We start from the raw sequence: 56,654 nt of genomic DNA, 5'->3' as shown, positions 1-56,654 counted from the left end.
GCGGCTGCCTGTACGCCGGGTGGGCTTGCGCCTCCTCCAGGGAGACGAAGCGGTAGCCCGTACTTCTGAAAAGCCCGAGTATTCGATCGATGGTGGCTGCATTGATGCGATTGGCATGAAGCAGGAGAATGCCGGGCGGTTCGCACCCGAGGACCTTGCGGTTCAGATCCGCATAATACGCAATCTCGACGCGGCTATAGTCTATGTAAGCGTCTTCGATCCTTCGGACCATCGCCGTATCGGATCGCGCCAATGCCCGTTCATATGCAGCATCAAACACATAATCCGACGTATCGATGGTGGATCCCGCGAGATGATAACCGCGTTCGCCAAGTACCCGTTCGAACGCCTCGCGACGTTGATCCGTGTCTCCCAGGTGATTGTAGGGAAACCGGAAGAACCGAAGGGTTCGGCCGGCCTTTTCCACCATCGGCCGAATGGTCGCCTCTCCGTCAATCACTTCGCGACGAAACGCATCGACGTCCAAGGTATTGCTATCGGGGTGGTTCGCACTGTGATTGCCAAGCTCGAATTGGCCAGTGTTCCACGGTTCCAACAGTGCCTGACCGATCTCACCCAGCGCCTGCACACGCCGTTCGACGACAAAACCGATAGCGGGAACGTTACGAACGGCGAGACCGGCCAGAATGGCTTCGTTCGTGGCCCTCGCGACCGCAGCGAGTTCCTGCCCTCCCGCATCGCCTGCTCGGGTATAAGGGAGATCGTCGAACGTGATGGCAACCGTTCTGTCGTGCGGAGAAGGGCAAACGGGTTCGATCGCCTGCGACCGGGCCGGATCTGCCGGTGTCAACAGCAGCACGAGACCCGCCATCACCAGTCTCGTGCGCATTCCATTTCCTCGCTTGGTTTCTCTTTCTGCGCGCGGAGTGCCGTTTTGCGTCGTGTCGTTGTCACAAATGCTCAAGGCCGTTTCGCTCCCTGTTTGAAGTGCGCGGCTTCATGCAGAGCACCGGCCTTCGCCAATCTTCCATTGATTGGCGAGATCACAGCGCCCGGATTGCCTCAACATTGCGTACGATCCGACAAGCCCAACGACGGTCGCGATCAAACGTGGTAGCTCGCCGTCGTCCACGGCCATTCCACCGCGTGAAAATGCTACCCCTTCAGGCACGGTAGCGAGCGCCGGCCAGGTCTGCCCATCGTTCGACCAGGTCTGACGACGTCGTCCAGACGGTTGCTGTCGGGTCGCATAGAGCTTGATTGCGATCGCCTCGGAGTGGATAAACGCCGGCAAGCCATAGGGAGATTCCTTGCCATGAGAGCACTTGTCCAGCGCGTTTCATCTGCGCGTGTCACGGTAGACGGCGCGGTCACGGGAGAAATCGCCAGCGGCCTGTTGGTGCTCGTGTGTGCGATGAAGGGCGATACCGAGAAGGAAAGCGAATGGCTGGCGCGCAAAATCGTCAACCTGCGCATCTTCCGGGACGATCAGGATCGCATGAACCGTTCCCTGATCGATGTGGGCGGCTCAGCGCTCGTCGTGAGCCAGTTTACCCTGGCCGCAGAGACGAAAGGGAACCGGCCGGGCTTTTCTACGGCCGCGCCGCCGCAGGAGGGTAAACGCCTCTATGAGCATTTCTCTGCACAAGTTTCGGCCCTTGGCGTTGCTGTTGCGAATGGCGTCTTCGGCGCGGACATGCGGGTGGAGCTGGCCAATGACGGTCCTGTAACGATCTGGTTAGATACAGTGGCCGGTTGATCGGTTTGGAGTGCGAGGATGCGCATCAAAGAAAAGCGTCCGACCGAGGTCTCCATGACCAGGGGGTAGCCCATCGCGCGAGCGTCAGGATGGCTGCGCGATGGCCCCGTTCATTTGGGCCTGCTGACCGTAGAACACGCGAATGGCAAGAATGACACCAGCGATGAGTACAGCGACGCCGGCTGCTTCCATCATCGTCGGCCAACGTGCATGGACAACAAGTCCGCCAATTACGCCGAAGGCCGTTTCCGACACGATCAGCTGTGCCGCGAGCGCAACAGGAAGCGTCCTCGACGCGACATTCCAAGCCCATACCCCGCACACGGTCGCCATCAGTGCCAGCGACGTTCCCCATAGATAGAGGGAGCCGGCGGCTTCCCAACCGAAACCGAGCTTCGGAAGCTGGAAAAGATCCATCGCCGCACCGACCGGGTAGAAAACCAGCATCTGGAGACCACCGCCGATCAGGATCAATGCGGACCATATGCCCGACGGCATCGCCGGGCGGATTGCGAGCGCTGCCTGATTGGCGATCGCGAACCATACCCATAGACCGACCGCGGCCAGAGCAAGCGGAATACCAATCCAAAGCGAGCGAACGGAACCGAGACTATCTGCGGTGAACGCCGTGCCGTTGACCAGCACGAGACCGATCGCCACCAGTGCAAGCGGTGTCATCAAGAAGCGCCATGGCAGTGACGCCTGACCCCGGTTTCCAATGACGGCAAGCACAATCGGAACCAGGCCAAGGAAGGCAGGCGCAATGACCGGGCCGGCGTAGATTGCCGCTCCCGTTACCGTCAGGAAGTAGCCGACATAGCCGATGAAGGCCAATCCCGTGGCAGCCATGGCGTTTTGGAACGTCAGGTGGCGCAATGCCGTCTTACGTTCTGAAAACAGAATGAAGACCCCAACCGTCGCCGAGACCACATGCCGGATAAGAGCAAAGTCGAACGTGGAGAAGTCGCCGATTATGAACGGCACGACGAAATTGAGGGAGAAGGCAAAGGCTGCAAAGAGCGCCGCAAATACGCCGACCGAAAACTGCCTGTTCATCATGAGCATAGCCTCAGAGTTTTGATCGAGCTTTGCCGATTTCTCGTTGCCAAGCTCCGTTTCCACGATCCTTAAAGGGATAATCCTTCCCTTCGCGCGCTTCGACGCATAAGTTCGCAAGAGGGTTTTCGAAAAATAGAAACATGAACTGGAACGATGTCCGCTACTTCCTTGCAGTGACACGCCAGGGCGGCCTCACCGGCGCTGCGCGTGAAGTGAAAGCGAGCGCTTCGACGGTGGCGCGACGGATAGAGACCCTGGAATACGCTCTGAAGACGCGCCTGTTCGAGCGCCGGCCGGACGGCTACGAGCTCACTGACGCAGGCCGGGCGATGGTCGAGAAAGCAACGGCGATTGAAACTGCCATGCGCGAACTGGAAGGCAGCTTCTGCGGCCAGGACGGGCGCGTCTCGGGGGCGGTTAGGATTATCACCGTCGACACGCTCGCACATCATCTTGTGATGCCAAACCTGCCTGCTTTGCAGGAAGCCTATCCCGATCTTTCGTTGGGCGTTTCGGTCAACGCCACGTCCTTCGCCCAGATTCCACAGCGAGAGACGGATATCGGCCTTCGGCTCTGCCGCCCTGAACAGGGCAACTATGTGGTACGCCGGATCGGCACGATCGCGTTCGGTCTCTACGCGTCGAAAGCCTATCTTGAAAGCCACCCGATCCGGGAAGATCACTTGCCGATTACCGGCCATCGGCTGATTTCGTGGGGCGATCCCCTGTCGTTCCTTGTCCTGCCCAAGACCCTGCGCTCGTGGGTCGAAAGCGGCGCCGCCAACTTTACGGTCGATACAATGCAGGCGCAGGTGCTCGCGATGAAGGCCGGCAACGGCCTTGGCGTATTGCCATGCATCCTCGCGGACACAGACGAGGGACTTGTCCGCGTCAAACCCGACCTTTGCAGGCAGGAGGAAGCCATTTGGCTTGTCGTTCATGAAGGGGTCCGCGACACCAAACGCATTCGTGTTGTTGGCGATTTCCTCGAGACGATCGTGAAGCAAGGCCAGCGCGCACTTTCCGGTCGGGATTCGGAACAACTGCAGGTGAAGTGACGCATCGGGCCAATTTCACCTCTCTGGCGGCTGGCCCACGCCGATAACGAACTGGGGACGTGCTTTGATCACGCCCCCAGACCAGAGTGCCTAGTTGTCTAGGGCTGCCTGTGGTGTATTGCGGAAACTGATGGCCATGCGATTGTAGGCATTCATCAGGCCGATCGCGATCGTGAGATCCGTGAGTTCGCGCTCGGAGAACACGGCGCTTGCAGCCTCAAAGGCTTCGTCGGGCACGCCCGTCTCAGCGACGCGTGTTACGGTTTCGGCCCAGGCAAGGGCAGCTTTTTCACGACCATCGAACAGATTGCCAGCCTCCTTCCAGGCTTGCACCAAGGCGACCTTCTCGATCTGCTGCCCCTTCTTCAGCAGTTCGCGGGTGTGCATGTCGAGGCAGTAGGCGCAATTGTTGATCTGCGAGATGCGCAGATAGACCAGTTCGACCAGCGCGGCGGGAAGGCCGCTTTGCAGGATGTAGCCATAGACGCCGCCGAGCGCTTTGACGCCGGCAGGTGCGATCTGATTGTAGTCGAGACGTTTGCTCATTCGTTTGCTCCTTGGGCTGGTCTTATCGGATGGGAGTGGTCAGTTCTTTTTCGTCGCTGTCGGCGACAAAGACCGCGAGCAGCTTTGCCGACTTGGTCTTGCTGGCATTGCGGCTAACGAGATGCCTGGACGCCGGAGGCTCGTACCAGCTCTCGCCAGCGCGGTAGGTCTGCGTCGGACCATCGTTCACCTTGGATTCTATTTCTCCTGAGAGAACGTAGGCAAAGATGAAGGACGATTTTGCGTGGCTGTGAGGGGCTGACGTACCGCCGGGAGGATAATCAACGATCAACGTCGTCAGGGTCTTGCCCGGTATGTTGGGTATTTCTTTCGCAAAGTGGGGCGTAACGACGTCGCCCGGATCATGCGCAGCCGCGGGCATTGCCGAAGCGATTGCAAGCGATATGGCGGCTAAGAATTTTCGAGCTTTCATGGTGGTAACTCCGTGATGAGAACTGGAATAAGCGAGCCCGCACGCGATTGGGGGCGGAGCGACGGGCTCGCCTTAGCGAAAGATCATCAGGCGACAACGATACGCAGCGGGTCCGCGGCCGCGAGCGCCGTCGTGCGATCGGCAATCGGGGGATAGATCCACGTGGTGTTGATCGTCGTCTTCAACTTTTTGGCTTCGGCGCCCGACAGCTTGATCTGGCGGTCCCAGCCCTCGGTGTAAACGGCGCCCCATGGACCGAGGTCGAGGCAGGTAACATACTTCTCCTGGCTGTAGGGGATCGGAGCGACGCCCAGGAGATCAGCGGCGACGTTGTGACCGGACGAGCGCCCGAGGTTCTGGGCGTGCTGACAGCTCATCATCGTTCGGTTTCCGAGATCGTCCGTCGCGGCACAGGCAACGTCGCCCGTTGCAAAGACGTTTTCTTGTCCAATGACCTTGAGATTCCGGTCGACGTGAAGCCGTCCGAACGAGTCCTTGTTCGCGTCGATCTGACTGGTGATCGGGTTGGCGCGGGCGCCAGCCGTCCAGATAACCGTGGCCGCCTCGATGCGTTCTCCGGTCGACAGGCTCACGCCGCTCTCATCGATGGCGACGATCGGCGCGCGCAGATAGGTTTCGACACCCAATTCCAAGAGGGCCTGCTCGATAACTGGGCGGGGGCCGGGGCCTAGATCTGGTCCGATCGCAGGGCCTCGCTCAACGATGACGACGCGGATCTTGGCGGTGTCTCCAAGTGCGGCGCGCAAACGATGCGGCATTTCGGCTGCCGTTTCGATGCCGGTAAACCCGCCGCCAGCGATGACGACAGTGTTGCGGGCATGGGTTTCGGGAAGCCGACCCAGGTCGGAAATGTGATCCTCGAGCTTGGCTGCATCGGCAAGCTGGTCGACATTAAAGGCGTGGTCGAGCCCGGGAATGTCCGGGCGGAAGAGGACGCTGCCCGTTGCAAGGACCAGTTTGCTGTAGTTGATCGTGCTATGCCGACCATCTCCATCCTGATAGGTGACGGCGTTGTCTGTCGTCGAAATGCCGGTTGCATAGCCCTTGATAAAGCGTACGCCTGCATTGGCGAATATCTCTGACAGGGGCGCCTTCATTTGGGCCGCGTTCTTTTCGTAAAGGCGAGGGCGAACGTGGAGCTCGGGCTGCGGTGCAATCACGGCAACTTCGACGGATCCGTCCGCCTTTCCTTGCTGGTCCAGTAGCCGCATGGCGCCGAGTGCCGACCACATTCCGGCAAAGCCAGCGCCGATAATCAGAATTCGTTCACGCATTTCATTTCCTCAGACAAGGCTTCGCCGTCGACTGGAAAGGCCCAGTCCCAAGACGATTGCCATTTTGATGGTGTCTCCGATCAAGACGGTTTCCGCGACAATCCCAAATGTCATCGAATAACTACGACTAACTTAGTCGGAGTAAATGGGCAACGATAATTGCAGCCTCTTTCGTTGACGCAGTGTCAACAGGGCGAACACGCATCAATCCTTGCTGAAACGCGTGTTCGATGTTATCTCCGACTATATTTGTCGCTGTTTTGGTGTTCCATGGCTCACGTAAGCGCAGGCGTCGAATACGCTCTACACAGTCTCCTCCTGCTTATTGACGCGGAGGAGTTGGGCCAGCCGGCGAGTGCGCGCGATCTTGCCGAACTCCAGAAAATACCCGCCGAATACGTTGCGAAGCTTTTCACGAAACTCCAGAAGGCGGGCATAGTCATTGCACGCGAGGGAATTGGTGGCGGCTTTGCCCTTGCACGCCCCGCGTCCGACATCACTGCACTCGACGTCATTGAGGCAGTCGACGGGCGCAAAGCGCTGTTTGAATGCAAGGAAATCCGAGGACAATGTGCGCTTTTCGCAGACAGCACCCCAGCCTGGGCAAAGGACGGCGTCTGTTCCATTCATGCTGTGATGATCGAAGCGGAGAAGCGGGCACGAGAGGTCATGGCAAGCCACACACTAGCAGCGATTGCCGGACGTGCTGCCTCTAAAGCGCCCAAGGAGCATGCGGGCCAGGTAAAGGATTGGCTTGCGGCGCGCACGCCACAACGCCGGCGCCGCGGCGCCTCGGCAGGAGCCAAGTGACAGAGCGCCGTAAAAAGATACTCTCTCTTGTTGTCCGCGCGTTCTGAGCGCTTTGTCTCGCGGCGGAGGCCAAGAGACGCCGTAGCGCGCAATCAGCGTCAAGAGAGTTGGCGGGGGTATCATGGATCGCTTCGAAGCAATGAAAATGCTGCTCGCAGTCGTTGATGCCGGCAGCATCTCCGCAGGAAGCAGGAAATTGAATGCTCCGCTGCCAAGCGTCAGTCGCAAGGTTGCCGAACTCGAACGGTACCTGGGGGCGAGCCTCATCGTGCGCACCAGCCGCAACCTTCAACTCACCGATGCGGGCCGGGAATATGTCGAGGCGGCCCGAAAGATCATGGGCGATCTGGAGGAGGCGGAGCGGCGAGCCTCGGGCGAATACCAGACACCGCGCGGTACGCTGACGATTACCGTACCGGTCGAGTTCGGCGCCCGCTACATCATGCCGATCGCCCTTGGTTATTTGGAGAGGCACCCGGAGGTATCTCTGAACCTCATTTCGCTCGACAGAACGGTCCATCTTGTCGAAGAGCAGGTCGATATCGCCATTCGTCTCGGCGACCTCGCGGACAGTTCGCTCTATGCGGTCAAGGCCGGAGAGTTTCGCCTGCTGACCTGCGCCAGCCCGGCATATCTTGAGCGCCGGGGTCTGCCGACGCATCCGGGCGATCTTGAAGGCCATGACGGAATACTCTTTAACAAGCGGACGTTCTTCTGGACGTTCGATGTCGACGGCCGCCCGATGGAGGCCGTTCCCCGCAATCGTCTTGAGGTGAATACCGCGGCCAATTGCGTGGCCGCGGCGGTCGGCGGAGCCGGCATCGCCCGCTTGTTCGATTACCAGATCCCGGACGAGTTGTCGTCAGGCGCCCTCGTGCCGGTTCTGGAGGGTTTCGACGGCGCGTCGAGACCGATCCACATCGTCTATTCCGGTCAGGGCATGCTCACGTTGAAGGTGCGCTCCTTCATTGACTGGGCCCTGCCTCGCCTTCGCACTGTCTTCGGGCGGAGTGAGGCCTTGAAGGCCTAGTCGGCGAAGGCGCGGCGAACTTCGTCGACTGTTCGTGACGGATCCTGAAGGTGGGGGAAGTGGCCAACACCCTTTAGAACGGCGAATTTCGAACCGGTTCGATCGGCGAACTCCTTGCCCATCTCCGGTTTGATGTAGATGTCCTTTTCGCCCCAGATCACCTTGATCGGGGTCTTGAGCCTAGACAGATTGGCCTCAAGATAATCTTCATCCCGCGTGAAGTGGGCGTAATAGAATGCGAAGGCGTCGGCTGTCGTCACACCGTCGCGCATCCAGGATTCCTTCATGTCCGATTGCACCTCGGACGGCAAGTCGAACTGGTTTTCCGGTGCAAGGCCACGCCGATGTACGTTCTCCAAGATCTCGTCGCTTGTCTTGTTCATATAGGCGCGTGTCGGTGTTGCCGTCGGTTCGGCCTTCAGATTTTGAAGGCTCTCGTACATCCAATGCGGCCTGTTGAACGGCGCAAAGTCGCCGACGATGATCTTCTTCGCGACCGTCGGTTCTTCCAGCGCAAGAAGCAGAGCGGGAAGGCTGCCGATGTCCGAGGCGTAGATCACCAAATTCGATCGGTCGATGCCCGATCTGTCGATATAGGCTTTGAGAACCTTGGCGTAGTCTCTTGGTGAATAGGAGAACCGCTCCGGGGAAGGGCGCGACGACTGGCCATAGCCAGGCCAATCGAACGCATGAACTTCGTACTGTGCGCCCACAGTTTGCGTGATCTTCGCCCAGACGCCCAGTGTCTCGGGAAAGCCGTGCAGGAAGAGAACCGTGCCGTTCGGATTGCCCTGACGGGAAACCATTCGTCGCAGCGTTATGTTCTCGTCGATCGTGATGAAGTCGATTTTCAGGGCCGTTGCGGAGCCGATTGGGCCCGCGTGTCCTGGTGCGGTCGATGCCATGATCGCAGAAGCTGTTGCGACGACGGTCTTGAGCGATGCCATGTCTTTAAGTCCTTCCGGTCTCTGAATGGTGAGTGTGACCAGAGCATCGGGCATCGAGTAGTCCGTCGGCAGATGCAGTTTTTGAGAGGCACCCTCTTGAACTCGGGCAAATTCGCTCTCGAGTGGACGCCAGTGCATTCAAGCGAGAGGATGGCTCTCAGATTTGCTCAGTACCGGGCAGCAGGTGCGATCCGTAGATTCCCGTCATTCATGGATCGCCGGGTTTAGCGACGATCCCGAACGATGCAGCGAGACGAGACCGTCACTCGCGACGAAAGGACTGAGGAAAATGAACGACATCACGGCCTCCCCGCACAAGGAGATCGCGGAAAAGACAAGAGCGCTCGCCGGCCACTCTACCGTCGGCACGAACGACCTCGATGCCGCAGCGGCTTATTATGACAAGCTCCTTGCCGTCTTCGGCATCGGCCGCGTGCTCGTCCAGCCCGGACGCGCTGTCTATTACGGCCACCGTACCCTCGAATTCGGTGTGACGAAGCCCTTCAACGGAGAGACAGCGGTTGCCGGCAATGGCACCATGGTCGCCTTTGAAGCGCGCTCTCGAGCCCAGGTCGATCAGGCTCATGCCACGGCACTGGAAGCAGGAGGTTCCGACGAGGGTGCTCCCGGCCCGAGAGGCCCGGACGGCGGTGACCCCTATTGTGCCTATTTCCGAGATCCCGAAGGCAACAAGTTTCTCGTTTACCGCAAAGGCCCCGACGAGGTTTGATGATCAATGGAGTGCGGGGGCCGTCGCGCGGAGCGAGCCCCCCGCTCGACCTGTTTCCGCGCATCTTTTGAACAAGAGCTCTGCGCGGATCTCTCCAATGCGCCTTCTGGATTAGCGGACAGGAGTTTTTTGAAATGAACCTGGAAAACAAGGCTGGTGACGGGCCGCTCACGCGACGCTCGTTTCTGTTTCGGGGCGCTGCGATCGGTGTAGCCGCCGCGGTGCTGCCCAGAACCGGCATCGCAGCCGTGAACACGACGGCGACGGGCGATGCCATCCAACCATTCAACGTCGACATTCCTGAAAATGCCCTCATTGACCTCAGAAGGCGCCTGGTCGCAACCCGTTGGCCGGACAGCGCGACCGTCTCGGATCGGTCCCAGGGCGTCCAGCAGCGCAAGCTTCGTGAACTCGCGCAGTATTGGCAGTCCTCCTATGATTGGCGCCGGGCAGAGCGCAAGCTGAACGCGTTTCCCCAATTCCTGACGAAGATCGACGGGCTCGACATCCATTTCATCCACGTACGCTCCCGCCATGAGAACGCTCTTCCGCTGATTATGACCCACGGGTGGCCGGGTTCGATCTTTGAACTGCTTGACGTCATTGATCCGTTGACGGATCCGACTGCACACGGCGGTAAGGCCGAAGACGCCCTCCATCTCGTCATCCCTTCAATCCCAGGCTTCGGCTTTTCGCAAAAACCAGACACGACCGGTTGGGAGGCGCAACGGATCGCACGTGCCTGGGACGCCCTCATGAAGCGGCTCGGCTATAACAGCTATGTCTCGCAAGGCGGTGATTGGGGCGCGATCATCAGCGATGCCCTGGCGCGTCAGGCGCCAGCCGGACTGCTTGGCATCCACGTCAACAGGGTGGAGCGTTCGACGACGCTTCCAGCGGACGCTGCCAAGGCGTTGAAGAACGGCGGGCCGGCTCCCGAGACCATGTCTGCCGATGAAAAGAAGGTTTTCGACGAGGCTCGCGACTTCCTGAACAACGGTTTTGGCTACGCCTCGATCCTCAGTACGCGCCCGGAAACGATCGGCTACGGCCTTGCCGATTCACCGGTGGGGCTTGCAGCCTGGCTCTTGGACAAGATCGCCGACTGGGTGTTCACGCGTGGCGATGCGGAACAGGCGCTCGGCAAGGACGCCATCCTCGACAATATCACCTTGTATTGGCTGACCAACACGGGCCCCTCGAGCGGACGTATCTATTGGGAGAACGTCAAGGCAGGCGCGAAGCTCACGCCAGCCAGGGTTCCTGTGGCCGTCACCGTCTTTCCGGGCGAGGTCTATCGGCCACCGAAGCCATGGCTGTCAAAGGCTTATCCAAAGCTCGTCTACTACAACCGCGCCTTAAAGGGTGGGCACTTCGCCGCCTGGGAGGAACCCGAAATCTTCGTCGAGGAGATCAGAGCAGGCTTCAAGTCTATGCGCTCTTAGACGATGGATCGCCATCCCAAGAGGCCAAGCAAGCTCCGCGCGGATTGCCGCGCGGTCAGCAAGGGAGCCGGTCTCAGCCGGCATCGGTATCGGCTTTGCGGCAGAATACTTAAGTCGAGTAGTCAGTAGCCGACGTGCTTGATCCGATGCGATACCGGATGTCGACGATGGCGAGGAATTTGACGACCGCGTCGAAAGCTTGCGTTAGCGCAACAAGGCCTGACGCCAAACATCTAGCAAGGAGCAGCCGGGTTTCGCGGATCGAGCACATTGGAGGGTTCAAATCATGGTCGAGATGGAACAGAGGGATCCAACGTTATGCGATTGCACGATTGAGGTTGCTGAACTGTTTGCCAGCATCCCGCCTGCTGGCATTGACGACTGCTTTTTGCTCGATCTTCTTAGCGTTCGCCTTGAGGCATCACGGGACCGTCTGACGCGGCCTCATCCGCGCGCGAGGGACGACACGTCATCCGAAAGAAAAGCTCTATGCTGACACTGACAAACCGACGAGTTTTGCGCGTCGAGCGCGACGCCAGTGGCGATTTCTCCGTGCCGGCGGCGACCATGTCGTCGGCGCTGCGTCTGCCCCCGACTGAGCTCAGAAATCGCCTCGGCCGGGGAGAAGTCAAGAGCCAGGTTGAGATCGGTCAAGGGGAGCACCTGGGCACATTCCGGTTGACGCTTCGGTGCGGCGGGCGTCTCTGGACTGCAACCGTAACTTCCGATGGTACGGTGATCGATGAAGTCTTCACGTTCGACCGCGAGCGCCTGGCGAACTGGCGCCGTCGCCACGGCACCAGCGGCAAGGGCCCTTAACGGTTATTCAGATCTTCAACGATTGCGATCCTTCCGGAATAAAGTTGCGTTTCGACAAAGAACGATCGGAAAAACTGCCCCAGCTTCTCCCTTGAACAACGATCATGGATCGCCCCGCTTTGAAATCGATTGCGGATCATGACCTTTTAGGCGCCAAGGAGAGCACATTGACCGAATACACATTGGACACAGCCGTCGGAGTGATTGCGTGCGAGCTTCCCGGTGCCGCGGAACTCTTCAGACAGCACGGTATCGGATTTTGCTGTGGTGGCGATGTACCGCTTGCGCAAGCGGCCGCGGATGCCGGCATAGAGGCCGCTGATCTGCTCGATCGGCTTCAGGCGTTGGAGCTTGCCGCAAGACGCGAGGCTCCGGATGCTACAGGCGAGCTTATCGCTCATATTCTGGAGCGTTATCACCAGGCCCACCGCACCGATCTGGAATGGTTGATCCCGCTTGCCCAAAAGGTGGAGCACGTCCACGGTGCTCATCGCTCCGCGCCACTTGGTCTTGCCGACGCGCTGGCCAAGCTCAAGGACCACCTTCTTCCCCACATGGCGCGGGAAGAGCTTGCGCTCTTTCCGATGATGCGCCATGAGCCCGATCCGGACATCCGACATCTGATTGCCGGCATGCGGGACGATCATGCATGCGAGAGCCGGAGCCTCGGCGTGATCGAGCATTTGACGCATGGTTTTACGCTTCCGGACGGGGCCTGCAGGTCCTGGACGGCGCTCTATGTCGGGGTTCAAAAATTCTGCGACGATCTCGTTACACATATGCATCTGGAAAACAGCGTTCTGTTTCCGCGGTTCGCTGGCATTGATGCATTTGAGGGTTCCGCTCTCTCGCCAGCAGCGCGTTCCGCGGGGTGAGGCCCTGACAGGTCTTTCCGGCATCGCTTGGCCCAACGGGAGGAGGCGGAGCTTCACACATCTCTTTGCACGCAACCCGACCCGGCGCTTAGCGCCGGGCACACTTTCACTGTTTTGAGCTGGCGCCGACGTGCCCCCACGAGGCACGGCGGCGATCAATTTGCTCTTCGCGAGCCGAGCTCACAGGGCGGAACTTGTTCGCACGACGCGCAGTAGTTGTGGGTGGCGGGCTGCCTGCCGTCCCCTGGCAGATATCGCGCGGAGGGCAGGCCACGGGCAGGGCGATCCGACTTCAAAGGTATTGTTCTTGCGCCGGTCGGCCGCCGGCTTGACGCGAAGTCTTTTCCCCAGCTCCACCTGAGCATCAATCCGTGCACGACATGCGACAATCAAGGATTGCAATCAACGAAGCTGTCTTTGTTTGAGCTAGATCAAAGAATGTCCCGCGCCAAAGTTTCAATGCTCCGGCAACGATTTGCGGGAAAACACCCTGGAATGAAACTCTTCCGTCTTGCCCTTTTCCTCTGCCTCAGCCTCTGCGGTGCCGTATCCGCCAGCGCGGCATCGGTGCTGCAGGCGTTTTTGCCGACCACCACAGCCTCCGATCTTGTGCCAGGAGCGGACGGTTTTGGCGCTGTGCGTGATGATGTGGCGGCGGCCCCGGTGCTGAAGGGCGGCCAGACGGTGGCGTGGGTTTTCGTGACCTCGGATTTCGTCGGAACGACCGGCTATTCCGGCAAACCCATCCATACGCTCGTCGCGGTGGACAAGGATGCGAAGATCGTCGGCGTCCGGCTGGTGAAACATTCGGAACCCATCGTCCTCATCGGCATTCCCGACGCCAAGGTGAAGGCGCTTGTTGCCGGCTACGCAGGCCTTGATCTCGTCGCCGAGGCGAAATCCGGCGGTACGACCCACGAGGTAGATATCATCTCGGGCGCGACGGTGACCGTCATGGTCATCGACGATTCGATCGTCCGGTCCGGGCTAAAGGTTGCGCGCGCGCTCGGGCTTGGCGGATTGACACCGGAAGCGGACAATGCCGGCCCGCGCTTCGAAATCGATCCCGCGGCCGCCGCGCCGGCCGACTGGGTCGAGGCAGAAGGTGACGGCACGCTGCGCCGACTGTCGCTCGACGTTGCGCAGGTCAATGCTGCTTTCGCCGGCCATCCCGATGAGCGCGCCCGCGAGCGCGCGATTGCGCAAGCGCCGGAAACGACATTCATCGAGATGCAGGCGGCACTGGTCTCGGTCCCTTCCATCGGCAAGGCCTTTCTCGGGGCAGCCGAAGAGAAAAACCTTCAGGCTTGGCTTGGCGAAGGCGAACACGCGATCGCCGTGGTCGGACGCGGGCTCTATTCGTTCAAGGGATCGGGCTATGTGCGCGGCGGCATCTTTGATCGCATCGTGCTGATCCAGGACGATGTTTCCGTTCGCTTTCGTGATCGCGACCACCGTCGCCTGGGGGCAATCTCGCTTGCCGGTGCGCCGGAATACAACGAGATGGACCTGTTCCGCATTAAAGCAGGCCTCGGCTTCGACCCGACAAAACCTTTCCGCATACAGCTCCTGGCCCAACGTGAGGTTGGACCGGTCGAAAAAGTCTTTCATACCTTCGATCTGGGTTACCAGCTTCCGCAGAAGTATCTGCGTGCTGTCGCGCCACCACCGGTGAAGGACGTTGCAGCCGTTGCTGATCGTGACGAGGGGACTGCACAGTCCGACCTGTGGAAGCGCATCTGGGACGACTCGAAGCTGAAGATTGTCGTGCTCGGCGCCATGTTGGTCGTGCTGACGGGCGTGTTCTTCTTCCAGACCTATGCGGTCAGGAACGCGCGAGCGTTCTACATCTTTCGCATCATCTTCCTGACAGTAACGCTGGTCTTTCTTGGCTGGTATGCCAACGCGCAGCTTTCTGTCGTCAATCTGATGGCGCTCTTCGGCAGTCTCGTCAACGGGTTCAGCTGGCAGGCTTTCCTGCTCGATCCGCTCACCTTCATCCTGTGGTTTGCCGTTGCCGCGGCACTCCTGTTCTGGGGACGAGGAGCCTATTGCGGCTGGCTCTGCCCCTTCGGCGCACTGCAGGAGCTGACCAACCAGATCGCACGCAAGCTGCGTATCCCGCAATGGACATTGCCATGGGGCCTGCACGAGCGACTCTGGCCGATCAAATACATGATCTTCCTCGGCCTTTTCGGGGTCTCTCTGATGAGCGTCGAACAGGCAGAGCATCTGGCCGAGATCGAGCCATTCAAGACAGCGATCATCCTGAAGTTCATCCGCGCCTGGCCATTCGTGGCCTATGCCACAGCACTTCTCGTCGCCGGGCTCTTCGTCGAGAGGTTCTATTGCCGCTACCTCTGCCCGCTCGGTGCGGCGCTTGCGATCCCTGCGCGCATACGCATGTTCGACTGGCTCAAGCGCTACCATGAATGCGGCAACCCCTGCCAGACCTGCGCCCACCAATGTCCGGTGCAGGCGATCCACCGGACCGGCGAGATCAATCCGAACGAGTGCATCAACTGCCTGCACTGCCAGGTGCTCTACCAGTCCGAAACCGTCTGCCCCGTCGTGATCAAGAAGATGAAGTCGCGGGCGAAGCTTGCGGCAAGCCCGGGCGGCGTGCCGACCCATCAACCCGCAGCCAAAGTTTAATCGAAGCCAAGGTTCAAGCAAAAAGGAACCAGATCATGGAATCAAAGGAACACAAGGGACTAAGCCGCCGAGCACTTTTCAGCGCGACTGCAGGCAGCGCCATTCTGGCGGGCACTGTAGGGCCGGCCGCACTCAGCCTCGGCGCTGCAGGATTGGCGACACCGGCCCGTGCGGCCACGAGCGCCGACGGCTCGGTCGCACCGGGCAAGCTCGACGACTACTACGGCTTCTGGTCCTCCGGTCAGACCGGCGAGATGCGCATTCTCGGCATTCCCTCGATGCGCGAACTGATGCGCGTGCCGGTGTTCAACCGTTGCTCGGCCACCGGTTGGGGGCAGACCAATGAATCGATCCGGATCCATCAGCGCACGATGACGGAAAAGACTAAGAAGCAGCTTGCCGCCAACGGCAAGAAAATCCACGACAACGGCGACCTGCATCACGTCCATATGTCCTTCACCGACGGCAAATATGACGGCCGCTACCTGTTCATGAACGACAAGGCCAATACGCGCGTGGCGCGCGTGCGCTGCGACGTGATGAAGACCGACGCCATCCTGGAGATCCCCAACGCCAAGGGCATCCACGGCATGCGTCCGCAGAAATGGCCGCGTTCAAACTATGTGTTCTGCAACGGCGAGGACGAGGCCCCGCTCGTCAACGACGGCTCGACGATGACGGACGTGGCGACCTACGTGAACATCTTCACCGCCGTCGATGCCGACAAGTGGGAAGTGGCCTGGCAGGTGAAGGTCTCGGGCAACCTCGACAATTGCGATGCCGACTACGAGGGCAAGTGGGCGTTCTCCACCAGCTACAACTCGGAAATGGGCATGACGCTGGAAGAGATGACCAAGTCCGAGATGGATCATATCGTCGTCTTCAACATCGCCGAAATCGAGAAGGCCATTAAGGCCGGCCAATATGAGGAGATCAACGGCGTCAAGGTGGTGGACGGGCGTAAGGAAGCAAAGTCGCTCTTCACGCGCTACATCCCGATCGCCAACAACCCGCACGGCTGCAACATGGCGCCGGACAGGAAGCATCTGTGCGTTGCCGGCAAGCTTTCGCCAACCGTCACCGTGCTGGACGTGACGAAGTTCGATGCCCTGTTTTACGACAATGCCGAGCCGCGCAGCGCGGTGGTTGCGGAACCGGAACTGGGCCTTGGCCCATTGCACACCGCCTTCGACGGGCGCGGCAACGCCTATACCTCGCTGTTCCTCGACAGCCAGGTGGTAAAGTGGAACATCGATGAGGCCATCCGCGCCTACGCCGGTGAGAAGATCAACCCGATCAAGGACAAGCTCGACGTTCAGTATCAACCCGGCCACTTGAAGACGGTGATGGGTGAAACGCTCGATGCCGCCAACGACTGGCTCGTTTGCCTGTGCAAATTCTCCAAGGACCGGTTCCTGAATGTCGGCCCGCTGAAGCCGGAAAACGATCAGTTGATCGACATCTCCGGTGACAAGATGGTGCTGGTCCATGACGGCCCGACCTTCGCCGAGCCGCATGACGCCATCGCCGTCTCCCCCTCGATCCTGCCGAACATCCGCTCGGTCTGGGATCGCAAGGATCCGCTGTGGGCCGAAACCCGCAAGCAGGCCGAGGCCGATGAGGTCGACATCGACGAATGGACCGAGGCCGTGATCCGCGACGGCAACAAGGTTCGCGTCTACATGACCTCGGTCGCACCCAGCTTCAGCCAGCCGAGCTTTACGGTGAAGGAGGGCGACGAAGTCACGGTCATCGTCACCAATCTCGACGAGATCGATGACCTTACCCATGGCTTCACCATGGGAAATCACGGCGTGGCGATGGAGGTCGGCCCACAACAGACGAGCTCCGTTACCTTCGTTGCGGCCAATCCTGGCGTCTACTGGTACTATTGCCAATGGTTCTGCCATGCCCTGCACATGGAAATGCGCGGCCGCATGTTCGTGGAACCGAAGGGCGCCTGATCGATGCGGCTGTCCGTTCTCCTGATCGGCTTTCTTCTCGCCTCTCCGCTCTTAGCGGCGGAGCGCGCAGTCGTGCCGGGTGCGGGCAGTCTTGCCGCAGCCATCGCCGGGGCTCAACCCGGCGATGTGCTGGTGTTGACCGACGGGGCCTATGACGGCCCCGTCACCATCGACCGACCACTGACCATCACCGGTCCGCGCGGAGCGGTGGTGAATGGGCTTAAGCAGGGTAGCGTGGTGACGATTGCCGCGTCGGACGTCACCTTGACGGGGTTCACCGTCACCGGTTCGGGTCGCATCAACCAGGATCTCGACGCCGGGGTCAAAATCGTTCAAGGCGCCGATCGCGCCCGTGTCGAAAAGCTGCTCGTCACCGACAACATGCACGGCATCGACGTCCATGGCGGCCGCGACACGATTGTCTCCGGAAACGAGATCACCGGCACGCGCAGCGCCCGCATGAACGAGCGCGGTAACGGCATCTATGTCTGGAACAGCCCGGGTACGCTGCTTCAAGACAATATTATCCGCTACGGTCGCGACGGCATCTTTTCGAACGCCAGCGCCGACAGCATCTATCGCCGCAACATTATGCGCGACCTGCGCTTTGCCGTGCACTTCATGTACACCCGCAACACCGAGGTTTCCGACAACATCTCGATCGGAAACCATCTGGGCTTTGCGATCATGTTCTCCAACCGCGCGAAGATCCTGAACAATCTCAGCCTTGGCGACCGCGAGCATGGGCTGATGCTGAACTATGCCAACAATGCCGACGTGTCAGGCAATCTGGTGCGCGGGGGCACGAAGAAATGCCTGTTCATCTACAACGCCCACAAGAACCTGGTCTGGGGAAATCGCTTCGAGAGCTGCGGCATTGGCATACATTTCACCGCCGGTTCGGAAAAGAATGTGCTGACAGGCAACGCCTTCATCGCCAACCGCGAGCAGGTCAAATACGTCGGCACCCGCAATATGGAATGGAGCCATGAAGGCCGGGGCAATTTCTGGTCCGATCATCCGGCCTTCGACCTCAACGGCGACGGCATTGCCGACAGTTTCTACCGCCCCAACGACCTGATGGACCAGATCCTCTGGTCGCAGCCCGCGGCAAGCCTGCTCACCGGCTCGCCGGCCGTGCAGATCGTTCGCTGGAGCCAGCGGGATTTTCCCGCCACGCTGCCTGGAGGCGTGCGCGACAGCGCGCCGCTGATGCGCCCCCTGACCATCCCTGTCCCGCTCGAAATCCTTGCCTATGAGGCGGAGGCCGCAGGGCGCTGGACTGAAGGAAATTACGATGACACCGACGTTGACAATCTCCAGGCTCACTAAGCGCTTCCAATCGGTGGAAGCGCTCAAGTCCGTTTCCCTTGCGCTGGAGCCGGGACGGCGCGCGGCACTGCTCGGCCATAACGGTGCGGGCAAGTCGACGATGATGAAGATCGTGCTTGGCCTCATCCCCTTCGACAGCGGCGAGGTTTCGGTTTGCGGCTCGGCGCCCGGTTCGCCCGCCGCGCGGACCCAGGTGGCGTATCTGCCGGAAAATGTCGCCTTTCACCCGGCTTTGACGGGAGAAGAACAGCTTCGCCACTATCTCGCACTGCGTGGCGAAAACCCGAAGCAGGCCACGGAGCTTCTTGCGAGGGTCGGACTGGGCCACGCGGCGCGGCGTCGGATCGGTACCTATTCCAAGGGCATGCGCCAGCGGGTGGGTCTGGCCCAGACGCTGATCGGCCGCCCCCGTCTCCTGGTGCTGGACGAACCGACCTCTGGCCTCGACCCGGTGTCGCGACGGGACTTCTATGACCTGCTCGACGGGTTGGCCGCAGAAGGAACCGCCATCCTGCTCTCCTCCCACGTGTTGACCGAGGTGGAGGCCCGCACCGACAGCATCCTCATCCTTTCCGGTGGGGAACTGGTGGCAGAAGGTACGCTTGCCGATCTTCGGACCCGTGCGGCACTTCCGGTCGCCTTTTCCGTTCGCCCCGCACCGGGCCATGCGCCGGCGCTGGCAGCGACCTTTCCCGAGGGGGTGGAAGGGGAGGACGGTCTCTTGCGCCTTCACGGTTCGCAGTCGGAAAAACTGCCGCTCCTTGCCCGCATTGCGGCGCTTGGGAGCGCCATTGCCGATCTCGATGTCATCCCGCCCAGCCTCGAGGACATCTACAGCCACTTCAGCCGGAGGGACGGGCAATGAACCGCATCCTTGCCACCGCCGTCAGCGAATTCCGTATCGCATTGCGCAATCGTTGGGTCTCTATCGCCACCGGCATGATGGTGCTGTTCGCCCTGGTGCTGGCCGCCGCCGGCTCTGCCCCGACGGGCGATGTCGGCGTCGACCGGCTCTCCGTAACGGTCGCCTCGCTCACTTCGCTTGCGGTCTATCTGGTTCCGCTTTTGGCATTGCTGATGAGTTTCGATGCGGTGGCTGGCGAAGTGGAACGCGGCACGCTGCCACTGCTTCTCACCTATCCCGTCTCACGCCTGCAGATTCTGCTCGGCAAACTGCTGGCGCATCTCGCAATCCTCGGTCTTGCCGTGACGCTTGGCTACGGCGCGGCGGCGCTCGCAGCCGTCTGGTTCGATCCTGGAGCAACCGCGGGGCTTGGCGCCCTATGGCGGCTGATCTGGTCCTCTGTGCTGCTGGGTGCGACCTTTCTTGGCACCGGCTATGCGCTTTCGGCTTTGGCGCGACGGCCGTCGGGGGCGGCGGGCTTGGCCATCGCGCTCTGGCTGGTGGCGGTGGTGCTCTACGACCTCGCCCTGTTGGCGTTAATCGTGACGGATGGAGGCGGTGCCTTCACCACACACGCATTGCCCGTTGCGCTGCTTGCCAACCCTGCCGACGCCTTTCGCGTCTTTAACCTCTCGGCCGCACAAGCCGTTTCTGCCGCAGGCGGACTGGGTGGCGCCGCCGGCACGATCCCGCTCTGGCAATCGGCAGCCTCCCTCCTCGCCTGGCCACTCGCCGCCATAGCCCTTGCCGCCGCAGCCTTCCGAAAGGTGACCCCATGAGGACCCGACTTCGCTTCGTGCTCGTCGCGGCCGCTCTGGCGCTGCTCTCCGCCTGCAAGGAGGACGTCGCCCAAAGCATCGTGCCGCAGGACATGACGCCCGAGACCCTCGGTCATTACTGCCAGATGAACCTTCTGGAGCACCCCGGCCCGAAGGCCCAGATCTTTCTGGAAGGAAGCCCCGCGCCGCTCTTCTTCAGTCAGGTGCGCGATGCGATCGCCTATGCGCGTGGGCCGGAGCAGATTGCGCCGATCCTCGTCATCTATGTCAATGACATGGGGGCTGCGGGGGCAACGTGGGACCAGCCCGGTGACGGCAACTGGATCGCCGCCGACAAGGCGTTCTACGTGGTCGGCTCTGCCCGGCGAGGCGGCATGGGTGCGCCCGAAGCCGTGCCGTTTTCAAGCCGCGACGAGGCTGCGGCCTTCGTTCTTGCCGAGGGCGGCCAGGTGCTTGCGCTCGCCGATATTACCGATGCCATGGTTTTGACGCCGGTGGAGACCGGCTCGGAACCGCGAGCGGACGACGAAGACTATCTCGGCCGTCTGCGCGCATTGCCCCATCCAGCCGGAGGTTGACCCCATGCTGCTGACCCGACGCCGCTTGATTGCAATTTCTGCAGTTCTCGCAACGGCGCCCGCCATCGCCCACGCCAACGCGGCAACCCGCTTCTGGACAGGTCAGGCTCTTGGCGCGCGTGCCTCGATCCGGATTACGCACCCCGAGGCCGAGACGATCGTCTCCAGGGTCATGGCGGAGATCGACCGTCTGGAAAACATCCTTAGCCTCTACCGCGCCAACAGCGCGCTTTGCCGGCTGAACCGCGACGGTCATCTTCAAGACCCGCCATTCGAGCTTTTGGAATGTCTGTCACTGGCCAACGCAGTCCACCTGGCAAGCGGCGGGCGCTTCGATCCGACGGTACAGCCGCTCTGGACGCTCTGGGCTCAATCGGCTGCAAACGGCACGCGACCCGGCCCGGCGGACGTTGATCGCGTGCGTGGCAACGTCGGCTGGGGCAAGGTCAAGCTCGATGCAGCAGCGATCACGTTGCATCCGGGCATGGCGCTGACGTTGAACGGCATCGGCCAGGGGTATGTCGCCGACCGCGTAGCAGCAATGCTTGAAGGTGAGGGACTGACGGACATTCTGATCGATACCGGCGAGTTCCGTGCGCTCGGGGGGCAACCGGGCGGCGGCGGATGGCCCGTCCGACTGGAATCAGGCGAGCGCCTGCCGCTGCGCCAGCGAGCGGTCGCCACCTCCGCCCCTCTCGGCACGACCTTCGATCAAGCAGCCAGAGACGGACATATTCTCGATCCCCTGACCGGAATGCCCGCGCCAGCAAACTGGCGCTCTGTCTCGGTGTCGGCACCATCCGCTGCCATCGCCGACGCGCTGGCGACGGCCGCATGCCTGATGCCTGATGCCGGATCGATCGTTGCGATGAACGCGCGTTTTGACGGCGTCCGCCTGGAAGCTGTCTCCGTTTAAGGTGGGCGACCAAGGAACGTCATCGGGGCTTGAGAAGGGTCGGATCTGTCTCGGCCCCGATCGGCGAAAGGTAGGCGGCTGCGACCGCAGCGACGATCGCCTGTGATGGTGTTGGTGATCTTCCTGAGCGCGCCGAACGGGCAGTCCTTGCGGACTACCTCGCCTCCACTGGTCCTGTTCCGCGCCCATCGAGAAGCCAGGCGATGTTGACCTGCAGGATGCCGGCCATCATGTCGAGGCGGTTGGCCCTCGGTTCTGCGCGGTCGTTTTCCCAGCTGATCCAGGTCTCTTCGGTAACACCCGCGATTGCCGATATCTCTTCGATCGAAAGCTTGATGGCATCGCGGGCAAGCGAAATGCGGCCACCGATCGTGTCGTCAGTGGCGTCGGCCGTGGCGCGGGGTGCAAGCATGTCGTTCATGATGTCGATGATCCTTCTGTCGGGAGGTACGCCCGCAACGAGATCGCGGGCGTCGGTTGTGGACGCGAGCGGCAGAGCTTAGCCACCGTCCTTGGCGAGCCAGGCTTTGATCTGGTCGGGATGATCCGCGATGTACTGGTCGACAGCCTTTTCGTAGGAGGTCTGCTGGGCGTTAAACATCGCGGCTTCGAGATCGGCTATCGGCAGCTTCATGCGCGATAGCAGGCCTGAGACTTCGGGGTTGTCCTTTTCGATGTCCTTGCGTGCCAGCACGTCCACACGTTCGGCCTTGCCGAGCGCGTTCTTCGGATCCGCTATATAGCGAAGCTCGTACTTGCCGAACATCCAATGCGGGCTCCAGGCCGTGGCGACAAACCAATCCTTCTTGCGCATCGCCCGGTCAATGGTCGTCAGCATGCCGGCCTCGCTGGAGATCTGCAGCTTGTATCCGTCGAGCGCGTAGTTCTTGACTGCCTGCTCGGACAGACGCGTAAGGCCCGCGCCGGGATCGATGCCCTCGATCCTGCCCTTGAGCTTCTCCTTCACATCGTCCTTCTTGAGGTCGTCGATCGAGGCGATGGCGTCTTCGGGAATGTATTTCGGAACCACCCAGCCGAGCCTGGCGCCGTCGTAAACGGTCCCGAGGGTCGTTACCTTGCCCTTCACCTTGGCGAAGTAGTCGGCGTGGGTTTCCGGCAGCCAAGCCATCATCATGGCATCGAGGTCGCCGCGGCTGACACCCTGGTAAAGCGGAGCGATGTCCGTTTGGACCAGTTCGACCTCCTGGCCGAGCTCGTCCTTGATCAGTTTTGCGGCGAGCTTGGTGACGAACTCGGCGTCCGACCAGGCGGCCCAACCGATCCTGACGGGTGGCTTTTCCTCTGCGGCAGCCGCGCCAAACGTACCGGCGGCAATGCTGGCCGCAAGGCTGATGGTCGCAAGGGTCTTGAACATGGATGTTCCTTTCTTGAACGTTTGCAAGCGGCAGCACGAACGCTGCCAGATGGATGGGAAAGTCCGCAGCGTCAGGCAGTGACGGGGGAGGTCCGGGGTTGTTCCTGTCGCCGGCGGAACAGGACGCGCCACGGGCTGGCGCGCTCCTTGCCGAAGCTCTGGGTGATCCGGTCGAGAATGACGGCGAGAATGACGACAGCGAGACCGCCTTCGAAACCGGTTCCGACGTCGAGACGCTGGATGCCGGTCAGGACCGTGTTGCCGATGCCGCCCGCACCGATCATCGAGGCGATCACCACCATGGAGAGAGAAAGCATGATCGTCTGGTTGATGCCGGCCATGATCGAAGGCATGGCGTTCGGCAGTTGCACCTTCACGAGCAGCTGCCAGGCGGTGCAGCCGAAGGCGTTGCCGGCCTCGATGAACTCCACATGCACCTGACGGATGCCGAGATTGGTGAGCCGCACGACCGGCGGCATCGAGAAGATCACCGTAGCGATCGTCCCGGGCACGGCGCCAAGGCCGAAGAACATCGCCGCCGGGATGAGGTAGACGAAGGCCGGCATGGTTTGCATGAGGTCCAGCATGGGTCGCACGGATGCCGCGACGCGATCGCTGCGCGCCATGGCGATGCCAAGCGGCAGGCCGATGAGCATGGCAACGAGCGTCGATGCGATGACGAGCGACAGGGTTTCCATCAGCGCGGACCAAAGGCCCATGTGTTCGACCAGCATCAGTGAAAGGGCGGTAAAGACCGCAAAGCCGAAGCCGACGCGCCATAGCGACAAAAGCACGAAGATCGCGAGCCCGAGGGCCAAGGGGGCGGCGAGAAGTGCCGCCTGGATGCTGTTGGTCACGGTGCCGATGGCGGCAGCGATCAGATCGAGCAGCGGTGCGAAATTGTCGAGGATGTAGTTGACGGCGCTGTCGACGCCGTCACCGATATCGAAAGTCATGGATTGTCTCCGAAGGGCTGGATCAGACGGTGCGATCGAGCGTTTCGAGTAGCGCGGATTTGCTGATCGAGCCGAGGTAGCGGTTGGCTTCGTCGATGACAGGCATTGGGAACGCGCTTGCAGCCACCTTCCCAAGCACATTGGACAAGCTTTCCGACGCCGGGATCGGCTCGATATCCGGCAGGAAGGCGCGCCGATAGGGATCGGCGGCGCCGTCGCGGGCGGTTGCGATCAACGAAGACCGGCTGATCATGCCGTGATAGGTCTTGTCGCGGCCGAGAATGATGGCGACCTCGCGATCGTAATGTTCCATGCGCTCGAGTGCAGCTGCGGCCGAAACACCCTGTCGCTCGATGATCGTCACCTGCGTCTTGCGGGCGACGTCGCCGGCGCGGAAGACCTGAGAGACATCGACATTGCGGAAGAACGACCGCACATAGTCGTTGGCGGGCTTCAATACGATTTCGTCCGGGGTGCCCACCTGCACGACCTCACCATTTTGCATGATGCAGATGCGGTCGCCGATCCGCATGGCTTCGTCGAGATCATGGCTGACAAACACGATGGTCCGACTGTGTTCGGCCTGAAGGCGGACAAGTTCGTCCTGCATCTCGGTGCGGATCAGCGGGTCAAGGGCAGAGAAGGCTTCGTCCATGAGGAGCACGGAGGGCTCGGCGGCGAGCGCTCGCGCAAGGCCGACGCGCTGCTTCATGCCGCCGGAGAGCTGGTCGGGACGGCTGTCGTCGTATCCTTCCAGCCCGACAGCGTGCAGAGCCGTCCGGGCGCGGGCCTTGCGCTCGGCCTCGCCGACGCCAGCGACCTCGAGGCCGAAGGCCGCGTTGTCGATAACGCTGCGGTTCGGCAGCAGCGCGAAGGACTGAAAGACCATGCTTATGTCACGGCGGCGCAAGGCGATCAGTTCGCTGCGCGGCAAGCGTGCTACGTCTTTGCCATCGATCTCGATGGAACCGGAGGTCGGTTCGATCAGGCGGTTGAGGAGGCGCAGCATCGTCGACTTGCCGGAACCCGAAAGCCCCATGATCACGAAGATCTCGCCGGCCCGAATGTCGAAGGTCGCGTTGTTGACGCCGATGGTGCAACCCGTCTCGGCGTGGATCTGCGCCTTCGTGCTGCCGGCTTTAAGAAGGCTCAGCGCCTCGTCCGGCCGCTCGCCAAAAACCTTGAAAACGTTCTTGATACTGATCTTGACCGGTTGCTCGTCGGCCGAGCGGTCGCTCTCAGTTTGAAATGCCATATGTTCTGGGCCCGGCTCCGGAAGCGGGGCACTCTCCTTTGTGTTTGAAAGGCTGATGAAACGATCAGCGAAACGGAGAAGCGCACGACCAGAAAGGCCTGCGCAAATACGACATCATGTCGCAATCCGATTGTCTTTTGGCACACTCGTGCAGAAATGTCCACATTGTGAGAATAGAAAACTAAGTCATGGCGGTATTTGCCGCAGAAAATGGAATGCTTTCGCGCATTCTGAATGCGGTTATTCGGTGGCGGATGTGCAGGCGCCCGAAGACGAAAACGCGTTCGCCGGAGAAGCGAACGCGCGCGGCAGGGCCGGTCACTATTTCTTCAGCTTGCCGTAATCGAATTTTGGTGCCTTGGAGAGGTCATCCTTGTTGGTGTCGACATAGGCCTTCCAAGTGCCGTTGTCGTTGGCAAGTGCAATTGACGCCGGGTCGATGACGACATAGCTCTCGCCCACGCCGAGGAAACCGCCGACGCTTGCGACGATGCCGATGACGGACTTGCCGTCGCCGATGACGACGTCGGAAATCTCGCCGATCGTCTCGTTCTGCTTGTTGTAGATATCGACGCCGATGAGCTGTGAATTGACGATATCGGTGTCTTTGATTTCCACATATTTCAGCGGCATCGTTGCGGTGGTGCCCATCGTGATGCCAGGGCCGACCAGCATCGCATCTGCGCCGTTTGCTGCGGGTTCTTGCGCGAAGGCAGCGCTGGAAACGAGGGCAAGGGAAAGCGCGGCGGCGGTCACATAATTCATGCATATCTCCTGTTCAGTCTCGCCACCGACCGGGGCGGTCGTGGCGGCTTCTAAACGGAGCCTGCTCAAAAAAGTTCCACGGAATCATTGGTATAAGCAATCTTGCGAAGTCTTTGATCTTTTCGCCTTCGTCCCCAATGCCTGCACAATCTCTACCGGAGACCCGCGACCGGGCGGTCGATCGCAGCTATCCCGCCTGTGGCGCGCTGGCACCGGCTGTTCGCACAGGCGCGAGGACCCCGCGGTAGCAACCAAAAGTTTTCACTTAAAGCAATTTCACCCAGGGTTACTTGTAAACGATTGCTGGATGCGAAACCGCTCTTTGCGAACTGTTACCCGCTCGCAAGTTCCTCGACGCTGAGCGCGATCGTTCCGGTCACAGTCTGGAGAGGCTGCAGGCGGACGAGGCCGCCGTCGCGTTGATCGCGGTGCGCGTTCGGCCGATGGCTCATCGGCTCGAAGCAAAAGAAGCTGCTTGTCGCCGACGGCGAGTAGAGAACGAAGAACCGAAAATGCCCATCGGCTTCGAGCGAAGCGGCAAGCCCCGTTTCCGGCCATTCGATGCGGGCTCGTCCATCCCAGCCGTCGAAGGCATTGTTAAGCCAGTTCGGGGGCAAGGGGGAGCCGGATGCAAAGTTCATGTTCTGAGGGATGGGGCCGGGGCGGTCTGGCAGATGACCTTCCCGTTCGCTCCAGTATCGGTCGGCACGGGCGATGAGGCGCGTTTCAGTCGTGCGCGGAAAGTATGGATGGAAGCCCAGTCCGTATGGCAGGGCCTGGTCGGCGCGGTTGGTGATGGAGAGCGAGAGGATCAGGCGCGGTCCGTCGATGGCGATCGTCTCTACCGCTTCATAGGCAAAGGGTGTGGCAACGCTTGCCTCCTGGTCCAAGCGAAGGGCGAGCGATTGCCGGTCGCGCTGCAGGATCGACCAGCGTCCAAGCCAGCCGTCTCCGTGCAAAACGAGCGGATCGGTGGTGTTTCTTTCCAGCCTGTAGTCGCGACCGTCATATTGGAAGCCATTGGCCTCAATGCGGTTGCCAAAGGGCACCAGCGGAAAGCAGGCCTCGGCGCCGAACACTTGCGAGGCAAGCCCCGGTGCCGGCGTCGGCGCCAGTAAAGGAATACCGCGCCAGCGGGCCGACAGGATCGCGCCGCCAGGCGGGCTCACCTCGACGGTAAGCCCTTCTTCGTTTTCGAGGAGGACGATGTCTTCCGTCATGCCCTAACTGCGACGACCGGCGGCGGCCGAGCGCAGATTGTCGAGCAGCACCGCGAGCAGAAGGATCAGGCCGCGCACGACATACTGGTAGAAGGCCTGGATGTTGAGCAGGTTCATGACGTTTTCGGCAATGCCCATGATGAGAACACCGACGATCACGCCGGTCATCGCCGCCCGGCCGCCGGCAAGCGAGACGCCGCCGAGCACGCAGGCCGAAATGACCGAGAGTTCGAGACCTGTTGCCGCATTCGGCTGGCCTGACGTGATGCGCGAGGCGAGCAGCACGCCGGCAACAGCGCAGACGAGGCCCTGCAGTGCGAAGATCCATATGCGCATGTTGGAGACATTGACGCCGGCGAGGCGCGAGGCTTCCGGGTTGCCGCCGATCGCGAGCGTGTTCTTGCCGAAGACAGTGCGGTTCAGCACGAAACCGAAGACGAGGAAGAAGCAACCCATCACCCAGATTGGCGTCGGGATGCCCAGGAACTTCGACAGTGCCAACTGATAAAAGCTCGGGTCGTTGATGCCGACGGCGCGACCGTCAGACGCAATCAGCGCGAAACCGCGCACGATCTGCATGGTGGCAAGCGTCGTGATCAGCGCGTTGATGCGGAAATGCGCAATCACCACGCCGTTGACGAGGCCGACGAAGCCGCCGCACAGGAGTGCCGCAATCAGGCCGACGAGGATCGAGCCGGAGGCGTTCGATGCCATGACGGCGGCCATGCCCGAGAAGGCGACGGTCGAGCCGACCGAGAGGTCGAAGTCACGCGAAGCCAGGCAGAACATCATCGTGCAGGCGACGATGCCGATGGTGACGACCGACTGCAGCAGGCCGAGCATGTTGCGCTCAGTCAAGAAGTTCGGAACCGTCAGCGCCACGATGGCGAAGGCGACGGCGAAGATGACGACCAGACCCTGTTCGCCGAGAAGAAGTTTTTTCAAGGAAGTCATGACGGCTGAACCTGCTCGGTTGGAACATCGGGAAGGGCGGCGGCGAGGATGCGGCGTTCGTCGAAATCGGTGCGCGCGAAATCGGCGGCGATCCGGCCCTGGCACATGACGAGGATACGGTCGGTAATGCCCATCACCTCGGGCAATTCGCTGGAGATGACGACGATCGCCATGCCCTGACCGGCGAGTTCGTAGAGGATTTCGTAGATCTCCGACTTGGCGCCGACATCGATGCCGCGCGTCGGCTCATCGATGATCAGCACCTTCACGCCCTGTTCCGAGAGCCAGCGGCCAAGGATGACCTTCTGCTGGTTGCCGCCGGAGAGATTGATGATGTCCTGCTTGCGGGACGGCGTGCGCACCCGAAGTTTGGCGATGAAGCGGTCCGCCAGTTCCGCTTCCTTCTTACGGTTGAGGATGCCGAAGGGCGAAAAGTGCCGGCGCGACGAAATCGCCATATTTTCTTCGATGCTGCGCCCCTGAACGATGCCGTCGAACTTGCGGTCCTCTGGGCACAGGACCATGCCGGCGCGGATCGATTGTGGCGGGTTGTCGGCCGGCACGATCGCGCCGTCGATCGTTACGGTTCCCTGGTGGCGTCTGTCTGCGCCATAGACCAGCCGGGTCATCTCGCTGCGGCCAGCGCCGATCAGGCCGAAAAAGCCAAGGATCTCGCCGCGCCGGACCGAGAAGCTCAAGGGTGCCTTCAGCTTCGGACCGCAGATCGCGTCGACGCGCAGACGTTCCGCGCCGAGATCGCGGCCCCGCCAGCCCCAGATGTTGGAGATCTCGCGTCCGACCATCTCGGCGATGATCTGGTCGCGCGTGACCTTGGAAATGTCAGGATGATGGGCGGCAAGCTTGCCGTCGCGCAGCACAGTCAGGCTGTCGCAAAGCCGGAAGATCTCGTCGAGCCGGTGGGAGACATAGAGGATCACGGTGCCATTCGAGCGCAGGCGTTCGATCAGGGCAAAGAGGATTTCGCTTTCGCGGGACGACAGCGACGAGGTCGGCTCGTCGAGCGCGATGACGCGCGCATCGAGCATGACGGCCTTGGCGATCTCGACCATCTGGCGCTCGCCGATCGAGAGCGAGGCGATCTTGGCGGACGGATCGACGTCAATGCCGATTTCCGCAAGCTTCTCGCCGACGACGCGAAGCAACTGGCGTCGATCGATGACACCGCCCTTGCCGGGGAAGTGGCCGAGCCAGAGGTTTTCGGCGACCGTCAGTTCCGGAACGAGCTGCAGTTCCTGGTGGATGACGATAACACCGGCGCGAAACGCATCGCGCACGGAGCGATAGCCTTGTGCTTCGCCTTCAATACGGATCTCGCCGTTATCGGCGGACTGGTCGCCCGAGAGCAGACGGATAAGCGTCGACTTGCCCGCGCCGTTCTCGCCCATGAGGCCATGGACGGCGCCCTTGCGCACAGAAAACGAGACGTCCGACAGCGCCTGGACGCCGGGATAGCCCTTGGAGATCGATTGGAATTCGAGGAAGTCTTGCATATGCGGCTCCGATACGGAACGCCAGGCAGCCGAACCGCCGGGCCGATAGAGCGGGATGAGGAAAGTGTGCGCGGTTTTCCGCCCGCATCCCGCTCTAAACTACCAGAATCGATCACGTTGATTGTTTGGGTCGGTCCGACCCAAGCAATCGTGATCTCGTGTCGCAAGCAGCGATTACTCGATGCCGAGATCCTTGCGTACGGCCTCGTAGTTGTCGCGCAGCGCAAGCTGGCCGGCGGTCAGGGTCAGCTTTTCCGGTTCCTTGCCGTTGGCGATCCACTCATACATGTTGAGTGCGGTCTCGTAGCCGTGGCGCTTCGGCGAGATGATGACGGTGCCGAAGAAGCCGGTCGCTGCAGGCTTCTTGAACTCGTTGATCGCCGAGTCCGCGCCGCCAATGCCGACGCCGATCATGCTGTCGGGAGCAATGCCGACCGTCTCGGTTGCGCGCACGGCGCCGAGTACCGCTTCGTCATTGAGGCCGATCGCAACCCACTTCTTGATGCCGGCGTTCTTATTGAGCACGATCGTCGAGGCGTTAAGTGCTGCCTCCGTATCGGTCTTGGCCTGCGGCGCGTCGAAGATGTTGGCTTCCGGGAAGCCGTTGGCCTTGAGAACTGAAAGCGCGCCCTCAACGCGGTCGACCGCCGTCGGGAGCTGGTCGTAGGAAACGCGGATCGCGCCGACGTCCTTCATGTCCCAGCCACGCTTCTTGATTTCGTCGACCAAGGCTTGACCAACAGCTTCACCGATTTTCGTCGCCGAAATGCCCATGTGGGGTACGTCTTCGATCGGGCTGCCGTCGGCGTTGACCAAACGGTCGTCGACCGTCATCAGCTTGAGGTCGTTGGCGGCCGCTTTCGCGACGATGCCGGGGCCGAGCTTGACGTCAGGGGTGCAGACGATGAAGCCCTGCGCGCCCTGGGCGCCGAGATTGTCGATTGCCGACTGAACCTTCTCGCCGTCTTCCGCACCGATCTTGACCAGCGTGAAGCCCTTTTCCTTAGCGGCGACGTCGGCGAACTTCCATTCGTCCTGGAACCACGGCTCTTCCGGCTGCTTGACGATGAAGCCGATTTTGACGTCGGCAGCGAACGCCGAGGTTGCCGCAAACACGGCGACGGTACCAGCCAGAATGGCTGCCTTGATAAAGCGCATGATGTCTCTCCCTGGTGAACTGCCTCCTGCAGTGAGCATTTGTGTATGATGAATCATCATATTCGTCAATTGCCTTTGTATGATGAATGAGATAGTGATGTATAACGATAATGTGCTTCGCTGCGTTGTCGCCTCCAAGCGTCTGCGCTATGGAGCGACAGGGAGACGGGAGCGGGAGGAAAATGGCGGTGGAAGAGCAGGACTACAGCAACGGCGCGCAGGAGCGCGGCCAGCGTCGCCCTCGCGTTCAAAAGAATGTGACGCGCGCCATCGCCTCGGACATCTGCGCCGACGTCTTTCCGGTCGGCTCCTTCCTGCCGCGCGAAAACGACCTTTGCGAACGTTATGGCGTCAGCCGGACCGTCATCCGCGAAACCTTGAAGGTGCTGGAATCGAAGGGCATGGTCCGCGGCCGTTCCCGGGTGGGCACGATCGTCTGCAACAAGGACGAGTGGAACATCCTAGATTCCCAGGTGCTCGAATGGATCGGCGAGCGCATCTTTGAATTCGATCTTTTGAACTGCGTTTTGGAGGCGCGCCGCGCGATCGAACCGGCGGCCGCTGAGTTTGCGGCCGAACGCGCGACCGTCCAGGAAATTGCCGACCTCGAGCGCGCCTGGCAGGCGATGCGTGACGGCGAGCGCGATGTCGTCGGCTTCACCGATGCCGACGTCGCCTTTCATACCTGCCTGCTCAAGGCCAGCCATAACCAGGTCTTCCTGCAACTCGTCGGCATCATCCAGGCGGCGCTGAAGTTCTCGCTGTATGCCTCCAATGAAGTTGCCGAACGTCGTGACGAAGCAATCGATATCCATGGCGAACTGGTCGAGGCACTGCGTCTGCGCGACAAGGCGAGGGCGCGCGACTGTTCCACGCGCATGCTGGATCTTGCCGCCCGCGACCTCAAGCTTGCCGTAGAACGTCACCGGCCCGCCCCGTCGGCGCGCTGAAACCCCTTCCCGGCGGCCGACGTCGTCGCCTTGTTTGACCCAGCGGATATCGCACCATGAAGATCACCAAGCTCACCACCTACATCGTTCCGCCGCGCTGGCTATTTCTGAAGATCGAGACCGACGAAGGCATCGTCGGCTGGGGTGAGCCGGTTGTCGAAGGCCGCGCCCTGACCGTGGAAGCCGCCGTCAACGAGCTTGCGGACTATCTGATCGGCAAGGATCCGCTGCTGATTGAGGACCATTGGCAGGTGATGTATCGCGGCGGCTTCTACCGCGGCGGTGCGGTCCACATGTCGGCGATTGCTGGCATCGACCAGGCGCTCTGGGACATCAAGGGCAAGGCCTATGGCCAACCGGTGCATGCGCTGCTTGGCGGCCAGGTGCGGGACCGCATCAAGGTCTATTCCTGGATCGGCGGTGACCGTCCGTCCGATGTCGCCAAAAATGCCCGCGACGTCGTCGCTCGCGGCTTCAAGGCCATCAAGCTCAATGGCTGCGAGGAGATGCAGATCGTCGACACCTGGGAGAAGGTGGAAAAGGCGGTCGAAACCATTGCGACGATCCGCGAGGCGATCGGCCCGCATATCGGCATCGGCGTCGATTTCCACGGTCGCGTGCACCGGCCGATGGCGAAGGTCCTAGCGAAGGAACTTCAGCCCTTCAACCTGATGTTTATCGAAGAACCGGTGCTTTCGGAAAACCGCGAGGCGCTGAAGGAAATTGCCAACCATTGCTCGACGCCGATCGCGCTCGGTGAGCGGCTCTATTCGCGTTGGGACTTCAAGTCGGTGCTGGCCGACGGCTATGTCGATATCCTCCAGCCGGACCTGTCGCATGCCGGCGGCATCACCGAATGCCGCAAGATTGCTGCGATGGCGGAGGCCTACGACGTGGCGCTGGCACCGCATTGCCCGCTGGGACCGATCGCGCTTGCCGCCTGCCTTCAGGTCGATGCCGTCAGCTATAACGCCTTCATTCAGGAACAGAGCCTCGGCATCCACTACAACGAGGCCAACGACATTCTCGATTACATCTCCAACAAGGAGGTGTTCCACTACGCGGACGGCTTCGTGTCTATCCCGCAAGGCCCTGGCCTCGGCATCGAGGTGGATGAGCAATATGTCATCGAGCGCGCAAAGGAAGGCCATCGCTGGCGCAACCCGATCTGGCGCCACGCCGATGGCAGCGTAGCCGAGTGGTAGGGAGCGCGGGTATGGCGGGTCGTCTTGAGGGAAAACGCGTCGTTGTCACCGGCGCAGCGCAAGGCATCGGCCTTGCGATCGCTGAAGCCTTCCTTGGCGAGGGGGCGGGCCTCTTCCTCATCGACCGTGATGGCGACCTCTTGGCGAGCCAAGCCGAGCGCCTGCGTATGTCGGGCGGGAAGGTCGGCCACGCCACGGCCGATATCACCGATGCCGATGCCATCGAGCAGGTCGTCGTTACCGCCGCCCGTGAGATCGGTCAGCCGAATGCGCTCGTCAACAATGCCGGCGTCAACGTCTTCTTCGAGCCGTTGAAACTCTCGGAGGCCGATTGGCAGCGCTGCTTCGACATCAATCTCAAGGGTGCGTGGAATTGCAGCAAGGCTGTGCTGCCGGGCATGATCGAGGCGGGCGGCGGCGTCATCCTCAATATTGCCTCGACCCACGCCTTCACCATCATCCCCCACACCTTCCCCTATCCGGTCGCCAAACATGCGCTTCTCGGCATGACCAAGGCGCTGGGGCTCGAATATGCCGGGCAGGGCGTGCGCGTGAATGCGCTGGCGCCGGGTTATGTCCGCACGCAGAAGGCCGTGGAATACTGGAACAGTTTCCCCGATCCGGTCGCCGCCGAGGCCGATACTATGAAGCTCCATCCCGGCGGCCGCATTGCAACACCGGAGGAAATCGCCAAGGCTGCACTCTTCATGATCTCGGACGAATGCCCGTTCATGAACGCCACCTGCCTGACGGTCGATGGCGGCATGAGCGTGCTGCACCATCCCTGAAGGGCCGCTTCGACAGCTTCCCTCCACTTTTTTCGACCTCCGGCCTCACCAGTCGGAGGTTTTTCTTTGCCTACACGTCAGGCCGGTCATCGCTTGACCTGCAATAACTCCGATTATATGAGAAGTGAAAAGAGCGCGAGCGCTCGAGGTAATCGGGGAGGACACATGTCCAGGAAATTAAGATCGCAGCATTGGTTTGGCGGACTGGACAAGGACGCCTTCATTCATCGCAGCTGGATGAAGAACAACGGGTTGCCCGACGACGTCTTCGACGGGCGGCCGGTGATCGGCATCTGCAACACTTTCTCGGAGCTGACGCCCTGCAATGCGCATTTCCGCGCGCTGGTCGAACACATCAAGGCAGGCGTGCTCGAGGCCGGTGGCCTGCCGCTGGAGTTCCCGGTGTTTTCCTGCGGCGAGTCCAATCTGCGGCCGACCGCCATGCTTTTCCGCAACCTCGCCTCGATGGACGTAGAGGAGGCGATCCGCGGCAACCCTATCGACGGCGTCGTGCTGATGGCAGGCTGCGACAAGACCACGCCGTCGCTGGTGATGGGGGCCGCCTCCTGCGATCTTCCTTCGATTGTCATCTCCGGCGGGCCGATGCTGAACGGCCGCTTCAAGGGGCGCACGATCGGCTCAGGCACCGATGTCTGGAAGTTTTCCGAAGACGTGCGTGCCGGTGTCATGTCGCAACAGGATTTCATGGCGGCCGAAAGCGCCATGTCGCGCTCGCCAGGCCATTGCATGACGATGGGCACCGCCTCGACCATGGCGTCCATGGTTGAAGCGCTCGGGCTTGCGCTGCCCGGCAATGCCGCCTGTCCGGCGGTTGATGCGGGCCGCGCCCGGCTGGCGCGGCTGACCGGGCGGCGGATCGTCGAAATGGTTGCCGAGGATCTGCGCCTGTCGAAGATCCTGACCCGTGACGCCTTCGCAAATGCCATCCGCGTCAACGGTGCGATCGGCGGCTCCACCAACGCCGTTGTGCATCTCCTGGCAATCGCCGGGCGGATTGGCACGAAGCTCTCTCTCGACGACTGGGACCGGCTCGGCCGCGATATTCCGACTATCCTTAATCTCATGCCTTCGGGGCGCTATCTGATGGAGGACTTCCATTATGCCGGTGGGCTGCCCGCCGTCATGAAGGAGATTGCCGCGCTTCTGGAACTCAGCGCCCTGACGGTGACTGGCCAAAGCGTCGGCGCCAACATCGAGTCTGTCGAGAACTACAACGACGACGTCATCCTGCCGCTCGATCGGGCCCTGACGCCGAGTGGCGGCATCGCCGTGCTGCGCGGCAACCTTGCGCCTGACGGCGCGATCATCAAGCCTTCCGCGGCGACCCCGGCGCTGATGCAGCACCGCGGCCGCGCTGTCGTGTTCGAAACCATCGACCACTACAAGGTGCGGATCGATGACCCGGATCTTAACATCGACGAGACCTCGATCATGGTGCTGAAAAACTGCGGCCCGAAAGGCTATCCGGGCATGGCCGAGGTCGGCAACATGGCGCTGCCCCAGAAGCTCCTGAAAAAGGGCGTGCGCGACATGGTGAGGATCTCGGATGCCCGCATGTCGGGGACGGCCTTTGGCACCGTCGTCCTGCACACGGCACCCGAAGCTGCGGTTGGCGGCCCGCTGGCCCTGGTAAGGGATGGCGACTGGATTGAGCTCGACGTTGCCGGCCGCCGCCTCCACCTCGACGTGAGCGACGAGGAACTGGCGCGCCGAAAAACCGCCTGGACCGCGCCACCCCCGGAAATGGTCGGTGGTTATCAGGGCCTCTATGTCGAGCGCGTGATGCAGGCCGACACCGGCGCGGATCTCGATTTTCTTGTCGGCGGCCGCGGCCACGCAGTTCCGCGCGAAAGCCATTGAGGAGGCGACGGTGGACGACTTCCGTATCGAAAGCCTTCATGGCATCCACGCCATCCTCTACGCGCTTTTCGACAAGGACGAAAAGCTCGATCGCTCCGCCATGCGCCGCCAGACGGAGATCTGCCTGGCAAGCGGCGTGCACGGCATGGCAGGGCTTGGCCTTGCGACCGAGGCCTCCAAGCTCGACGAGGCCGAGCGCATGGCAATCATGGAGTGGCTGGTCGAGGATACGGCCGGCCAGGTGCCGGTCGCCCTGACGATCTTTGGCGCGTCGGTCGAGGAACAGGTGCGCCAGGCGCGGCATGCGGCGCGGGCCGGCGCCGACTGGCTGATCCTCCAGCCGCCGATGGTCGGCCAGTTCTCGGCCGCCGAGTACATCCGCTTCTTCGGCCGTGTCGCCGATCAGACCGAGCTGCCGCTTGCCATTCAGAACGCCCCGGCCCTGATGGGACGAGGGCTGACGGCCGCCGATATTCGCGAGCTGGTGCGCCAACACCCCAACATTCGGCTGGTGAAGGGCGAGGGGCCTGTCGTCGACATCGCAAATCTCATCGAGGTTACCGAGGGCCGGCTGCCGGTATTTAATGGTCGTGCGGGCCTCGAGCTGCTCGAGAACCTGCGCATCGGTTGCCACGGCCTGATCCTTGCGCCTGATTCGATCGACTATGCCGTGCGCGCCTATGAGTTCTTTTCAGATGGTTGGGACGAGCACGCGCAAGAGGCTTATCGGCAGATGCTGCCCGGCGTGGTCTTCACCATGCAGGGTATCGAGACGCTGCTTTGTTACGGGAAACGCCTTTTCGGCGAGCGGGCGGGCATAACCATCCACGACCGTGCGCCGGCCATGCGACCGACCGAGATTGGCATCGAGATGACCCGCCGCTACGCGGCCGCGATGGGTGGCTTTTCCTGATCGGGGCGACCGGCTATGAACGGGGCGGAGATGCAATGGAGAGAGTGGGCATGAAGGCAATCGCTCGGGAGGATCGCGGCCTGCCTGCCCGCATCGCCGGCGATATCGGCCGCCGCATCACGCTCGGCGAGCTGAAGGTTGGCGATACACTGCCGAAGGAAGCCGACATGCTGGCGACGCTCGGCGTGAGCCGCACGACGCTACGCGAAGCGCTGAAGATCCTGTCGACCAAGGGCTTCATCGAGGCAAAGCCTCGGCTCGGGACACGCGTGCGGGCGGCCGAACATTGGAACACCCTCGATCCCGTCGTGCTTTCGTGGCAAAGCGACGCGGAGGATCAGTCAACGCTTGCCGAAGAACTGTTTGAGCTCCGCCTGTCGATCGAACCGCTTGCCGCACGCCTTGCCGCCAGACGCGGATCTGCGGCCGAACATGCGGAGATTCGGGCGGCTTTCGCACGAATGGCGGAAGGCGGCGCTCGTGTCGAAGACGCGATCGAGGCTGATATCGCCTTCCATCTGCAGATCTTCCAGAGCGCGCACAACCGCTTCCTCTTGCCGGTTGCTTCCGTCATCCGGGCAGCGCTCTCGATCAGCATCCCGAAGACGATGGCGGCTACAGGCGGTTTCGGCCAATCCCTGGCCCAGCACGAGGCGATCCTCGTGGCGATCGAAGAACGCGACGAGGACAAGGCATTCGAAGGCGCTGCAGCGTTGATCGCGTCGACCTACAAGCGCAATTTCGTCTCTTGACCTTTCGCCGGGCCGAGCCTGAACGTCACCCATGCCCGAGCTTCCCACCGACAGGCGAACGATCTCGGGGTCTGGTTCTGCGACTTGACGATGTGAGAACGGATTGGAAACGTCGGTGCAATATTCGCTTGATCGGTGCGCGTGAGCGATCACGATCTTCCCTTCCGGGAACTGCGATCGACCACGGGTGACAAGAGTGCTGTATAGCGTCGTCTGATAATCCGTCACAAACAAAATCTTATTTCGGATCTTATGCTCGGGGTTTGCGATCAGGCTTCCACGCCGGTTCTTTTCGCCCCGGCCGAAGAGAGGACGTAACCGGTGCCGCAAAAGGAGGCGGCTAAACTCGAGGTAACCGCGGAACAGGCGGAAATGCCCTGAGCAGCGGTGTCACGGGCGTCGCGTGATCAAACTGCACCGGCATCGTTGTCGTGGCCGCAAGATTCGCGAATTACCAGTTCCGGGGTGATCTGAATCCGACGCTCGGCAATCGCCTTTCGATGGATCTGGCGCACAAGCATATCGGCGGCCAGCGCGGCATGCTGGCTGGGGTCATGTCTAACCGTGGTGAGAGAGGGCGAGAGCATCGACGCGATGGGGAGGTCGTCGAAACCGGCAAGCGCGATGTCCTGGGGAACGCGGAGACCGCGTTCCGTCAACGCCCTGAGAACACCGACGGCAATTGTATCATTGCCGGCGAAAATCGCGCTTGGAGGCTTGCTCATTGCGTTGAGCAACCGGTGCGTAGCTTCTCTTGCCGAGGCGGCGCTGAAAGCGGCATGAGTGACAAGTTCGTGATCCTGCTGCAGGTTCAGTTCCGCAATCGCGCGCGTGTAGGCTGAAAGTCGGGCTTTTCCTGCGATGAATTCCGGCGGCGCAAACGCCACATGTGCAATCCGCTGGTGTCCAAGGTTGCTCAAATGTCTAACTACGGCACGCACGCCGCTTTCGATGTCCGTCCGCACGCTATGTTCGTTCGGCGAACCCATCTGACCGATCAGAACGACAGGAAATCCCGTCTCGATGATGTTGCACAGTTCGCTATCGCCGCTCAGAGGATTGATCACTAAGAGACCGTCTACCGACCCTTCTGAGACGAGGTTCGTATAGGTTCTCTCTCCCTGGCCGCTGACATAGTCGAGTATCACGCGATACCCTTGCTCACGACTTCGGGTCACCAGTGCCTGGATGAGCGCAGTCACGAAACCGTCCACCGCAAGGAGGGTCGGATGCGTGACCACGATGCCGAGGGTTTCCGAGCGTCCCTTGACTAGGCCAAGGGCCGCTCGGTTCGGCCGATAGTTCAGCGCGCGCGCTGCCTCGTGCACACGTTTTCGCGTTTCGTCCGTGACGTTTAAAAGATCGGATCCGTTGAGAACAAGCGAAACCGTCGTGCGGGAGACACCCGCCTTCCGGGCTACGTCGTGGCTGGTTGGCCTTTTCATGTCTCGACTGAACCCTGCTTGTCCCCGGCCTCTCCCGTGCTCCCATACAGAATCCGGTGGTCGGCGACACGCAGGATTACAAATAAAACGGATTCGACCAAGCGATCTTGCCCGATGCATCTATGACGACGGCCCTTGCCCAATCTCCCGCGAACTTCTTCCAAGGGAGCGTGGCCGAGGTGAGGTCAACGCCCGAGATCTTCTCGTTCTTGGATGCACGGCCGACGACAGAAATCTGAAACGCTGCTGAGCATTTGATCTCGATGTTGTCGCCGTGGATCGAGATGTCCTCGATCATCGGCCCTTGCGACGAATAGTAGTGGCCATTCTTGAGCGCTTCGACGAGCGCGTCGGGCTCGTTGGCTTCGGACTTCACCATGACCCACCCCCCGAACGCATCACGATTGCGATCGGCTTCGACGACCCAATGGGCATCGTCGCAAGCAAGCGCATTGATACGCCGGCCCGCATTGAGCAAATCGTCGAGGTAGTAGGAGCCGCCGCCGCGTCCATTCAGCACCTGACTGGTGTGGTTGTAAACTTCGACTGCGTGCGCGCCGGGGATCGTGGCCGCATCCGCGATTGAAAGCGCGTACCACTCAGGGTGCGGAATTGCGACGAAAGCGCCGGCATCCAGGCAACGCTGAGCGACTTGCGGGCCCGTTTCGCCTTCACTGTATTTGGCGAATTCGAGAGGCAATCCAACGGCGAGAATATGCCATGCCTCACCGTTTTCAGTCGCAGGCGCGTGGCATTCCGCGCCTATGATTGTCGTAAAGCGATCCGTCCTATAGGCGCGCGTGTCTGCTATCGCGAATTTGTAGGCGGCATGGAAATGGTCTGACAGGCAAATGAAATCATAGCCACGAGCACGGTATCGTTCGCACACTTCTTCAGCATGCAACTTGCCGTCCGAAACGGTGGAGTGTGTGTGCAGATTGCCCCGATAGAACTTTCCCGGTGCTGCGAAGGCTTCAATTTGCATGCTTCAAAGTCCTGTTTGCTAGTTGTTGAGAGGCGGTCTCGAATGCCGCCAGGAGCCGTTTCGTATAGTCTGAGGTCGGAGTGCTAAGGACAGTGGCGGTATCGCCGTAGTCGCGGATGTTTCCCTTTTCGAGGACGAGTATTTGGTCCGACATCTCGGCCACGACGGGCAAATCGTGGGAGATGAAGAGATAGGCGGTGCCGTGCTCGCGTTGCAGCCGCTTCATGGCCTTGAGCACGGATGCCTGCACAGTCACGTCGAGTGCTGAAGTCACTTCATCGCACAGGACCAGATCCGGCTTGCCCGCAAACGCCCGGGCAATCGCCACGCGCTGCTGCTGCCCACCGGAAAGCTGGCGCGGCGAGCGGCCAAGAAACTGCGGACCAAGATCAAGTTCACCCAGCAATTCCGCTGCGCGATCCCTTGCTGCTGCCCGCGTCATGCCGAAGAAGATCTGAAGCGGCCTGACGATGATCTGCTCGACGGTATGCTGTGGATTGAGGGATGAGGCCGGGTCCTGGAAAATCATTTGGATGCGTCGGCGAAGATCGCGGTTACGTTGGGTCGCCAGGCCCGACAATGGTTTGCCGTCGAACTCTATTGCGCCGCTGTTTCCGTCGACGAGGCCGGCGATGATGGCCGCCAAGGTGGACTTGCCGCTACCCGATTCGCCGACCACGCCGAGCGTGGAGTTGACCGGAATAGCGAGCGAAATCTCCGAGAGGATGTTGGGCTGTTGTCGCTTGGGAAACAGGCGGCCGAGCGGCGTCCAACTGCTTCCGGTCCTGTAGGCAAAGTCAAGATTACGTGCAGCAAGCATCGAGGGCGACGGCAGGCGTTTCACATTGGAGCGCGTAGCCGTGCTCAATCTTGGGATCGCGGCGATCAAGGCCCGCGCATAATCGGTTCGTGGATTGGTGAAGACTTCCGTCGTTGGTCCGTCTTCCAGCACCTTTCCATCTTTCATGACCAGGACGCGCTCGCACATGCGCGCAATGACGTTCAGGTCGTGGCTGACATAGATAAGGGTTGTGTTGGTGCGCTTCTGGAGACGACCGACGAGATCGAGAACCTGGGATTCTACCGTCTTATCGAGGGCAGTCGTAGGTTCGTCCAGCACGATCAATTCCGGTTCTGCCACCAGCGCCGCAGCAATCACCACGCGCTGACGCTGGCCGCCGGAGAGCTGGTGCGGGTAGCGGTCATAGATTGCCTCAGGGGTCGGAAGCTCCATCGCAGCAAGCAATTCAAGTGCTTTTGCCCTGGGGGACTTATCCCCGGCTGCATCGTGTAGCTCGATCAACTCGACAAGATGCTTGCCGATCGTGCGATGCGGGGTCAGGGACGAAAGCGGGTTCTGGGGCACCATCGCCGCTTTCCGACCACGGTACTTTAGAATCTCCCCAGGCCCGAAATTCAAGACGTCGACGCCGGACACTTTGACGGAGCCGCCAGCGAAGCGAGCGCCGGGCCGTGTGTAGGCCAGGAACGCACGCGCCAACGAAGACTTGCCGCATCCGCTTTCTCCAACGATGCCGAGCGTTTCGCCCTTTGCGATCGAAAAGCTGACACTGTCGACTGCGGTGACCTCTTGCTTGGGACCGGTCGTGTAAACGAGCTTGAGATCGCGAACCTCAATGTGTGAAGGATCCATCGGTCAAAGCTCCGTCGATGTGATGCCGAAGGCGGAGGCGAAACCGTCCACGGCGAAGTTGACGGCAATGATCAAGCTGGAGAGCATCGCCGCTGGAAGCAGCAGGAACCAGGGATCTGTGAAGACCACACCCATTGCTTCTTGCACCATCAGGCCCCAGTCGGGTGTCGGTTGGCTGATGCCGAGACCGAGGAACGACAGGGCGCTGATGCGCAAAACGGCCGAGGAAACACGCACCGCCAGTTCGACCCCAAGCAGGCCGATCAGATTGGGAAAGATCTCCCTCAGCATGATCGACCAGCGGGTCTCGCCGCGCAGTTCGGCTGCCCGAACAAAATCGAGCGTCGAAAGGCTGATCGTCTTCGAGCGGATGACGCGGACAACACCCCAGGTGTAAACGACAGCGACGATTGGGATCAGCGCGACCACGTCCTTGCCGAGCGCTAAGGTGAGGATCGCGATCATGATGATCTCTGGGATGGCCATCATCGCGTCGACAAACCGCATGATCGCCTCGTCGAAACGACCGCCCAGGTACCCGGCGAGTACGCCAAGAATGCTGCCAATCACGAGAGCGATTGCTACTCCGCAAAAGGATACCATCAGGGCAATTCGCCCCCCCTCGATGATGCGGCTGAAATAGTCACGCCCGATCTGGTCGGTGCCCATCAGGAATTCCGACGACGGCGGCATGAGCGGGGCGCCGACGAGAGCACTGGCGTCGTACGGCGCGATGAGCGGGCTCAGCGCGCCGAGCAATAGATGCATGACAACGACGATGACGCCGATCAGCGTTAGGGGTTCGGAAAGCGCGCGGCGCAATGGCGACGAGCGATAGATCGGCGCTTCTTGCGGCGACGAAGTGTTGACATCAGCCATGACGATAGCTCGTGCGAACGCGTGGATCGAGGACGAGGACGGCAAGATCGGCCACAAGATTTGCGGCGATCACCGCGAGAGCGGCAAGAAAGGCGATTGCCTGAATGGTCGGAATTTCGCGCTGGGAGATCGCCCGAAGCAACTCGCCACCGGCACCCGGGTACTTGAAAACTGCCTCGACGACCACGGCGCCAGAAAGTAGCCCGGCAACGAAGGTGGCTGTGCCGTTCAGCATCGGGATCAATGCGGACGGTAGCGCGTGTCTCACCGCGATGCGCCAGGTCGGAACGCCGGCGAGCCGGGCACGTTCGACGTAGTCGCTGTTGAGCGCCTCGATCATACCGGCGCGCAGCAGCCGGAACTGATAGGCTGCCCCGTGAACGCACAGGGCCACTGCAGGAAGGATGGACGCGGCAAGTATCGTTAACTTGGGCGCGTTTGTCGGTGCCAGGATGACGGCCGGCATTAGACCGAGCCAGACCGCGAAAATGATAACGAAAATGTTGCTGACCACGAAGTCGGGCATCGAATAGGTGAACAGGGTGGAGCCGCTGATTGCTGTGTCCAGTCGGCCACCGGATCTGAGGGTTGCGAGTACTCCCAGGCAGACAACGAGAGTAAGCATGATCAGCAAGGCGACGCCGGCCATGACCGCGGAATTGATCATCGGATGCAGGATCCGGTCGAATACGGGTTCGCGCTTGATGATCGTCGACCCAAAGTCGAAAGTGACAAGCCGCTGCCATACCTCGAAAAAGCGTACAGGGATCGACCGGTCAAGCCCCAACTCCTGGCGCATCTGATCGATCTGTTCCTTCGGCATGAAAGCGAGTTCGTCGGCCGGAATCGTTGCTGTCAACGCGTCCCCTGGCAGCACTTCTGTGCCAAGAAAAACGATCAGCGATGTCAACGTCAGAATAAAGAACGACAGAACGAGTCTGCGCCCGATAATTGCGGCGATGCGGGGCACGTCAATCTCCCAAATACTTGTGAGGGCCGCGGGGTCCGCGGCCCGGAGACAGCTAGCTTTCGATCCAGACGTCGTCGAAGCGGCTGCCCCAGTTCTGAGAGTGCGACTTCAGGTTCGTCACCGAGGGGGCGTGCGCCAGCATGTTGCGCCGGCCGCCAAGGACAATCGCCGGCGTGTCGGACTGGGCGATGGCCTGGAGCTGTTGGTACATTTCGGTGCGCTTCTCGTCGTCCGGCTCCGCGATCGCTTTGGCATAGAGCACCTTGTAGTCGTCCCCCTTGGCACCCGACCAGCCGGCAGACTCAGAATCATTGGTCGCCATGCGTCCAAGATTGATGGCCGGGTTGCGCGGTCCCACAAGCGAACGTGCCGGCCTTCCAAAGGGCGCGTTCACCTGCTGTTGGTAGGCGCTGAAGCCGTCGCAAGGCATCTCCCGGATTTCGACATTGATTCCGTTATTCTTGAGAGATTCTGCGACTACGGCCATGACACGGGGTTCTTCGGGGAACGAAGGGCAGTAGACGATTGCAGGCAGAGTGAGCCCGCCCGCATGGCCAGCCTCGGCGAGAAGTTGCTTGGCGCGCACGGGGTCGTATGGCTTGGGGCGTGGCAGGAATTCCCGATTTAGCCCAGACATATGCGTGTCGTTCCCGACCCAGGTGCCGGGGTCGTTATAGACAATCGTATTGATTGCGTTGCGATCGATACTCAGGCTGATTGCCTCACGGATACGCGGGTCGTTCCATACCAAATCGAGGTTCTTGGGCAGGCTGATCAGGAACTGGTCGCCGCCTGCTGACTTATGCACAACCCCGTTTGCGCCCTCGTACTGGGCGGCCGTCGTCGGATCGATGTTGAACACTGCATTGAATTGGCCAGAACGGAAGCCGTTGATCGCGGTTTGCGAATTGACGACGTAGCCTTCAAGTTCATCGACAAAGGGCCGCCCCTTGAGCCAGTAATTCTCATTGCGCACAGCGCGGAAGCCACGGCGATTATCGACCTCGATCAATTTGAACGGACCGGTGCCTATACCGTCGGTGAGGATCGTTTCCTGTGTCGCAGCGGGCACGATCGCGAGGCGATATTCCGCCAAAGCAAACGGAAACTCAGCATAGCCGGCGTTCAAAGTGAAACGGACGGCGTATTTGCCTTGGGGTTCAACCTTCGAGAACCACTTGTTCAAGAAGGAACTGCCTTTCTGGGCGACGTGAGCGTTGATGGAAGCAACGACATCATCCGCCGTCATTTCCTTGCCATTGTGAAACATGACCCCTTCGCGGAGCTTGAAGTCCCAGACCTTCAGCGAATTGTCGGTCGGTTGCCAGCTTTCTGCCAGCTCGCCCTGAAGATTGAAGTCGTGGTCCACCCACAGGAGGCAGTTCCAGATCGAGCGCGTCAGAAGGTCGATCCAGAAGTGGGGATGTTTGCCATTGTCAGAGGTTCCGACCGCCCAGTTCGGATAGGTCTGTCCGTAGACCAGTTTGCCACCGGTTTTTGGAACCGCTCCCTCCGGAAGGTTCGCCCAGGCCGGTTGAGCGCCGACCGATTGTGCGAAGGCTCGCCCGGGCGAAAGAGACGTTGCTCCCAATACGAGGCCACTCAATCCAAGTAGTTGTAAAAACTCACGCTTTGAAATTGCAGACATGCCCAACCTCCCAGTATCAGCAGCGGCCAATGGTCAAAAGAATTCCCGCGACGGTACCTCTGATGCCGGCGCTGGCACGTTTCCGTTGTCGTATTTGGTCTCCCGTCCTGAACTTTACACGTGTTACTATATTGGCGAAATACATCGTATCTATGCTCCTCATTGATTTTATATATGGGTGAGGCAGCCTACTCAGTTTTTGCGACAATGAGATGAATGGGATAGCGTGACCGCAGGCGGCGATCGGAACCGGGCAGATTTTGCGCCTTCAGTACCCGATGTCCGAGCTTAGGCGTCCCCAGAAGGCCCTGAGGAGACCGCATTGCGTGCGGCCGAGATAAGGCGCGGCTTCAATGCGCGCCCGTCGTCTTTGCCGAGGTCTGGCCAAAGGAGTCCGCAGGATTGAAGCCGCGCGTCAAGCGCCGCAGTGGCAGCATCACAGCACGGCTTCCAGAAAAGCGTTGATCTTGCGTGACGAGCGTCGTTCCTGGAGACAGGCCAGCCGATATTCGGTTCTCACGGCGCAATCGGCGATGCGAATGGTTTTCAGGCGGGGATGGGAGACAAACTCAAAATCGGCGACGACGCCGATACCAAGCCCTCGTTCGACAGCTTTCCACACCCCTTCTCGACTCCCGATTTCCAGGAACGGGCTCAAAGCTAAGCCGGCACTCTCAGCAATTGTTTCCAGAGCCCGGCGGGTCGTTGAACCTTGTTCGCGAAGAATGAGCGGCTGCCCTTCGATCTCTCTGATGCTGATCGCGTCTCGACCATACCAAGGATGGTCGCAGTTTACGAAGACGACGACCTCATGCGTACTGAAGGGCACGGTGTGTACCCTGGGGTCGTCAACCAGGTGGGCCAGGATCGCGACATCGGCTTCGAGATTGAGGATCCGCGAGAGCGTGAGATCGGAGTTGCCCAGCAGCATGCTGACCTTGAAGAGGGGGTAACGCGCCACAAAACGTGCGATCATTTCTGTTGCGTGGAATGGACCCACGGCAGCGATCTGCAGTTGCCCGGTCGTCAGGTGACCGCTGCTGGATAAAAGGTCTTCCGCTTCTTCGTGCAGCTTCAAGATGCGCGTGCTTATCTCGTAAAGGGCACGCCCGGTTTCCGAAAGTTCGACGCGACGGCCTTGCCGAAGAAACAGTTCCACTCCGTAGCGCTCTTCAAGCTCCCTGACCTGTGTCGTCACCGTCGGTTGGCTCACGCGCAGCGCGTTTGCTGCGGCTGTGAAACCGCGATGTTCTGCCACCGCATGAAATGACCGAAGATGGGTAAAAACGATGGCCACGAGAATGCTCCTACCAACTTGAGGCAGGCCACCATGCCGTGCGCACCGCTCGCTGTCCATAGCTTTTATATATGAATAAGCAATATACTATCAATTGGACAAATGTGACGCACGGCGCGCTTAATACCGTCCGAAGACGAAATTCGGAGGAAAGCGATGTCGCAATCGTGGAAATACGCCAACCCGGTCAACGTCACGTTTGGCGCGGGATCCATATCCAGAATCGGCGAGAAGGTTGCAGGCCGCAGCTACTGCCTGCTGACATACAATGATCACCCGGCTTTCGATGCGTTGGTGGACCGCGTCTCCAAGGAAGCCGGCCGACCATCGGTTGTGGTACGCGACGTCGAGCCCAATCCGAGCTTTCAGGGCCTTCGCACCGCATGCGCCGCGTTCGGTGTGGCTGCGGAGGTTCCGCAGGTGATCGTGGCAATCGGCGGCGGCTCCGTGATCGATACGGCAAAGGTCCTGGCCGCTTCGGGTAAGGATTTTGCACGCGTCCAAGCCTATCTTCAGGGACGCGCTGGCGCCGACACCCTTCTCAATCTGCCGATTATCGCGGTTCCGACCACGTCCGGCACTGGGAGCGAGGTGACGTGTTGGGCTACGGTGTGGGACACCGACGCGAAGAAGAAATATTCGCTCGCCCACGAAAGCCTTTATCCGGAACATGCGATCCTTGATCCGGAACTCACGCTTGTCATCCCCCGCGCGCTCACGCTGAGCACGGGTCTCGACGCTCTGTCACATGCGCTTGAAAGCATCTGGAACGTGAATGCCAATCCGGTCTCGTCAAACCACGCCGTTTTCGCGGCGCGTGAGATCATGGTGGTTCTGCCCCACTTGCTGGAACGTCTCGACGATCTCGATCTCAGGTCACGTATGTCCCGGGCAAGCCTTCTTGCAGGTCTTGCGTTCTCGAACACCAAGACGGCGCTGGCACACTCGCTTTCATATTACCTCACGCTTCACCACGGCACGGTTCATGGGATCGCGTGTTCATTCACGCTGCCGGCGATCCTGCGCAGCGTGATCGGGAGAGACGCGGCCTGTGACGCGGCACTCATGCAAATCTTTGGAGAAGATCTCGTTCGTGGCGCAAATGATCTCGACGCCTTTTTAGCGGGGCTTGGCGTGTCCACCCAGGCTACGGACTACGGCGTGACCCAAGACAACTGGCTGAGCGCTATCAACGACGCACTTCTGGGCGAGCGCGGCCGCAACTTCATCGGCAGCCGCGACGCAATCCTCGCCGCAGCATAAGGGAACCATCATGAACACCTACGTCAATTTCGATGCCGAGGTCGTCGCGAACGGTCGCAGCTACAAGCGACCCGACAGGCCGGTGGTGGTGATCTGCATCGACGGGTCGGAACCGGACTACATCGAACAGGCGATCGAGAAGGGGCTGGCGCCGAACCTCGATCGGGTGATGAAGTCCGGTGCAAACACGAGCGCTCTGTCGGTAATCCCGAGCTTCACCAATCCCAACAACATCTCGATCATTACCGGTCGCCCTCCGGCGGTTCATGGCATCGCCGGCAATTACTTTTACGATCGGGAGAGTGGCGAAGAGGTCATGATGAACGATGCGCGCTTCTTGCGCGCGCCGACCATTCTTGCCGAATTCCAGAAGGCGGGCCTTAAGGTCGCGATGGTAACCGCCAAGGACAAGCTACGCACGCTGCTCGGCAAGGGACTCGATTTCACCAAGGGAACCGCCATCGCCTTTTCTTCCGAAAAGGCGGACAAGGCGACCGTTACTGAGAACGGCATCGCAGATGTCCTCGATTTCGTCGGTCTACCCTTGCCGGAGGTCTACTCGGCCGATCTCTCCGAATTCGTCTTTGCCGCAGGCGTCAAGCTGCTTAAGACGTTCAAACCGGACCTGATGTATCTGTCAACGACTGACTATGTGCAGCACAAGGCTGCACCAGGTTCCAAGGTCGCCAACGACTTTTATCAGATGTTCGATCGATATGTTGGCGAACTCGACAGCGCCGGCTGCACACTGGTCATGACGGCCGACCACGGCATGAATGACAAGCACCTGAAGAATGGCGAACCGGATGTCATCTACCTTCAGGAAATACTCGACGCGCGTTATGGCGCAGGTGCCACTCGCGTCATTCTGCCGATTACCGATCCTTACGTTGCCCATCACGGCGCGCTTGGGTCCTTCGCCACCGTTTACGCCGAAGAGAACGATCACGTAGATATCATCGATTTTCTGAATGGGATCGAGGGAATAGACGTCGCCGTTTCGGCGGATGAAGCCTGCGAACGGTTTGAGCTGCCAGCTGACCGGATCGGTGATGTCGTGGTGCTGTCTTCCCGCCACAAGGTACTCGGAACGGCAAGGGCACGCCACGATCTTTCCGGTCTGACCGAACCGCTTCGTTCACACGGCGGTCTCACCGAGCAAAAGGTCCCTTTGATTGCCAACCGCAAGATCGAGGTTCCCGGCGGACGGATTCTCCGCAATTTCGACGCCTTCGACGTCGCGCTCAATCTGGTGCGCTGAACCATGGATACCAATATCACACTCTCTCCTCGTCGCGAGGCTATGCGGATCGCTGGCAAGCTGGTCGATACGGATGATCGCATCGAGGTGCTCAACCCCTATGACAATTCGGTTGTCGGAACAGTGCCTGCCGCCCGTGCGGAACACGTTCGCGACGCCTTCGCCAAGGCACGGGCGTTCAAGCCCAAGCTGACACGTTACGAGCGCCAGACGATCTTGCAGCGAGCGGCCGAATTGCTGCGCGACCGAAAAGAGGACTTCGCACGCCTCATCACAGCGGAAGCCGGCCTTTGCTGGAAGGACTCACTCTACGAGGCAAGCCGCGCCTACGATGTCTGGTCCTTCGCCGCGCAGCTTTCGATCAAGGATGACGGAGAAATCTACTCCTGCGACATCTCGCCGAACGGCAAAAACCGGAAGATATATACGACCAGGTTGCCGCTGCTCGGTGTCATCTCCGCGATCACACCTTTCAATCATCCACTCAATATGGTGAGCCACAAGATCGCGCCCGCCATCGCTACGAACAACAGGGTGGTGCTGAAGCCCACCGAACTCACGCCGCTGACTGCCTTGGCGCTGGCCGATCTGCTCTACGAAGCCGGGCTGCCGCCCGAAATGCTGTCTGTCGTCACCGGCAATCCATCGACGATGGGTGATGCGATGATCACCGATCCGGACGCGGACCTTGTGACGTTTACCGGCTCCGTTCGTGTCGGCAAGCATATTGCCTCAACCGCCGGCTATAAGCGCGTGGTGCTGGAATTGGGCGGTAATGATCCGTTGATCGTCATGGAAGATGCCGACCTCGACAAGGCGGCGGAACTGGCTGTGACTGGCGCCACCAAGAACTCCGGTCAGCGCTGTACTGCCGTCAAACGCATTCTCGTGGTCGAAAGCGTCGCCGATGCCTTTTCCAAGTTGGTCGTCGAGAAGGCGAAACGGCTCAAATGCGGCAACCCGATGGATCCGGAAACCGATATCGGTACTGTGATCAACGAGCGTTCGGCGGCTTTGTTCGAAACGCGCGTCAAGGATGCCGAGAGCTTGGGAGCCGAGGTGCTTCATGGGCCGCCACGGCGAGGAGCCCTCTTTCCACCTGCTGTCGTCGACCGCGTTCCATACGAGTGTGAGCTCGTGCATGAAGAGACTTTCGGTCCGGTCATTCCGATCATCCGTTGCCCGGATGATATCGCCGCGGTCGTCCGCATCTCGAACTCCACCGCCTACGGCCTGTCGTCCGGCGTCTGCACCAACCGTTTCGATTATATCTCGCACTTCGTCGCCGAGCTCGAGGTCGGCACGGTGAACATCTGGGAAGTACCGGGGTACCGGATTGAAATGTCTCCGTTCGGCGGCATCAAGGATTCGGGCCTCGGTTACAAGGAAGGCGTTGTAGAGGCGATGAAGAGCTTCACCAACGTGCGGACTTGGTCGATGCCATGGGGCTGACGTAGGGCGGATCGGAGCCGCGCCGCGGATTGGCGCGCCGGCTCCGGTTCACCACTCGGCTCATCGGAAAACAGATGCGGCGAAGGAGAGGAGCCTTCGCCTGCCACTGAAACCAGGGGAGGTTACCATGAGTTCTATCGACACGTCCCGCTACGCCGTCCACACCGTGGCTGGCAGCGGTTTCCGTCGGGCGCAGTGGCGAATGCTGCTTGCGGCCATGTTCTGCTACCTGTTTTTCTATACTGGAAGGCAGACCTTTGGGTTTGCCATCCCCGGCATCCAGGCCGAATTCGGCGTTTCCAAGGAAGCGCTGGGTTGGGTAAGTGCTGGCATGCTCTGGTGCTATGCGATCGGGCAGGCCATCAACGGCAATCTCGGCGACAAGTTTGGGGGGAGGCGCGTCATGAGCGCCGGCGCCATTCTTTCCTGCGCCATGAACTGGGCAACGAGTTTTGCCGGTGGCGTGCTCAGCCTGGGCATTATGTGGGGAGCAAACGGCTACTTCCAGGCGCTCGGTTGGGCGCCCGGCAGTCGACTTCTGTCCAATTGGTGGGGCAGGCACGAACGGGGCAAGGTATTCGGCTGCTATGTCTTTGCCGCCGGGCTTGCCTCCGTACTCTCCTATATAACCTCGCTGGTGGTCGTACACTATCTGCAACTCGATTGGCGTTGGATCTTCCGACTGCCTGTGCTCCTCCTCCTGCTTGGAGGGATTACCTTCTACCTCGTCGCGCGTGAACGACCGGAGGATCTCGGGTACCGCTCCCCGCATGACGATGCTATCGACGATGGTGAGGCGGCCAAGGTCGCCGACGATGAGACTTCGCTGGAGCGTTACAAAGGTGTTCTCAAGAACTGGCGCCTATTGGTTGGCGGGCTAGCGATCGGCTTTCAGAACGCTGCGCGGTATGGCCTCCTCGTCTGGGTTCCGGTGCATTTTCTTGGCTCCAATTGGGCAAAGGCGAGTGCCGAAACCGCTGTCATCGACCCGAAATGGATCAGCGTAGCCTTGCCGGTTGGCATGGCTATCGGCGCGGCTACCAATGGATGGGTGTCGGACCGGCTATTTAATTCTAAGCGGTACATTGCCATCGTGCTCTATATGGCGTTGGCGGCGGTCACGTCGCTGTACATGTACACGATACCCGTCACTGACGTTTACAAGGGGTTGGTCGTTCTCTTCCTCTGCGGCTTCTTCGTCTACGGTCCTCAATCCTCGTTCTGGGCGCTATGCCCCGACCTCGTCGGACACAAGCGAGCCGGAACGGCAATCGGCGTCATGAACTTCTTTGCGTATCTGTTCGCGGGTCTCGGCGAGCCTCTGATCGGCGGGTACATGGATACGCATGGCGACACCTCAGCGGTCTTCCTGATTGTCGCCATCGCAAGTGCCATCAGTGCAGTGGTGGCCGTCTTCATCCGTCGTTGACGCAAGTTTCCTCCTGGCCGGCATCCGCAAGGTCGCCGGCCATCTCTATGGCGATCTCCAAGCCGAGCAGTGAGGGGATCGCCATCCTTTTCCTGACAACCAACGACGTGAGCGAATTTCTCTATGATCGGATGGCATCGAGGACGGTCTGTATCAGTCGGCCAGACGGCACGTTGCGTGGCCTGAGCAAACCGATCTCACGGCTCGGCGCATTCGGTAGCGGTAGACGGGCGACGCGCAGGTTGTCGAAGAGCGAGGAGCGCCAGTCGGGCATCAGCGACACGCCGAGTCCAGCTTCAACCATCATCGATATGGCTTCAAGTGAATCGAGCTCCAGCCACTCACGAGGAAGAATTCGCTGGGTTTGAAGGTAGCTATCGGCCAGTCGGCCACCCCAGTTGCTTCTGTCGTATCGAATGAACGGTTGCTCGCGAAGCAGGCGGTCGACGGGGGTCTCTGAAAGGTCCGGGGGGGCCAGGAGTACGAACCGTTCCGACCGGATGAGGTCCCAGTTGAGCGTCTTTGGAATGGGGAAGGGCGGTTTGACGAGGATTGCCGCGTCGATCTTCTCTTCAGCGACACTGTTATAGAGTTCGGCCGACGTGCCCGGCAGCAGGAAGATGTCGATGCCCGGCGTCCTGTCGAAAACCCGCCGCAAGGCGTTCGGAAGCAGGCCGGTCAGAACCGTCGAGATGGCTCCCAGACGGAGTTCTCCGAATGCCTGGTCGTCGCGCGCCAAGCCTTTCAACTGCCTGACTTCGGCCAGAACGCGCCGGCTCTTTTCCAGGATTGCGACGCCCGCTTCGGTTGGCTTCACCCGCCGGCCTGATCGCGCAAGAAGAGGCAGTCCGATCTCGTCTTCCAACGCCTGGATCCGTTGCGCGACCGCCGCTGGCGTGACGCCCATGCGGCGTGATGCCTCGGCGAGAGAGCCATGCTGGACCACCGCCAGAAAGGTTTCGAGAAAGCGCGTTTCCATCGTTATTTTTACTATCGTCTGAAGGGATAAAAAGGAAGGTTTTTCTTCCGTTTTCGCCTTGGCATAGTGCCGTCAAACAACAGGAGGAAGAGTTGGATCTTCAGTTGAACGGCAAGACGGCGCTCGTATTCGGCGCCGGTGGTGGGCTTGGCGGCGCGATCGCCAGGTCGCTCGCGGCCGAAGGCGTTTCCGTCGTTGTCGCCGACATCCACGAGGAAAGCGCCACGGCGACGGCAGAGGCAATCAGCGGCGCAGGCGGCAAGGCCATTCCGCTCGTTTGGGATATCGGCGACCTTTCCCTGATCGGTCAGAAGCTCGATGCCATAAAAGCTGCGTTCGGACCGGTCGACATCCTTGTCAACAACACCGGGGGCCCGCCGCCAACGCCCGCCGCCGGACAGTCGCCCGACGATTGGTCGAAATATTTCGACCTCATGGTTCGCTCGGTGATCGCGGTCACCGATGCGGTGCTTCCGGGTATGCGCGAGCGCAAATGGGGACGCATCATTACCTCGACGTCCTCCGGCGTCGTCGCGCCGATTGCAAATCTCGGGATATCGAACAGCCTGCGCCTGGCCTTGGTCGGCTGGTCGAAGACCCTGGCGCGTGAGGTTGGTCGCGACGGTATCACCGCAAACATCGTACTGCCGGGGCGTATTGCCACCGGTCGGATCGTCTTTCTGGACAAACAGAAGGCCAAGCGCGAGAACCGCCCCGTCGCCGAGGTCACGGCTGAAAGCACCGGGTCGATCCCGGTCGGCCGCTACGGTGATCCGAAGGAATATGGCGACACCGTCAGCTTCCTTGCGAGCCCCCGCGCATCCTATATCACCGGCTCAGTCATCCGTGTCGATGGCGGGCTGATCAACAGCATCTGATGTGCGAGGTTTCTAATGACACTTGAGCCTCACGTCGTTGAAACTCTGAAGAGCGTCTCCACCGCGACGCTCACCACGGTTCTCCTCAAAAAAGGGCTTCGCAACATCTGGCTGCGCGGCACGAACCACTGAAGCCCGGCCAGGGACGGGTTGTCGGCAAGGCCTTTACGCTGCGCTTCATTCCTGCCCGGGAAGACCTCGCCACGCCTGCGAGCTGGGCGTCGCCAATCTCCACGCGGGCGGCGATCGAAGCGATGCCAGAGGGCTGCATCGCCGTCGCCGATGCAGTGGGCGTCAGTGATGCCGGCATCTTCGGCGACATCCTGTGTGCCCGCATGGCGAAACGCAAAGTTGCCGGCCTCGTTACCGACGGCGTGATGCGGGACGCCGAGGGGGTGCTGGCGAGCGGCATGAAGGTGTGGTGCAATGGTGTTGCGGCACCGCCTTCAGTCGCAGGCTTGACCTTCGTTGGATGGCAGGAGCCAATCAATTGCGGCGGCGTCGCCGTTCTGCCTGATGATATTGTCGTCGTCGACGACGACGGCGCAGTCCTGATCCCGGCCGCGCTTCTCGAAGAGGTGCTCGCTGAGGCACCCGAGCAGGAGCGTATGGAAGCCTGGATCATGAGTGAAGTGGATCGGGGCGTGCCGCTTCCCGGTCTTTACCCGATGAACGCTGAAACGAAGGCCCGGTACGAGGCCTGGAAGGAAAGCCAGAAATGACGTTCAGCACGCAATCCAAGGGCGTCTACGCCATCGCGACGACACCGTTCTTCGAGGACGGCTCGATCGATTTCAATTCGATCGACAAGTTGACAGACTTTTATGAGGAGAGCGGTTGCACCGGCGTCACGATCCTTGGAATCATGGGCGAGGCCCCGAAGCTCGAACCGGAGGAAAGCAGAGCCATCGTCAAGCGGGTGGTCTCCCGGTCGAAGATTCCTGTCATCGTCGGGGTATCCGCTCCAGGTTTTGCCAGCATGCGCTCGCTGGCGCGTGACTCGATGGAGATGGGTGCTGCCGGCGTCATGATCGCTCCGCCACCTGCGCTGCGCACGGATGATCAGATCGTCAACTATTTCGCAGGTGCGGTGGAAGCGGTCGGCCAAGATGTGCCGTGGGTTTTGCAGGACTATCCGTTGACCCTCACGGTCGTCATGACGCCCGGCGTCATCGCGAAGATAATCGCCAACCATTCGTCCTGCCTGATGCTGAAGCACGAGGACTGGCCCGGTCTTGAGAAAATATCAAAGTTGCGCGCCATGCAGAAGGCGGGCGAACTTCGCGAATTTTCCATCCTGTGCGGCAATGGCGGCCTCTTCCTCGACTTTGAGCCGGAGCGCGGTGCCGATGGTGCCATGACCGGCTACGGCTTTCCGGACATGCTTACCGAACTGATGGAGCTTTCTGCGGCCGGGAAAAGGGATGAAGCGCACGATCTATTCGACGCGCACCTGCCGTTGATCCGTTACGAGCAGCAGCTCGGGATTGGCCTTGCCATTCGCAAGCACGTTCTGAAGCGTCGCGGCGTTATCGCCACCGACGCGCAACGCAAGCCAGCCCAGATGCTGACCCCGACAGCGCGGGCGGAAGTGGACTATCTGCTTGCCCGTCTCGCGAGATACGACAGGCGAGCTGCTTTCTAGGCCGCTTCTTCTCCCCGGAGGGGCCGTCCGTCTCTGATCTGGAGCGGCGGACGGGCTTTTAAAGGTCGTCCCCGTTCTGCGACTTGTCATTGCGGTCTGTGCTCGCGCTCGCGCGCCTGATACTAAGAACGTTGCGTATCGGTGTGATCGTTGTGGTCGCGATCCTGCTTGCGGCGATCCAGTACGTGGTGTCTTCGCGAGGCCTCTATCCGGTTCTCTGAGAGAAATCGCGACCTCCTGAGCTGGCGGCCTCGGCAATTATCCTTGCGGACTTGAGCTATCTATCGAAAAGCCCCGCCGCCCACATCGACATGGATGCTGGCCGCCGGGGCTTGCCTCACATTCAAGCGAGCGTGTAGGCCGTCTTGACGGTGGTGTAGAACTCGGCGGCGTAGCGCCCCTGCTCGCGCGAGCCATGGGACGAGCCCTTGCGGCCGCCGAAGGGCACGTGGAAATCGACGCCCGCCGTCGGCAGGTTGACCATCACCATGCCGGCTTCCGCATTGCGCTTGAAATGGGTCGCGTGCTTGAGGCTGGTGGTGGCAATGCCCGAGGACAGGCCGAAGGGCGTGTCGTTGGCGACCGTGAGCGCCTCATCGTAGTCCTTGACGCGGATGACGGATGCGACCGGGCCGAAGATCTCTTCCCGGCTGATGCGCATCGCGTTCGTCGCTTCGGTGAACAGCGCCGGCTGCAGGTAGAAGCCGGGCGTGGCGCGCTTCAGAAGCTCGCCGCCGAAGGCAAGCTTTGCGCCTTCCTGGCGGCCGATGGCGATATAGTCGGTGTCCTGGTTGAGCTGGCTCTCATCGACCACCGGACCGATCTGGGTGCCGGCCTTCAAGGCGTCGTCGATCACAAGCCCCTTCATCCGTTCGCCCATGGCGGCCACGAAGCGATCGTGAATGCCCTTGGTGACGATGAGGCGGGAAGATGCCGTGCAGCGCTGGCCGGTGGAGAAGAAGGCGGAGTTGACCGCGGCTTCCACTGAAACATTGAGGTCGGCGTCATCGAGCACGACGAAGGGGTTCTTGCCGCCCATCTCCAGCTGGTATTTGCGATTGTGTTCGACCGAGGCGAGCGCCACGCGTTTTCCCGTGCCGGTCGAGCCGGTGAAGGTGATGGCGTGAATGTCCGGGCTGTCGAGCATCGCCTGGCCGACGACCGAGCCCTTGCCCATGACGAGGTTCAAGACGCCCTTCGGCAGGCCGGCGCGGTGAAGAATGTCGACGATCGCCCAGGAACTGCCGGGCACCAGTTCGGCCGGCTTGAAGACGACGGTGTTGCCGTAGCA

51 protein-coding genes and 1 pseudogene (1 of these 52 running past the window's edge) are annotated in these 56,654 nt (G+C 60.7%); 28 read left to right on the top strand and 24 right to left on the bottom strand.

The features are described 5' to 3' along the window. Nucleotides 1-850 carry the 5' portion of a polysaccharide deacetylase family protein gene (locus tag BLU15_RS33730; RefSeq protein WP_090301442.1) on the bottom strand. 137 nt of this gene lie to the left of the window's left edge, so 850 of the gene's 987 nt are visible here — the first part of the coding sequence; its start codon is at nt 848-850; its stop codon lies off the left edge, out of view. Nucleotides 851-1,276: 426 nt separating this feature from the next. Between BLU15_RS33730 and dtd the strand changes: the two genes are divergently transcribed. Next, on the top strand, nt 1,277-1,720 hold the full coding sequence (gene dtd / locus BLU15_RS33725) for a D-aminoacyl-tRNA deacylase (RefSeq protein ID WP_090301440.1): 444 nt from the start codon (nt 1,277-1,279) through the stop codon (nt 1,718-1,720). A gap of 84 nt (nt 1,721-1,804) precedes the next feature. Here dtd and BLU15_RS33720 read toward each other — a convergent pair whose 3' ends face one another. Continuing rightward, the gene (locus BLU15_RS33720) at nt 1,805-2,776 is read right to left on the bottom strand and encodes a DMT family transporter (RefSeq protein ID WP_090301452.1); all 972 of its coding nucleotides are present in this window, start codon (nt 2,774-2,776) and stop codon (nt 1,805-1,807) included. A 143-nt stretch (nt 2,777-2,919) separates the two neighbouring features. Between BLU15_RS33720 and BLU15_RS33715 the strand changes: the two genes are divergently transcribed. Beyond that, the gene (locus tag BLU15_RS33715) at nt 2,920-3,837 is read left to right on the top strand and encodes a LysR family transcriptional regulator (protein WP_060603388.1); all 918 of its coding nucleotides are present in this window, start codon (nt 2,920-2,922) and stop codon (nt 3,835-3,837) included. A gap of 90 nt (nt 3,838-3,927) precedes the next feature. Here BLU15_RS33715 and BLU15_RS33710 read toward each other — a convergent pair whose 3' ends face one another. From BLU15_RS33710 to BLU15_RS33700, 3 genes are all read right to left on the bottom strand, one after another. After that, nucleotides 3,928-4,383, bottom strand: coding sequence for a carboxymuconolactone decarboxylase family protein (locus BLU15_RS33710; RefSeq protein WP_060603391.1), 456 nt, complete (start codon nt 4,381-4,383; stop codon nt 3,928-3,930). Nucleotides 4,384-4,405: 22 nt separating this feature from the next. Next, nucleotides 4,406-4,816 carry a cupin domain-containing protein gene (locus BLU15_RS33705; RefSeq protein WP_060603394.1) on the bottom strand — a complete coding sequence of 137 codons (411 nt, stop codon included), beginning with the start codon at nt 4,814-4,816 and terminating at the stop codon, nt 4,406-4,408. Nucleotides 4,817-4,902: 86 nt separating this feature from the next. Beyond that, nucleotides 4,903-6,111 carry an NAD(P)/FAD-dependent oxidoreductase gene (locus BLU15_RS33700; protein ID WP_090301438.1) on the bottom strand — a complete coding sequence of 403 codons (1,209 nt, stop codon included), beginning with the start codon at nt 6,109-6,111 and terminating at the stop codon, nt 4,903-4,905. 270 nt (nt 6,112-6,381) lie between these two features. On the opposite strand from BLU15_RS33700, the gene BLU15_RS33695 reads away from it, so the two are divergent. Beyond that, nucleotides 6,382-6,921 carry an RrF2 family transcriptional regulator gene (locus tag BLU15_RS33695; protein ID WP_060603510.1) on the top strand — a complete coding sequence of 180 codons (540 nt, stop codon included), beginning with the start codon at nt 6,382-6,384 and terminating at the stop codon, nt 6,919-6,921. A gap of 121 nt (nt 6,922-7,042) precedes the next feature. Further along, nucleotides 7,043-7,951: a LysR substrate-binding domain-containing protein gene (locus BLU15_RS33690; protein ID WP_090301436.1), complete on the top strand. Its 909-nt coding sequence runs from the start codon at nt 7,043-7,045 to the stop codon at nt 7,949-7,951. Here the strand turns inward: BLU15_RS33690 and BLU15_RS33685 are convergent. After that, the gene (locus tag BLU15_RS33685; RefSeq protein WP_090301434.1) at nt 7,948-8,898 is read right to left on the bottom strand and encodes an alpha/beta fold hydrolase; all 951 of its coding nucleotides are present in this window, start codon (nt 8,896-8,898) and stop codon (nt 7,948-7,950) included. The genes BLU15_RS33690 and BLU15_RS33685 overlap by 4 nt on opposite strands. A gap of 289 nt (nt 8,899-9,187) precedes the next feature. On the opposite strand from BLU15_RS33685, the gene BLU15_RS33680 reads away from it, so the two are divergent. From BLU15_RS33680 to BLU15_RS33630, 11 genes are all read left to right on the top strand, one after another. Then, nucleotides 9,188-9,628: a VOC family protein gene (locus BLU15_RS33680; protein WP_029742721.1), complete on the top strand. Its 441-nt coding sequence runs from the start codon at nt 9,188-9,190 to the stop codon at nt 9,626-9,628. Between the two features lie 134 nt (nt 9,629-9,762). Next, a complete protein-coding gene (locus tag BLU15_RS33675) occupies nt 9,763-11,073 on the top strand; it encodes an epoxide hydrolase family protein (RefSeq protein WP_090301432.1) in 1,311 nt (436 codons plus the stop codon). Between the two features lie 489 nt (nt 11,074-11,562). Next, nucleotides 11,563-11,892: a DUF6522 family protein gene (locus tag BLU15_RS33670; protein WP_090301430.1), complete on the top strand. Its 330-nt coding sequence runs from the start codon at nt 11,563-11,565 to the stop codon at nt 11,890-11,892. Between the two features lie 104 nt (nt 11,893-11,996). Beyond that, entirely contained in the window at nt 11,997-12,767 is a 771-nt protein-coding gene (locus BLU15_RS33665) for a DUF542 domain-containing protein (RefSeq protein ID WP_090301429.1), read from the top strand. A 495-nt stretch (nt 12,768-13,262) separates the two neighbouring features. Continuing rightward, nucleotides 13,263-15,422, top strand: a complete 2,160-nt coding sequence (locus BLU15_RS33660; protein ID WP_090301427.1) for a NosR/NirI family protein — start codon at nt 13,263-13,265, stop codon at nt 15,420-15,422. A 35-nt stretch (nt 15,423-15,457) separates the two neighbouring features. After that, nucleotides 15,458-17,386: a TAT-dependent nitrous-oxide reductase gene (nosZ, locus tag BLU15_RS33655; RefSeq protein ID WP_090301425.1), complete on the top strand. Its 1,929-nt coding sequence runs from the start codon at nt 15,458-15,460 to the stop codon at nt 17,384-17,386. Between the two features lie 3 nt (nt 17,387-17,389). Continuing rightward, entirely contained in the window at nt 17,390-18,718 is a 1,329-nt protein-coding gene (locus BLU15_RS33650) for a nitrous oxide reductase family maturation protein NosD (protein ID WP_060530201.1), read from the top strand. Then, nucleotides 18,684-19,583 carry an ABC transporter ATP-binding protein gene (locus BLU15_RS33645; RefSeq protein ID WP_090301422.1) on the top strand — a complete coding sequence of 300 codons (900 nt, stop codon included), beginning with the start codon at nt 18,684-18,686 and terminating at the stop codon, nt 19,581-19,583. The genes BLU15_RS33650 and BLU15_RS33645 overlap by 35 nt, the downstream gene beginning before the upstream one ends. Continuing rightward, complete coding sequence (locus BLU15_RS33640; RefSeq protein ID WP_034799004.1) at nt 19,580-20,401, top strand: ABC transporter permease; 822 nt, start codon at nt 19,580-19,582, stop codon at nt 20,399-20,401. Before BLU15_RS33645 ends, BLU15_RS33640 begins: the two co-directional genes overlap by 4 nt. Then, entirely contained in the window at nt 20,398-20,979 is a 582-nt protein-coding gene (locus tag BLU15_RS33635) for a nitrous oxide reductase accessory protein NosL (protein ID WP_029742711.1), read from the top strand. The genes BLU15_RS33640 and BLU15_RS33635 overlap by 4 nt, the downstream gene beginning before the upstream one ends. 4 nt (nt 20,980-20,983) lie before the next feature. Next, complete coding sequence (locus BLU15_RS33630; RefSeq protein ID WP_090301421.1) at nt 20,984-21,895, top strand: FAD:protein FMN transferase; 912 nt, start codon at nt 20,984-20,986, stop codon at nt 21,893-21,895. A gap of 154 nt (nt 21,896-22,049) precedes the next feature. Here BLU15_RS33630 and BLU15_RS33625 read toward each other — a convergent pair whose 3' ends face one another. From BLU15_RS33625 to BLU15_RS33585, 9 genes are all read right to left on the bottom strand, one after another. Further along, a complete protein-coding gene (locus tag BLU15_RS33625) occupies nt 22,050-22,316 on the bottom strand; it encodes a helix-turn-helix domain-containing protein (protein WP_226020894.1) in 267 nt (88 codons plus the stop codon). Nucleotides 22,317-22,394: 78 nt separating this feature from the next. Next, nucleotides 22,395-23,270: a glycine betaine ABC transporter substrate-binding protein gene (locus BLU15_RS33620; RefSeq protein ID WP_060644246.1), complete on the bottom strand. Its 876-nt coding sequence runs from the start codon at nt 23,268-23,270 to the stop codon at nt 22,395-22,397. A 71-nt stretch (nt 23,271-23,341) separates the two neighbouring features. Then, a complete protein-coding gene (locus BLU15_RS33615) occupies nt 23,342-24,226 on the bottom strand; it encodes an ABC transporter permease (protein WP_090301419.1) in 885 nt (294 codons plus the stop codon). Nucleotides 24,227-24,248: 22 nt separating this feature from the next. Continuing rightward, nucleotides 24,249-25,481 (bottom strand): glycine betaine/L-proline ABC transporter ATP-binding protein ProV, encoded by a 1,233-nt coding sequence (gene proV / locus BLU15_RS33610; protein WP_029742706.1) that lies wholly within the window; start codon nt 25,479-25,481, stop codon nt 24,249-24,251. A gap of 321 nt (nt 25,482-25,802) precedes the next feature. After that, complete coding sequence (locus BLU15_RS33605; RefSeq protein WP_210333416.1) at nt 25,803-26,246, bottom strand: PRC-barrel domain-containing protein; 444 nt, start codon at nt 26,244-26,246, stop codon at nt 25,803-25,805. Between the two features lie 332 nt (nt 26,247-26,578). Next, nucleotides 26,579-27,466 (bottom strand): aldose 1-epimerase, encoded by an 888-nt coding sequence (locus tag BLU15_RS33600; protein ID WP_090301416.1) that lies wholly within the window; start codon nt 27,464-27,466, stop codon nt 26,579-26,581. 3 nt (nt 27,467-27,469) lie between these two features. Beyond that, nucleotides 27,470-28,420, bottom strand: a complete 951-nt coding sequence (gene araH / locus BLU15_RS33595; RefSeq protein ID WP_029742703.1) for an L-arabinose ABC transporter permease AraH — start codon at nt 28,418-28,420, stop codon at nt 27,470-27,472. Continuing rightward, nucleotides 28,417-29,931, bottom strand: a complete 1,515-nt coding sequence (gene araG, locus BLU15_RS33590) for an L-arabinose ABC transporter ATP-binding protein AraG (protein WP_090301414.1) — start codon at nt 29,929-29,931, stop codon at nt 28,417-28,419. The genes araH and araG overlap by 4 nt, the downstream gene beginning before the upstream one ends. A 174-nt stretch (nt 29,932-30,105) precedes the next feature. Beyond that, nucleotides 30,106-31,089 (bottom strand): arabinose ABC transporter substrate-binding protein, encoded by a 984-nt coding sequence (locus tag BLU15_RS33585; RefSeq protein WP_029742701.1) that lies wholly within the window; start codon nt 31,087-31,089, stop codon nt 30,106-30,108. 182 nt (nt 31,090-31,271) lie between these two features. Here BLU15_RS33585 and BLU15_RS33580 point away from each other — a divergent pair, with 182 nt between their 5' ends. The 6 genes from BLU15_RS33580 (at nt 31,272) to BLU15_RS33555 (ending at nt 37,578) form a co-directional block, all read left to right on the top strand. Continuing rightward, nucleotides 31,272-32,039 carry a FadR/GntR family transcriptional regulator gene (locus BLU15_RS33580; protein WP_090301412.1) on the top strand — a complete coding sequence of 256 codons (768 nt, stop codon included), beginning with the start codon at nt 31,272-31,274 and terminating at the stop codon, nt 32,037-32,039. Nucleotides 32,040-32,095: 56 nt separating this feature from the next. Next, entirely contained in the window at nt 32,096-33,244 is a 1,149-nt protein-coding gene (dgoD, locus tag BLU15_RS33575) for a galactonate dehydratase (protein WP_060530195.1), read from the top strand. 11 nt (nt 33,245-33,255) lie between these two features. Further along, on the top strand, nt 33,256-34,032 hold the full coding sequence (locus BLU15_RS33570) for an SDR family oxidoreductase (RefSeq protein WP_090301410.1): 777 nt from the start codon (nt 33,256-33,258) through the stop codon (nt 34,030-34,032). A gap of 165 nt (nt 34,033-34,197) precedes the next feature. Further along, nucleotides 34,198-35,913, top strand: coding sequence for an L-arabinonate dehydratase (gene araD, locus BLU15_RS33565; RefSeq protein WP_090301408.1), 1,716 nt, complete (start codon nt 34,198-34,200; stop codon nt 35,911-35,913). 10 nt (nt 35,914-35,923) lie between these two features. Further along, a complete protein-coding gene (locus BLU15_RS33560; RefSeq protein ID WP_090301450.1) occupies nt 35,924-36,826 on the top strand; it encodes a dihydrodipicolinate synthase family protein in 903 nt (300 codons plus the stop codon). A gap of 50 nt (nt 36,827-36,876) precedes the next feature. Beyond that, nucleotides 36,877-37,578: a FadR/GntR family transcriptional regulator gene (locus BLU15_RS33555; RefSeq protein ID WP_176960442.1), complete on the top strand. Its 702-nt coding sequence runs from the start codon at nt 36,877-36,879 to the stop codon at nt 37,576-37,578. A gap of 407 nt (nt 37,579-37,985) precedes the next feature. On the opposite strand, the gene BLU15_RS33550 is transcribed toward BLU15_RS33555, so the two are convergent. From BLU15_RS33550 to BLU15_RS33520, 7 genes are all read right to left on the bottom strand, one after another. Further along, a complete protein-coding gene (locus BLU15_RS33550) occupies nt 37,986-39,023 on the bottom strand; it encodes a LacI family DNA-binding transcriptional regulator (RefSeq protein WP_176960441.1) in 1,038 nt (345 codons plus the stop codon). A 76-nt stretch (nt 39,024-39,099) separates the two neighbouring features. Further along, complete coding sequence (locus tag BLU15_RS33545; RefSeq protein ID WP_090301402.1) at nt 39,100-40,008, bottom strand: CehA/McbA family metallohydrolase; 909 nt, start codon at nt 40,006-40,008, stop codon at nt 39,100-39,102. Beyond that, nucleotides 39,998-41,662, bottom strand: a complete 1,665-nt coding sequence (locus BLU15_RS33540; RefSeq protein ID WP_090301400.1) for a dipeptide ABC transporter ATP-binding protein — start codon at nt 41,660-41,662, stop codon at nt 39,998-40,000. The genes BLU15_RS33545 and BLU15_RS33540 overlap by 11 nt, the downstream gene beginning before the upstream one ends. Nucleotides 41,663-41,665: 3 nt before the next feature. Continuing rightward, a complete protein-coding gene (locus tag BLU15_RS33535; protein WP_090301399.1) occupies nt 41,666-42,541 on the bottom strand; it encodes an ABC transporter permease in 876 nt (291 codons plus the stop codon). Next, nucleotides 42,534-43,400, bottom strand: coding sequence for an ABC transporter permease (locus BLU15_RS33530; protein ID WP_143034317.1), 867 nt, complete (start codon nt 43,398-43,400; stop codon nt 42,534-42,536). The genes BLU15_RS33535 and BLU15_RS33530 overlap by 8 nt, the downstream gene beginning before the upstream one ends. A 163-nt stretch (nt 43,401-43,563) precedes the next feature. Next, nucleotides 43,564-45,159: an ABC transporter substrate-binding protein gene (locus tag BLU15_RS33525; protein WP_090301396.1), complete on the bottom strand. Its 1,596-nt coding sequence runs from the start codon at nt 45,157-45,159 to the stop codon at nt 43,564-43,566. Nucleotides 45,160-45,595: 436 nt separating this feature from the next. Next, nucleotides 45,596-46,456 (bottom strand): LysR substrate-binding domain-containing protein, encoded by an 861-nt coding sequence (locus BLU15_RS33520; RefSeq protein ID WP_176960440.1) that lies wholly within the window; start codon nt 46,454-46,456, stop codon nt 45,596-45,598. Between the two features lie 156 nt (nt 46,457-46,612). On the opposite strand from BLU15_RS33520, the gene psrA reads away from it, so the two are divergent. From psrA to BLU15_RS33500, 4 genes are all read left to right on the top strand, one after another. Continuing rightward, nucleotides 46,613-47,719: an iron-containing alcohol dehydrogenase PsrA gene (gene psrA, locus BLU15_RS33515; RefSeq protein WP_090301392.1), complete on the top strand. Its 1,107-nt coding sequence runs from the start codon at nt 46,613-46,615 to the stop codon at nt 47,717-47,719. Between the two features lie 10 nt (nt 47,720-47,729). Next, entirely contained in the window at nt 47,730-48,980 is a 1,251-nt protein-coding gene (gene phnA, locus BLU15_RS33510; RefSeq protein ID WP_090301390.1) for a phosphonoacetate hydrolase, read from the top strand. A 3-nt stretch (nt 48,981-48,983) separates the two neighbouring features. Further along, nucleotides 48,984-50,432 carry a phosphonoacetaldehyde dehydrogenase gene (gene phnY, locus BLU15_RS33505; protein WP_090301388.1) on the top strand — a complete coding sequence of 483 codons (1,449 nt, stop codon included), beginning with the start codon at nt 48,984-48,986 and terminating at the stop codon, nt 50,430-50,432. Between the two features lie 127 nt (nt 50,433-50,559). Beyond that, complete coding sequence (locus tag BLU15_RS33500; RefSeq protein WP_090301386.1) at nt 50,560-51,861, top strand: MFS transporter; 1,302 nt, start codon at nt 50,560-50,562, stop codon at nt 51,859-51,861. A 121-nt stretch (nt 51,862-51,982) separates the two neighbouring features. Here BLU15_RS33500 and BLU15_RS33495 read toward each other — a convergent pair whose 3' ends face one another. Beyond that, nucleotides 51,983-52,840 carry a LysR family transcriptional regulator gene (locus tag BLU15_RS33495; RefSeq protein ID WP_090301384.1) on the bottom strand — a complete coding sequence of 286 codons (858 nt, stop codon included), beginning with the start codon at nt 52,838-52,840 and terminating at the stop codon, nt 51,983-51,985. A gap of 92 nt (nt 52,841-52,932) precedes the next feature. Between BLU15_RS33495 and BLU15_RS33490 the strand changes: the two genes are divergently transcribed. The 3 genes and pseudogenes from BLU15_RS33490 to BLU15_RS33480 all read left to right on the top strand — a co-directional run bounded on the left by BLU15_RS33490 (nt 52,933) and on the right by BLU15_RS33480 (nt 55,363). Next, nucleotides 52,933-53,718 carry an SDR family oxidoreductase gene (locus BLU15_RS33490; protein WP_090301382.1) on the top strand — a complete coding sequence of 262 codons (786 nt, stop codon included), beginning with the start codon at nt 52,933-52,935 and terminating at the stop codon, nt 53,716-53,718. Nucleotides 53,719-53,733: 15 nt separating this feature from the next. Then, nucleotides 53,734-54,440, top strand: a pseudogene (locus BLU15_RS33485) (ribonuclease activity regulator RraA). Then, nucleotides 54,437-55,363: a dihydrodipicolinate synthase family protein gene (locus BLU15_RS33480; protein WP_090301380.1), complete on the top strand. Its 927-nt coding sequence runs from the start codon at nt 54,437-54,439 to the stop codon at nt 55,361-55,363. Before BLU15_RS33485 ends, BLU15_RS33480 begins: the two are co-directional and overlap by 4 nt. A 343-nt stretch (nt 55,364-55,706) precedes the next feature. Here BLU15_RS33480 and BLU15_RS33475 read toward each other — a convergent pair. After that, the coding region (locus tag BLU15_RS33475; protein ID WP_090301378.1) for an aldehyde dehydrogenase family protein at nt 55,707-56,654 on the bottom strand (948 nt) is incomplete at its 5' end.

Source organism: Ensifer sp. YR511, assembly GCF_900103045.1.
In the GTDB taxonomy this organism is placed as follows: domain Bacteria; phylum Pseudomonadota; class Alphaproteobacteria; order Rhizobiales; family Rhizobiaceae; genus Ensifer; species Ensifer adhaerens.
Note: the sequence above shows the minus strand (reverse complement) of the source record. Positions and strands in the feature narration are given on the sequence as shown.

Excerpts from the sequence above, each read along its gene's own strand:
- dtd (WP_090301440.1), top strand. The coding sequence starts at position 1,277 with ATGAGAGCACTTGTCCAGCGCGTTTCATCTGCGCGTGTCACGGTAGAC.
- BLU15_RS33720 (WP_090301452.1), bottom strand. The coding sequence starts at position 2,776 with ATGAACAGGCAGTTTTCGGTCGGCGTATTTGCGGCGCTCTTTGCAGCC.
- BLU15_RS33715 (WP_060603388.1), top strand. The coding sequence starts at position 2,920 with ATGAACTGGAACGATGTCCGCTACTTCCTTGCAGTGACACGCCAGGGC.
- BLU15_RS33710 (WP_060603391.1), bottom strand. The coding sequence starts at position 4,383 with ATGAGCAAACGTCTCGACTACAATCAGATCGCACCTGCCGGCGTCAAA.
- BLU15_RS33705 (WP_060603394.1), bottom strand. The coding sequence starts at position 4,816 with ATGAAAGCTCGAAAATTCTTAGCCGCCATATCGCTTGCAATCGCTTCG.
- BLU15_RS33700 (WP_090301438.1), bottom strand. The coding sequence starts at position 6,111 with ATGCGTGAACGAATTCTGATTATCGGCGCTGGCTTTGCCGGAATGTGG.
- BLU15_RS33695 (WP_060603510.1), top strand. The coding sequence starts at position 6,382 with ATGGCTCACGTAAGCGCAGGCGTCGAATACGCTCTACACAGTCTCCTC.
- BLU15_RS33690 (WP_090301436.1), top strand. The coding sequence starts at position 7,043 with ATGGATCGCTTCGAAGCAATGAAAATGCTGCTCGCAGTCGTTGATGCC.
- BLU15_RS33685 (WP_090301434.1), bottom strand. The coding sequence starts at position 8,898 with ATGGCATCGCTCAAGACCGTCGTCGCAACAGCTTCTGCGATCATGGCA.
- BLU15_RS33680 (WP_029742721.1), top strand. The coding sequence starts at position 9,188 with ATGAACGACATCACGGCCTCCCCGCACAAGGAGATCGCGGAAAAGACA.
- BLU15_RS33675 (WP_090301432.1), top strand. The coding sequence starts at position 9,763 with ATGAACCTGGAAAACAAGGCTGGTGACGGGCCGCTCACGCGACGCTCG.
- BLU15_RS33670 (WP_090301430.1), top strand. The coding sequence starts at position 11,563 with ATGCTGACACTGACAAACCGACGAGTTTTGCGCGTCGAGCGCGACGCC.
- BLU15_RS33665 (WP_090301429.1), top strand. The coding sequence starts at position 11,997 with ATGGATCGCCCCGCTTTGAAATCGATTGCGGATCATGACCTTTTAGGC.
- BLU15_RS33660 (WP_090301427.1), top strand. The coding sequence starts at position 13,263 with ATGAAACTCTTCCGTCTTGCCCTTTTCCTCTGCCTCAGCCTCTGCGGT.
- nosZ (WP_090301425.1), top strand. The coding sequence starts at position 15,458 with ATGGAATCAAAGGAACACAAGGGACTAAGCCGCCGAGCACTTTTCAGC.
- BLU15_RS33650 (WP_060530201.1), top strand. The coding sequence starts at position 17,390 with ATGCGGCTGTCCGTTCTCCTGATCGGCTTTCTTCTCGCCTCTCCGCTC.
- BLU15_RS33645 (WP_090301422.1), top strand. The coding sequence starts at position 18,684 with ATGACACCGACGTTGACAATCTCCAGGCTCACTAAGCGCTTCCAATCG.
- BLU15_RS33640 (WP_034799004.1), top strand. The coding sequence starts at position 19,580 with ATGAACCGCATCCTTGCCACCGCCGTCAGCGAATTCCGTATCGCATTG.
- BLU15_RS33635 (WP_029742711.1), top strand. The coding sequence starts at position 20,398 with ATGAGGACCCGACTTCGCTTCGTGCTCGTCGCGGCCGCTCTGGCGCTG.
- BLU15_RS33630 (WP_090301421.1), top strand. The coding sequence starts at position 20,984 with ATGCTGCTGACCCGACGCCGCTTGATTGCAATTTCTGCAGTTCTCGCA.
- BLU15_RS33625 (WP_226020894.1), bottom strand. The coding sequence starts at position 22,316 with ATGAACGACATGCTTGCACCCCGCGCCACGGCCGACGCCACTGACGAC.
- BLU15_RS33620 (WP_060644246.1), bottom strand. The coding sequence starts at position 23,270 with ATGTTCAAGACCCTTGCGACCATCAGCCTTGCGGCCAGCATTGCCGCC.
- BLU15_RS33615 (WP_090301419.1), bottom strand. The coding sequence starts at position 24,226 with ATGACTTTCGATATCGGTGACGGCGTCGACAGCGCCGTCAACTACATC.
- proV (WP_029742706.1), bottom strand. The coding sequence starts at position 25,481 with ATGGCATTTCAAACTGAGAGCGACCGCTCGGCCGACGAGCAACCGGTC.
- BLU15_RS33605 (WP_210333416.1), bottom strand. The coding sequence starts at position 26,246 with ATGAATTATGTGACCGCCGCCGCGCTTTCCCTTGCCCTCGTTTCCAGC.
- BLU15_RS33600 (WP_090301416.1), bottom strand. The coding sequence starts at position 27,466 with ATGACGGAAGACATCGTCCTCCTCGAAAACGAAGAAGGGCTTACCGTC.
- araH (WP_029742703.1), bottom strand. The coding sequence starts at position 28,420 with ATGACTTCCTTGAAAAAACTTCTTCTCGGCGAACAGGGTCTGGTCGTC.
- araG (WP_090301414.1), bottom strand. The coding sequence starts at position 29,931 with ATGCAAGACTTCCTCGAATTCCAATCGATCTCCAAGGGCTATCCCGGC.
- BLU15_RS33585 (WP_029742701.1), bottom strand. The coding sequence starts at position 31,089 with ATGCGCTTTATCAAGGCAGCCATTCTGGCTGGTACCGTCGCCGTGTTT.
- BLU15_RS33580 (WP_090301412.1), top strand. The coding sequence starts at position 31,272 with ATGGCGGTGGAAGAGCAGGACTACAGCAACGGCGCGCAGGAGCGCGGC.
- dgoD (WP_060530195.1), top strand. The coding sequence starts at position 32,096 with ATGAAGATCACCAAGCTCACCACCTACATCGTTCCGCCGCGCTGGCTA.
- BLU15_RS33570 (WP_090301410.1), top strand. The coding sequence starts at position 33,256 with ATGGCGGGTCGTCTTGAGGGAAAACGCGTCGTTGTCACCGGCGCAGCG.
- araD (WP_090301408.1), top strand. The coding sequence starts at position 34,198 with ATGTCCAGGAAATTAAGATCGCAGCATTGGTTTGGCGGACTGGACAAG.
- BLU15_RS33555 (WP_176960442.1), top strand. The coding sequence starts at position 36,877 with ATGAAGGCAATCGCTCGGGAGGATCGCGGCCTGCCTGCCCGCATCGCC.
- BLU15_RS33550 (WP_176960441.1), bottom strand. The coding sequence starts at position 39,023 with ATGAAAAGGCCAACCAGCCACGACGTAGCCCGGAAGGCGGGTGTCTCC.
- BLU15_RS33545 (WP_090301402.1), bottom strand. The coding sequence starts at position 40,008 with ATGCAAATTGAAGCCTTCGCAGCACCGGGAAAGTTCTATCGGGGCAAT.
- BLU15_RS33540 (WP_090301400.1), bottom strand. The coding sequence starts at position 41,662 with ATGGATCCTTCACACATTGAGGTTCGCGATCTCAAGCTCGTTTACACG.
- BLU15_RS33535 (WP_090301399.1), bottom strand. The coding sequence starts at position 42,541 with ATGGCTGATGTCAACACTTCGTCGCCGCAAGAAGCGCCGATCTATCGC.
- BLU15_RS33525 (WP_090301396.1), bottom strand. The coding sequence starts at position 45,159 with ATGTCTGCAATTTCAAAGCGTGAGTTTTTACAACTACTTGGATTGAGT.
- psrA (WP_090301392.1), top strand. The coding sequence starts at position 46,613 with ATGTCGCAATCGTGGAAATACGCCAACCCGGTCAACGTCACGTTTGGC.
- phnA (WP_090301390.1), top strand. The coding sequence starts at position 47,730 with ATGAACACCTACGTCAATTTCGATGCCGAGGTCGTCGCGAACGGTCGC.
- phnY (WP_090301388.1), top strand. The coding sequence starts at position 48,984 with ATGGATACCAATATCACACTCTCTCCTCGTCGCGAGGCTATGCGGATC.
- BLU15_RS33500 (WP_090301386.1), top strand. The coding sequence starts at position 50,560 with ATGAGTTCTATCGACACGTCCCGCTACGCCGTCCACACCGTGGCTGGC.
- BLU15_RS33495 (WP_090301384.1), bottom strand. The coding sequence starts at position 52,840 with ATGGAAACGCGCTTTCTCGAAACCTTTCTGGCGGTGGTCCAGCATGGC.
- BLU15_RS33480 (WP_090301380.1), top strand. The coding sequence starts at position 54,437 with ATGACGTTCAGCACGCAATCCAAGGGCGTCTACGCCATCGCGACGACA.